Annotated in this window: 56 protein-coding genes and 2 pseudogenes (1 of these 58 running past the window's edge); 52 read left to right on the top strand and 6 right to left on the bottom strand. The window is 60.8% G+C overall.

What is annotated here, in order from left to right:
• Window positions 1-615: the 5' portion of a MurR/RpiR family transcriptional regulator gene (locus DW136_RS07205; RefSeq protein WP_158571448.1), read on the bottom strand. 138 nt of this gene lie to the left of the window's left edge; 615 of the gene's 753 nt are visible here — the first part of the coding sequence; the start codon lies at window positions 613-615; the stop codon falls past the left edge of the window.
• 175 nt (window positions 616-790) lie between these two features.
• Here DW136_RS07205 and DW136_RS07200 point away from each other — a divergent pair, with 175 nt between their 5' ends.
• From DW136_RS07200 to DW136_RS07180, 5 genes are all read left to right on the top strand, one after another.
• Window positions 791-2164: a 6-phospho-beta-glucosidase gene (locus DW136_RS07200; protein WP_118289340.1), complete on the top strand. Its 1374-nt coding sequence runs from the start codon at window positions 791-793 to the stop codon at window positions 2162-2164.
• Window positions 2165-2260: 96 nt separating this feature from the next.
• Entirely contained in the window at window positions 2261-3082 is an 822-nt protein-coding gene (locus tag DW136_RS07195) for a hypothetical protein (protein WP_147330888.1), read from the top strand.
• Between the two features lie 175 nt (window positions 3083-3257).
• Window positions 3258-4454 carry an MFS transporter gene (locus DW136_RS07190; RefSeq protein WP_118289339.1) on the top strand — a complete coding sequence of 399 codons (1197 nt, stop codon included), beginning with the start codon at window positions 3258-3260 and terminating at the stop codon, window positions 4452-4454.
• A gap of 153 nt (window positions 4455-4607) precedes the next feature.
• Entirely contained in the window at window positions 4608-5984 is a 1377-nt protein-coding gene (locus DW136_RS07185) for an alpha-amylase family glycosyl hydrolase (protein ID WP_118289338.1), read from the top strand.
• Window positions 5985-5987: 3 nt separating this feature from the next.
• On the top strand, window positions 5988-6551 hold the full coding sequence (locus DW136_RS07180; RefSeq protein WP_118289337.1) for a uracil-DNA glycosylase family protein: 564 nt from the start codon (window positions 5988-5990) through the stop codon (window positions 6549-6551).
• A gap of 1 nt (window position 6552) precedes the next feature.
• Here the strand turns inward: DW136_RS07180 and DW136_RS07175 are convergent, their stop codons facing one another.
• Window positions 6553-7215 (bottom strand): hypothetical protein, encoded by a 663-nt coding sequence (locus DW136_RS07175; RefSeq protein ID WP_118289336.1) that lies wholly within the window; start codon window positions 7213-7215, stop codon window positions 6553-6555.
• 93 nt (window positions 7216-7308) lie between these two features.
• Here DW136_RS07175 and DW136_RS07170 point away from each other — a divergent pair, with 93 nt between their 5' ends.
• The 12 genes from DW136_RS07170 to rpsJ all read left to right on the top strand — a co-directional run bounded on the left by DW136_RS07170 (window position 7309) and on the right by rpsJ (window position 24975).
• Window positions 7309-8445 carry a pyridoxal phosphate-dependent aminotransferase gene (locus DW136_RS07170; RefSeq protein ID WP_118289335.1) on the top strand — a complete coding sequence of 379 codons (1137 nt, stop codon included), beginning with the start codon at window positions 7309-7311 and terminating at the stop codon, window positions 8443-8445.
• 506 nt (window positions 8446-8951) lie between these two features.
• Entirely contained in the window at window positions 8952-9473 is a 522-nt protein-coding gene (gene rplJ, locus DW136_RS07165) for a 50S ribosomal protein L10 (protein WP_089572500.1), read from the top strand.
• 102 nt (window positions 9474-9575) lie between these two features.
• Window positions 9576-9953 carry a 50S ribosomal protein L7/L12 gene (gene rplL / locus DW136_RS07160; RefSeq protein ID WP_006235005.1) on the top strand — a complete coding sequence of 126 codons (378 nt, stop codon included), beginning with the start codon at window positions 9576-9578 and terminating at the stop codon, window positions 9951-9953.
• 313 nt (window positions 9954-10266) lie between these two features.
• Window positions 10267-11175, top strand: a complete 909-nt coding sequence (locus tag DW136_RS07155; RefSeq protein ID WP_117786148.1) for a UTP--glucose-1-phosphate uridylyltransferase — start codon at window positions 10267-10269, stop codon at window positions 11173-11175.
• Between the two features lie 350 nt (window positions 11176-11525).
• Window positions 11526-14954, top strand: coding sequence for a DNA-directed RNA polymerase subunit beta (locus tag DW136_RS07150; RefSeq protein ID WP_006235007.1), 3429 nt, complete (start codon window positions 11526-11528; stop codon window positions 14952-14954).
• Between the two features lie 6 nt (window positions 14955-14960).
• Entirely contained in the window at window positions 14961-19436 is a 4476-nt protein-coding gene (locus DW136_RS07145; RefSeq protein ID WP_199580204.1) for a DNA-directed RNA polymerase subunit beta', read from the top strand.
• A gap of 310 nt (window positions 19437-19746) precedes the next feature.
• Window positions 19747-20265 (top strand): RNA polymerase sigma factor, encoded by a 519-nt coding sequence (locus DW136_RS07135; RefSeq protein ID WP_118289332.1) that lies wholly within the window; start codon window positions 19747-19749, stop codon window positions 20263-20265.
• Window positions 20216-21292, top strand: coding sequence for a DUF4179 domain-containing protein (locus DW136_RS07130; protein WP_118289331.1), 1077 nt, complete (start codon window positions 20216-20218; stop codon window positions 21290-21292). The genes DW136_RS07135 and DW136_RS07130 overlap by 50 nt, the downstream gene beginning before the upstream one ends.
• Before the next feature lie 269 nt (window positions 21293-21561).
• A complete protein-coding gene (gene rpsL / locus DW136_RS07125) occupies window positions 21562-21939 on the top strand; it encodes a 30S ribosomal protein S12 (protein ID WP_006235012.1) in 378 nt (125 codons plus the stop codon).
• A 74-nt stretch (window positions 21940-22013) separates the two neighbouring features.
• On the top strand, window positions 22014-22487 hold the full coding sequence (gene rpsG / locus DW136_RS07120; protein ID WP_006235013.1) for a 30S ribosomal protein S7: 474 nt from the start codon (window positions 22014-22016) through the stop codon (window positions 22485-22487).
• Window positions 22488-22506: 19 nt separating this feature from the next.
• Window positions 22507-24606, top strand: a complete 2100-nt coding sequence (gene fusA, locus DW136_RS07115) for an elongation factor G (RefSeq protein ID WP_022094183.1) — start codon at window positions 22507-22509, stop codon at window positions 24604-24606.
• 60 nt (window positions 24607-24666) lie between these two features.
• Window positions 24667-24975 (top strand): 30S ribosomal protein S10, encoded by a 309-nt coding sequence (gene rpsJ / locus DW136_RS07110; RefSeq protein ID WP_022094184.1) that lies wholly within the window; start codon window positions 24667-24669, stop codon window positions 24973-24975.
• 116 nt (window positions 24976-25091) lie between these two features.
• Here the strand turns inward: rpsJ and DW136_RS07105 are convergent, their stop codons facing one another.
• Window positions 25092-25868, bottom strand: a complete 777-nt coding sequence (locus tag DW136_RS07105; RefSeq protein ID WP_117635351.1) for a biotin--[acetyl-CoA-carboxylase] ligase — start codon at window positions 25866-25868, stop codon at window positions 25092-25094.
• Between the two features lie 174 nt (window positions 25869-26042).
• Here DW136_RS07105 and DW136_RS07100 point away from each other — a divergent pair, with 174 nt between their 5' ends.
• The 25 genes and pseudogenes from DW136_RS07100 to rplX all read left to right on the top strand — a co-directional run bounded on the left by DW136_RS07100 (window position 26043) and on the right by rplX (window position 44684).
• The gene (locus DW136_RS07100; protein WP_118289330.1) at window positions 26043-27002 is read left to right on the top strand and encodes a 3-oxoacyl-ACP synthase III family protein; all 960 of its coding nucleotides are present in this window, start codon (window positions 26043-26045) and stop codon (window positions 27000-27002) included.
• Between the two features lie 52 nt (window positions 27003-27054).
• On the top strand, window positions 27055-27291 hold the full coding sequence (locus DW136_RS07095; protein WP_117797419.1) for an acyl carrier protein: 237 nt from the start codon (window positions 27055-27057) through the stop codon (window positions 27289-27291).
• A 2-nt stretch (window positions 27292-27293) separates the two neighbouring features.
• On the top strand, window positions 27294-28238 hold the full coding sequence (gene fabK, locus DW136_RS07090) for an enoyl-[acyl-carrier-protein] reductase FabK (RefSeq protein ID WP_118289329.1): 945 nt from the start codon (window positions 27294-27296) through the stop codon (window positions 28236-28238).
• Window positions 28226-29152 carry an ACP S-malonyltransferase gene (locus tag DW136_RS07085; protein ID WP_118289328.1) on the top strand — a complete coding sequence of 309 codons (927 nt, stop codon included), beginning with the start codon at window positions 28226-28228 and terminating at the stop codon, window positions 29150-29152. Before fabK ends, DW136_RS07085 begins: the two co-directional genes overlap by 13 nt.
• Window positions 29153-29182: 30 nt before the next feature.
• Window positions 29183-29956, top strand: a complete 774-nt coding sequence (gene fabG / locus DW136_RS07080; RefSeq protein ID WP_089572490.1) for a 3-oxoacyl-[acyl-carrier-protein] reductase — start codon at window positions 29183-29185, stop codon at window positions 29954-29956.
• A gap of 39 nt (window positions 29957-29995) precedes the next feature.
• Entirely contained in the window at window positions 29996-31243 is a 1248-nt protein-coding gene (gene fabF / locus DW136_RS07075) for a beta-ketoacyl-ACP synthase II (protein WP_117563765.1), read from the top strand.
• A gap of 3 nt (window positions 31244-31246) precedes the next feature.
• Complete coding sequence (gene accB, locus DW136_RS07070) at window positions 31247-31723, top strand: acetyl-CoA carboxylase biotin carboxyl carrier protein (RefSeq protein ID WP_117635348.1); 477 nt, start codon at window positions 31247-31249, stop codon at window positions 31721-31723.
• Between the two features lie 9 nt (window positions 31724-31732).
• Window positions 31733-32155: a 3-hydroxyacyl-ACP dehydratase FabZ gene (fabZ, locus tag DW136_RS07065; RefSeq protein ID WP_022094192.1), complete on the top strand. Its 423-nt coding sequence runs from the start codon at window positions 31733-31735 to the stop codon at window positions 32153-32155.
• A 10-nt stretch (window positions 32156-32165) separates the two neighbouring features.
• The gene (locus DW136_RS07060; protein WP_118270260.1) at window positions 32166-33509 is read left to right on the top strand and encodes an acetyl/propionyl/methylcrotonyl-CoA carboxylase subunit alpha; all 1344 of its coding nucleotides are present in this window, start codon (window positions 32166-32168) and stop codon (window positions 33507-33509) included.
• Window positions 33502-35220, top strand: coding sequence for an acetyl-CoA carboxylase, carboxyltransferase subunit beta (gene accD / locus DW136_RS07055; protein WP_233546548.1), 1719 nt, complete (start codon window positions 33502-33504; stop codon window positions 35218-35220). The genes DW136_RS07060 and accD overlap by 8 nt, the downstream gene beginning before the upstream one ends.
• Window positions 35221-35260: 40 nt before the next feature.
• On the top strand, window positions 35261-36475 hold the full coding sequence (locus DW136_RS07050; protein ID WP_118289326.1) for a PTS transporter subunit EIIC: 1215 nt from the start codon (window positions 35261-35263) through the stop codon (window positions 36473-36475).
• A 149-nt stretch (window positions 36476-36624) separates the two neighbouring features.
• Window positions 36625-37779 (top strand): cation diffusion facilitator family transporter, encoded by a 1155-nt coding sequence (locus tag DW136_RS07045; protein WP_118289325.1) that lies wholly within the window; start codon window positions 36625-36627, stop codon window positions 37777-37779.
• 39 nt (window positions 37780-37818) lie between these two features.
• Window positions 37819-38445, top strand: coding sequence for a histidine phosphatase family protein (locus DW136_RS07040; protein WP_117757098.1), 627 nt, complete (start codon window positions 37819-37821; stop codon window positions 38443-38445).
• Window positions 38446-38895: 450 nt separating this feature from the next.
• The gene (gene rplC, locus DW136_RS07035) at window positions 38896-39516 is read left to right on the top strand and encodes a 50S ribosomal protein L3 (RefSeq protein ID WP_035137484.1); all 621 of its coding nucleotides are present in this window, start codon (window positions 38896-38898) and stop codon (window positions 39514-39516) included.
• Window positions 39517-39562: 46 nt separating this feature from the next.
• Entirely contained in the window at window positions 39563-40189 is a 627-nt protein-coding gene (rplD, locus tag DW136_RS07030; RefSeq protein ID WP_006235032.1) for a 50S ribosomal protein L4, read from the top strand.
• A complete protein-coding gene (rplW, locus tag DW136_RS07025; protein WP_022094197.1) occupies window positions 40190-40477 on the top strand; it encodes a 50S ribosomal protein L23 in 288 nt (95 codons plus the stop codon).
• A 179-nt stretch (window positions 40478-40656) separates the two neighbouring features.
• Window positions 40657-41487 carry a 50S ribosomal protein L2 gene (gene rplB / locus DW136_RS07020; protein WP_055250219.1) on the top strand — a complete coding sequence of 277 codons (831 nt, stop codon included), beginning with the start codon at window positions 40657-40659 and terminating at the stop codon, window positions 41485-41487.
• A 32-nt stretch (window positions 41488-41519) separates the two neighbouring features.
• Window positions 41520-41780: a 30S ribosomal protein S19 gene (gene rpsS, locus DW136_RS07015; protein WP_006235035.1), complete on the top strand. Its 261-nt coding sequence runs from the start codon at window positions 41520-41522 to the stop codon at window positions 41778-41780.
• Between the two features lie 14 nt (window positions 41781-41794).
• Complete coding sequence (gene rplV, locus DW136_RS07010) at window positions 41795-42166, top strand: 50S ribosomal protein L22 (RefSeq protein WP_006235036.1); 372 nt, start codon at window positions 41795-41797, stop codon at window positions 42164-42166.
• A gap of 6 nt (window positions 42167-42172) precedes the next feature.
• Window positions 42173-42883, top strand: coding sequence for a 30S ribosomal protein S3 (gene rpsC / locus DW136_RS07005; RefSeq protein WP_006235037.1), 711 nt, complete (start codon window positions 42173-42175; stop codon window positions 42881-42883).
• Window positions 42883-43278, top strand: a pseudogene (gene rplP, locus DW136_RS07000) (50S ribosomal protein L16); the annotation flags it as partial. The gene rpsC and the pseudogene rplP, both read left to right, overlap by 1 nt.
• A 107-nt stretch (window positions 43279-43385) precedes the next feature.
• Window positions 43386-43601, top strand: coding sequence for a 50S ribosomal protein L29 (gene rpmC / locus DW136_RS06995; protein ID WP_006235039.1), 216 nt, complete (start codon window positions 43386-43388; stop codon window positions 43599-43601).
• 16 nt (window positions 43602-43617) lie between these two features.
• Window positions 43618-43878, top strand: a complete 261-nt coding sequence (rpsQ, locus tag DW136_RS06990; RefSeq protein ID WP_006235040.1) for a 30S ribosomal protein S17 — start codon at window positions 43618-43620, stop codon at window positions 43876-43878.
• A 118-nt stretch (window positions 43879-43996) separates the two neighbouring features.
• On the top strand, window positions 43997-44365 hold the full coding sequence (gene rplN / locus DW136_RS06985) for a 50S ribosomal protein L14 (protein WP_006235041.1): 369 nt from the start codon (window positions 43997-43999) through the stop codon (window positions 44363-44365).
• A gap of 13 nt (window positions 44366-44378) precedes the next feature.
• A complete protein-coding gene (gene rplX, locus DW136_RS06980) occupies window positions 44379-44684 on the top strand; it encodes a 50S ribosomal protein L24 (RefSeq protein ID WP_099432059.1) in 306 nt (101 codons plus the stop codon).
• Between the two features lie 767 nt (window positions 44685-45451).
• Here rplX and DW136_RS10155 read toward each other — a convergent pair.
• Window positions 45452-45553 (bottom strand): IS3 family transposase, encoded by a 102-nt coding sequence (locus DW136_RS10155; protein ID WP_233506709.1) that lies wholly within the window; start codon window positions 45551-45553, stop codon window positions 45452-45454.
• A 292-nt stretch (window positions 45554-45845) separates the two neighbouring features.
• Window positions 45846-45953 (bottom strand): annotated as a pseudogene (locus tag DW136_RS10150) (hypothetical protein); the annotation flags it as partial.
• Here DW136_RS10150 and DW136_RS06970 point away from each other — a divergent pair.
• The 8 genes from DW136_RS06970 to DW136_RS06935 all read left to right on the top strand — a co-directional run bounded on the left by DW136_RS06970 (window position 45910) and on the right by DW136_RS06935 (window position 53948).
• A complete protein-coding gene (locus DW136_RS06970; RefSeq protein WP_233546549.1) occupies window positions 45910-46311 on the top strand; it encodes a hypothetical protein in 402 nt (133 codons plus the stop codon). The pseudogene DW136_RS10150 and the gene DW136_RS06970 overlap by 44 nt on opposite strands.
• Window positions 46312-46452: 141 nt before the next feature.
• Entirely contained in the window at window positions 46453-49194 is a 2742-nt protein-coding gene (locus tag DW136_RS06965; RefSeq protein ID WP_117736585.1) for a PRD domain-containing protein, read from the top strand.
• Window positions 49195-49317: 123 nt separating this feature from the next.
• The gene (locus DW136_RS06960) at window positions 49318-49791 is read left to right on the top strand and encodes a PTS sugar transporter subunit IIB (RefSeq protein WP_089572478.1); all 474 of its coding nucleotides are present in this window, start codon (window positions 49318-49320) and stop codon (window positions 49789-49791) included.
• Window positions 49792-49800: 9 nt separating this feature from the next.
• Entirely contained in the window at window positions 49801-50586 is a 786-nt protein-coding gene (locus DW136_RS06955) for a PTS sugar transporter subunit IIC (RefSeq protein ID WP_089572477.1), read from the top strand.
• Between the two features lie 2 nt (window positions 50587-50588).
• The gene (locus DW136_RS06950; protein ID WP_089572476.1) at window positions 50589-51422 is read left to right on the top strand and encodes a PTS system mannose/fructose/sorbose family transporter subunit IID; all 834 of its coding nucleotides are present in this window, start codon (window positions 50589-50591) and stop codon (window positions 51420-51422) included.
• 26 nt (window positions 51423-51448) lie between these two features.
• Window positions 51449-51847, top strand: coding sequence for a PTS sugar transporter subunit IIA (locus tag DW136_RS06945; protein ID WP_089572475.1), 399 nt, complete (start codon window positions 51449-51451; stop codon window positions 51845-51847).
• 12 nt (window positions 51848-51859) lie between these two features.
• The gene (locus tag DW136_RS06940) at window positions 51860-52984 is read left to right on the top strand and encodes a glycoside hydrolase family 172 protein (RefSeq protein WP_172676343.1); all 1125 of its coding nucleotides are present in this window, start codon (window positions 51860-51862) and stop codon (window positions 52982-52984) included.
• Between the two features lie 79 nt (window positions 52985-53063).
• Entirely contained in the window at window positions 53064-53948 is an 885-nt protein-coding gene (locus DW136_RS06935; protein ID WP_197032763.1) for an ROK family protein, read from the top strand.
• Between the two features lie 116 nt (window positions 53949-54064).
• Here the strand turns inward: DW136_RS06935 and DW136_RS06930 are convergent, their stop codons facing one another.
• On the bottom strand, window positions 54065-54301 hold the full coding sequence (locus tag DW136_RS06930; protein WP_117817123.1) for a DegV family protein: 237 nt from the start codon (window positions 54299-54301) through the stop codon (window positions 54065-54067).
• A gap of 633 nt (window positions 54302-54934) precedes the next feature.
• On the opposite strand from DW136_RS06930, the gene DW136_RS06925 reads away from it, so the two are divergent.
• Together DW136_RS06925 and DW136_RS06920 are read left to right on the top strand one after the other, a co-directional pair.
• A complete protein-coding gene (locus DW136_RS06925; RefSeq protein ID WP_118289323.1) occupies window positions 54935-56014 on the top strand; it encodes a Gfo/Idh/MocA family protein in 1080 nt (359 codons plus the stop codon).
• A gap of 3 nt (window positions 56015-56017) precedes the next feature.
• A complete protein-coding gene (locus DW136_RS06920) occupies window positions 56018-56764 on the top strand; it encodes a DeoR/GlpR family DNA-binding transcription regulator (protein WP_117639605.1) in 747 nt (248 codons plus the stop codon).
• Window positions 56765-57212 lie beyond the last annotated feature (448 nt).

Raw genomic sequence — 57212 nt, 5'->3', positions numbered from 1 at the left:
GATCGCGTCTGCCGTCTTGGCGAGCTCGCTGTCTTCGTTGCCGGTAAACGCGAGGGTCGTAATGCCCGCGTCGTGGCATGCCCTTGCGGTTTCCAGGATGGCTTCTGTCTGGCCCGATTTGGATATGAGCATCATGCAGCTGAGCGTATTTCGGTTGGATTCGACAAACTGATCGGTTTCTAGGAAGTCCTGTATAACGGCCAAAAAGCCAAGTCCAACGAGCTTGGTCGCCATGTACTGCGCGACGATGCGTGAGAAGCCCTCTCCGTTTACTCCGATCATTCTGTTGCGATGCAGGGCGGCGATGAATACGTCTACATCTCCGGTGTGGCATACGAAGTGGACGCTACTGTCTTTGAGTGATTGATTCATTTCGCGGGAGACATGCTGAAGGTGCTTGAGATCGTACATCATTTCGCGGTAGCCACGGTAGCCGAGCTTTTTCGAAAGCCTGATGACTGTCGTCATGCTGGTAAAGCATGCCATGGCGACGGGTTTTATGCCAATATCATCGAGGGTGTCGATATTGTTGAGTAGGTATTCGAGTACGCTTTGCTCGGTTTCGGATAGCTTTGCGGCTGAGTAGAGCTTGGAAATCTGCTTTTTATCAACCATCGGTGCTCCCTTCCCGCCGGACGTGTGCGGCCGCTTCCGTTGCGTAAATAATAACTCCTTGGGGAATTCCTTTCCTGCCTTGCAGCCGGGGCGGGAAGCGGCCCTCCATGCTGGATACAATATCCATACACAGGCGAACCATGCAATATTGAATGTGCTAATTGGGGGTTTCGATATGAAACTTACGGTCATAGGGGGCGGTGGCGTCCGCTCCATGTTTTTGGCAAAGAGCATAGCCCAGCAGGCGTCATCGCTTGGAATCGATGAACTTGTGTTTATGGACAATGATCCCGAGAAGCTGCGCATCTACGGTGGCCTTGCCGCCCATGTCTCGGGCATGCTTTGCCCCACGCTTAATTTTTCACTGACGGGCGATGCAGTCGAGGCCGTTAAGGACGCCGATTACGTGATCACGACGATTCGCGTCGGTGGGGACCATATGCGCGTTCGCGATGAGCGCATTGCTCTTTCACATGGGGTTCTTGGCCAGGAGACGACTGGCGCAGCCGGCGTGTCTTTTGCCATGCGCTCCGTCCCTGCGCTTGCTTCGTATTGCGAGTTAATCAAGAAGTACGCAAAGCCGGGCGTCAAGGTGTTTAACTTTACTAATCCCGCTGGCGTCGTATCTCAGGCCCTACGCGATATGGGCTATGATTTTACTTATGGCATTTGCGATGCCCCCTCGGGCATGTTGCATCAGTTTGCCGAGTATAAAGGCGTTGATCCCGCATCGGTTCAGGGCGAGTGCTATGGACTCAACCACCTCTCGTTCTTCCGCAATGTGACGGTTGACGGCGAGGACATCATGCCCGACTTGATCCACGACGACGGGGCATATGCTCATACAGATCTTAGGTTCTTCGAGAAGGACCTCGTCCTAAATCGCGGATGCGTGCCAAATGAGTACCTATACTATTTCTACTATCGCGAGCGCGCCGTTGCCAACGTTCTCTCTTCGCCCCAGACGCGCGGCGAACTAATTGAAGAAATTAATCGAGAAATGACGAGCGAGCTTGCATCTATCGATATTGAGAACGACTTCGAAAAAGGCCTCGCGTGCTTTGAGAAGTGGTACGGAATGCGCGAAAACAATTACATGGCGGCCGAGACGGGTATTCATCGCGACAAGCCGTGGACGTTTGACGTGTGCGGCAAAGATGCTGGCGGATACGCAGGTGTCGCGCTCCGTTTCATGGATATTGCTCGCTCTGGCAAGACGCAGCAGATGATCCTGTGCACCCCCAACAATGGCGCCATCCCCGGCCTTCTCGATACAGATGTCATTGAGTCAACGTGCGATATCTCCACCGATGGCTGTGTACCGCATCGCGTCGAAGCCGATTCTGTGCCCGCGGGAAACCTCGAATTGATTCGTCGCGTCAAGTACTACGAGCGCACCGTGGCGCGTGGCATCGTTAACCGATCGAAGCGCGACATTGTCGAGAGCCTCGCGATGCACCCGCTCGTTAATTCGTACTCCTTGGCGAAAGATATCGCCGCGCAGTACTTTGAGCTTAACCGCGACTACATCGACGGCTGGACAGACTAGTCTGGACGTTAAAACTAGAAATCATGGATGGGCGGACCGGCGTTTATATTGGCGCTCGTTCGCCCTGCCTAGTAAGAAAACGGGTATAGAGTGAACTTGCGAGAGAACTTCAATGTCTTTCTGGAATCGGGCGATCGGGCGAAGGGATGCCGGAGTGGCTGCACGATGGCGTTATATATCCCCTTGTTTGTTATGAGCGCGCTTCAAATTGGTGTATCAAACGTTGCAACTGAGCTCGCCTATATCAATCCGTCCATTACGCTTATTTGCACTGTGGTCGCGGCCTTTTTAAACCTGCTTCTATCGAATGTGGCTTTTTCATTATTTGCCGTCGACCGGTCCAAAGAGACGGTGCAACCTGCTCGAACCCCTCCGGTTTATCTCTTGGCCTCGACGGTTCCCCTCCAGATTTCTGGGGCGCTGCTAATTTATTTGGTTCACTTGATTTTATCGGCAATTGTAGTCTTTGCCTCGCTTGCGAGCAGCCAGCTCGGGGTGTTGTGCTCGCTTGTGGTGGCAGTAATCGTGACGCTTCTTTCCGCGTCGTTCGTATTCGTGTTAATTGAAGATGCGGACGTGGAGCAGAGGGGACTACGAGGCATTCGGTTTGCACCACGCTACATCATGCGTTCGGTCACGGTGCTTCGTTCCTCCTGCAGGGAAATCGCGCGTCCCGCAACGCTGCTGGTGGCATGGAACCTGGTTGCAAGTTGCGCTATCCAGGTTCTTGTTGGATGGGTAGTTTCGAGTGCGGCGCTGCCGTCGGCACTTTCAGTGACGGCGCTTGTACATGAGGGACTTTATTATGGGGCGTTTGCTTATATGCTGCTTTTGCTAGTTCATTGTGCGGTTGCGAGTTGGCTCGAAATTGACGTGCTCATGGGGGTGTCCTTGTGCGTATCCGAGCAGGCGCGATAGCCCGAAGATGAAGCCGCGTTTTCGACATTGAGTTTCTGCGTACCTTGCTTTCTAAGCAGAATTGGCGCGCCATCTGTTAACGATCGTTTTCCAAGAATTCTTTTGTTGCTCATTTTATAGACTTCTCATTGCTATAATCGCCCACCGCTCTAGATGATCGGAGAGGTTTTCCTATATGGCTCAAACAAAGCAAGGTGGTATCGCACTCAGGCAGTGGCTCCCGCTTATCGGGCTCGCCTGTTGCGCGTTCGTATTCAACACGTCGGAATTCATGCCCATTGGCCTTCTGACTGATATTGCCGCGTCGTTTTCGCTCACCGAGGCCCAGGCCGGCATCATGATCTCGGTCTACGCCTGGGGCGTCATGCTGCTGTCGTTGCCGCTTATGGTGTTCGCCTCGCGCTTTGAGTTCAAGCGTATGCTGCTCGGCGTGCTTGCCGTGTTCTCTCTCGGGCAGTTCCTGTCCGCCGTGGCGCCCACCTATCCCATTTTGGTCTGCGCGCGCCTGGTGGTCGCTTGCGCACATGCCGTGTTCTGGTCGGTCGCCTCGATTATGGCCTCGCGCCTGGTCGACACTCGTCACGGCGCGCTCGCCATCAGCATGATCGCCACGGGCTCGTCCATCGCGCAGATCTTTGGTCTGCCCCTCGGTCGCGCCATTGGCCTGGCCGTGGGCTGGCGCATGACATTCGCCGTGGTCGGGGCCCTCTCAGCTATCGCGGTCGTCTACCAGGCCGCGGTGTTCCCGGCCATGCCGGTGGGCGAGCGCTTTACGCTCAAACAGCTGCCCGAGCTGCTCAAGAACCCGTTCCTCATCGCGCTTTATGCGGTCACGGTCTTTATGGCGACCGGCTATTATGCGGGTTACAGCTATATCGAGCCGTTCCTGGCACAGGTCGCGCACGTCGACGCAAGCGCTATTACCATGACGCTGACGGCGTTCGGCTGCTCTGGTCTGCTCGGAAGCTGGATGTTCGGCCGTCTGTTCGATGGGCATCGCTTCCCGTTCTTGGCTATCACGCTCTCCGGCGTGCCGGTGGCTCTGCTGCTCATGGGTCCGGTTGCACCGTCGCTCGTCGCCGTTCTCGCTGTTTGCGCGCTATGGGGCTGCTGCTCCACGGCCTTTAACGTGGCGTTTCAGGCCGAGCTCATCAAGTACACACCGGCGGATTCGTCGGCCGTCGCCATGTCGATCTTCTCGGGCCTGTTCAATCTGGGTATCGGCACCGGTACGGCGATCGGCGGCGCCGTGGTGTCGGGCCCCGGCATCGCCTGGATCGGCTACGCAGGCGGCACGATCGCTGTCGTGGGCGTCATCCTCGCCATCACGGTGCTGTTCCCGGCCATACGCCGCGCCAAGCCCGTCGCCTAATCACGTCCCCTCATCAGTTGCGGTGGAATAGTTCCTGTTTAAGGCCTCTGAAGGCTCAAACAGGAACTATTCCACCGCAACTTATTTTGGGGAAGAGGATACAAGCCGGGCATACAATGGATGTCGTTGTGTTGAGCTTACCGGGAGGTTGCTATGTGGGCATACGAGACGACGTTCTATCAGATCTATCCGCTAGGCTTCTGTGGAGCTCCGCGCGAAAACGCCGCACCCGTTGCCGAGAATGAGCTTGCCCAAGCTGCCGGCACCGCGCCCAACCCCGATGCTCCTATCATGAAGATTGCCCAATGGGCCGACTACCTGCAAGGGCTCGGCATCGGCGCCGTGCTCATCAATCCGCCGCTCGAATCCGACAGCCACGGCTACGATACGCGCAGCCTGCGCCATATCGATCGCCGCCTGGGTGGGGATGCCGATTTTGCCGCCGTATGCGAGACGCTGCATGCCCACGGCATCCGCGTGGTACTCGACGCCGTCTTCAACCACGTCGGCCGCGGCTTTTGGGCCTTCCGCGATGTTCAGGAGCGAAAGTGGGACTCGCCTTACAAAGACTGGTTTCATATCAGCTTTGACGGTGACTCGTGCTACGGCGATGGCTTTTGGTATGAGGGCTGGGAAGGCCATTTTGAGCTCGTGAAGCTCAACCTGCAAAACCCCGCCGTGGTCGATTACCTGCTCGAGTCCGTGCGTCGTTGGGCCGAGGTCTTTGGCGTCGACGGCCTGCGCCTGGACGTTGCCTATATGCTCGACCGCGACTTTATGCGCCGCCTGCACGCCTTTACCCGTGAGCTTAAGCCCGACTTTGTGCTGATCGGCGAGACGCTTCACGGCGACTACAACCAGATCGTCAACGACGAGATGCTCGACTCCTGCACCAACTACGAGTGCTACAAGGGCCTGTACTCCAGCTTTAACTCGGTCAACATGTTCGAGATTGCCCACTCGCTGCATCGCCAGTTTGGTGGTGACCCGTGGTGCATTTATCGCGGCAAGCATCTGCTGTCGTTTGTCGACAACCATGACGTGCCGCGCCTGGCGAGTATCCTGACGGACAAGTCCTGCCTGCGCCCCGCCTACGGCATGCTCTTTGGCATGCCGGGCATCCCATGCGTCTACTATGGCAGCGAGTGGGGGATTGCCGGCGAAAAGGGCGGCCCCGATGGTGACTGGGCGCTGCGACCTGCGCTCGATGAGCCTGCGCCCAACGAGCTGACGGCGTTCGTCACGCAGCTCACGCACCTTCGCTCGGCCGACGACGCGGCGGCCCGTGCTCTCAACTACGGTGCCTATCGCAACGTGGTGATCCAGAACAAGCAGCTGCTGTTCGAGCGCGCCTGCGACGGCGCGACGGTACTCGTGGCGGTGAATGCCGTGGACGAGCCTTACACCTTTGGCGCCGGCGAGCTCAATGGGTCTTTTGTCGACCTGCTTACCGACGGTGCACCTGCGGTCGAGCTGACGGGCACCCTTGAGCTTGCGCCCTACGAGGTACGCTATCTGTTGAGGGCCTAAGCCATGGCTGTGTCCGACGAGGGCTATCAACATATTGAGCATGGGTTTGAACCCGTGTTCGACCAGCACTCGCGCGTTTTGGTGCTGGGGTCGTTTCCCTCGGTGCTTTCGCGCGCCAATGCCTTTTATTACGGCAACCCTCAGAATCGCTTTTGGCGCGTGATGGCCGCGTGCCTCGGAGTGCCTGTGCCGCCCAACGAGGGCGACCCTTTGGCGGACAGCGAGCCTGCGACGCTCGACGCCTCGATTGCCGCCAAGCGATCCATGCTGCTGAACGGCGGCGTGGCCCTGTGGGATGTGATCGAGAGCTGTGACATTAAGGGCTCGAGTGACGCGAGCATTCGCAACGTTGTGCCGGCACATATCGAGCGCATTACCGATGTCACGCCGATTGAGGTCGTTATCTGCAACGGCGGCGCGGCCGGGCGGCTCTACAAACGCTATCTACAAGAGCGGACGGGGCTACCTGCCATCGTGCTGCCGTCGACGAGTCCTGCCAACGCGGCGTGGCGTTTGGAGCGGCTTGTCGAGCGTTGGAGTGAAGCCGTTGACTGGGCAGCTTATTAATTTAGATTATTGATTGAGTGCGGGCGCCGAGGTGTTTCAGAACGCCTCGCCAGATCGGCGCGGGCACGGCTGGCTCGGCGCAAACCATGCCATTGGTGTCGATGTCCTCGGCACTGCCGCCGCCGAGTCGCTGCGCATGCTCAACCGAGCAACCCATACGCACCGCACCCACGAGCTTGTCCATGGCTTCGGAAAACGGTCGGCGCAAGAGGCCCATGCGCGGGGAGTGGCGAAGCGCTGCGATGCCGCTGCCGGCGCAGATGGCAACGCCGCCACACCACGTTAGTTTACGGAGCTCGCAAGCTTCCCGCAGGCGCTTGACGGGCATGTGCGCCCCCTCGGTGCTTCTGTGGGCAACCTGCACGACGACATAGACGCGTGTCTCTGCATTCCCAAGGCGATCGAGCATCTGCTCGACAGTGATCATCGCCCCGTCATCAAATGCATCATCAACGGCGAGCACGAGGCCATCGGCGGCAGCATCGTCATCATCCGCCTTCAAGTCGACCGGGCGGGGGAGTACAGTGCCGGAAAGCTGTGCATAGGCGGCGATGGCATCCTGCAGGTCCCAGAGCAAAAACTCAAGATCGGCGCTCTCGGGAATGTTGATATACGCAATGGTTTGCAACGTCTTGGGCTTATCGCCGCGCGCGATCGTCTCCATGCCGCCTCCTTTCCGGTTGGTTTCCGTTTAGGTTACACCGTCTGGTGGCGCCTCGCCGCGCTATCCTAGTGCAACCCTTACGAAAGGAACGCCATGCGCCTGCCCATGAATACCTCGCTTGCCACGCTCAAGCCCTCCGGTATCCGCCGAATCAACGCGCTCGCCGCTCAGCATCCGGGATGCATCGCGCTTGCGCTCGGCGAGCCTGATTTTCCCACGCCCGATGTGATTAGCGCCGAGGTGACCGCCGCACTGGGCCGCGGCGACACACACTATCCGCCCAACAACGGTCGCCCTGTCCTGCGCGAGGCACTGTCTGCCTACATGGGGGACGCGGGCCTGGCGTTTTCCGCCGACGAGGTCATCCTGACCGACGGCGCGACCGAGGCCCTGTCGGCAACATTCATGGCCATGCTCAACCCCGGCGACGAGGTCATTATCCCCACGCCGGCCTTTGGCCTGTACGAGAGCATCGTCGTAGCCAATCACGCCAAAGCGGTCTTTTTGGATACGGAGCCTGCGCAATTTCAGATTGACGAGGATGCGCTTCGCGCCTGTGTGACCCCGGCGACCAAGGCCATCGTCATCTGCACGCCCAACAATCCCACGGGTTGCATTCTCAACGCGGCATCGCTCGACGCCGTGGCGCGCGTAGCGGAGCAGGCGGGCATCTACGTGGTCTGCGACGACGTATACAACCGCCTCGTCTATGTGGACGGCTACGAGCGCTTTGCCCAACGCCACCCGGAGCTACGCGAGCAGACGGTGGTCATCGAGAGCTTCTCCAAGCCATGGGCCATGACCGGCTGGCGCTTGGGTTGGCTCGCAGCGGCAGCCCCCGTCATCGCCGAGATCGCAAAGGCTCACCAATACCTGGTGTCGAGCGCCGTATCCTTCGAGATGGACGCCGCGGCGCGAGCCCTGACCGTCGACCCAGCCCCCATGCTCAAAGTCTATCGAGCTCGCCGCGAACGCGTGCTCGCAGCCTTAGACGCCATGGGCCTCGACGCAGTAGAGCCCGCAGGAGCCTTTTATATCTTCCCGAGCATCAAACAATTCGGCCTAACAAGCGAAGCCTTCTGCATCAAAGCCATCAAAGAAGCCAACATAGCCCTAGTCCCGGGCGACTGCTTCGGCACCGAAGGCCACATCCGCCTAAGCTACTGCGTCTCCGACAAAGATCTAGACGAAGGCCTCCACCGCCTGTCCACCTTCATTTCAACCTTATAGCCCAACGGGACGCAACACATCAGCCCACCGACATAAGGGTTATGCGTGGGGCGCGCCGGCCAACGGCAACCCGGGCTGCCCCAAAGTCAACACAGGTCGCGCCGCCAAAGGCCAGGCGCAAGCTTTTCGTAGATTCCGCACGAGCCGAAGAGCACTTAATGTGCTCTTCGTGCGAGCCCAGGACCTGACCGAGCGAAAACCTTGCGCCTGGCCTTTGGCGGCGCGGCCGGATGGTGGAATTGTGTACAGCCCAGTTTTCCGTTGACCGACGCCGGGGTCCCCGCCATAATACTTTCGGTTCACGCACGAATCCGCTGCCAGAGACAGCCGGTGCAAACGGGCATCGCCCGCGAGCTTAATGGGATATCCCGCCAGCCGAGGTGGTCGAGTAGATATGTCTTCTCGCCCCCGTCGCTCATGCAGCGCGGGGGCTTTCTTTTTGGACATGCCCCCGTCACGTCCTTGTGGCGGACCGTGCCCGGAAAGAATTCGAGGAGGTGTAATTCATGCCCCAGCAGTACAAAATCGACAAGGTTGCAGAGATCGAGTCCCGTATCGCCGAGAACGCCGGTCTGTTCGTCGTCAACTACAACGGTCTGACGGTTAAGCAGGCTCAGGAGCTGCGTCATCAGCTTCGCGAGTGCGGCGCCGAGATGAAGGTCTACAAGAACAACCTGGTCAAGATCGCTCTCAAGAACCAGGAGCAGCCCGAGCTCGACGAGATCCTCGCCGGCCCCGTCGCTTATGTGTTCTACGAGACCGAGCCGGTCGAGGCCGCTAAGGCCCTCAAGGACTTCTCTGCTAAGTCCAAGGGCGTCCTTGAGATCAAGGGCGGTATCTCCGACGGCAAGGCCGTTTCCGCCGATGATGTTAAGGCTATCGCCGAGCTGCCCACCAAGGATCAGCTTCTCGGCCAGATCGCCGGTCTCATCTCCGGTTTCGCTCGCGACATCGCTGTCTGCGTCAACGGCGTTTCCTCTGGTCTCGCTCGTTCGATCCAGCAGGTCTCCGAGCAGAAGGCAGCCTAGTCGCTGTTTTCACCCGCGGCGGCAACGCCGCACCCCTGGCGCATTCGCGCCGTGTTTTAACTGATCTCCGTGCATCCGCACGGAAACCGAAAGGACTTAGAAATGGCTAAGCTTACCACCGATGAGATCATCGATGCTCTTAAGGAAATGACCCTTCTCGAGGCTTCCGAGCTCGTCAAGGCTATCGAGGACACCTTCGGCGTTTCCGCCGCTGCTCCTGCCGCTGTTGTCGCCGCTCCTGCTGCTGGCGCTGCTGAGGCCGAGGAGAAGACCGAGTTTGACGTCGTGCTCGAGGGCTTCGGCGACAACAAGATCCAGGTCATCAAGGCCGTCCGTGAGCTCACCAACCTTGGCCTGAAGGAGGCCAAGGAGGTCGTCGAGGGCGCTCCCAAGGCTGTTCTCGAGGGTGCCAAGAAGGAGGACGCCGAGGCTGCCAAGGAGAAGCTCGAGGCTGCTGGCGCTGCTGTCACCCTCAAGTAATCAGGCTTTCTCGCCAGATTTCTTTGCAGGCGGGACTCGCTATGCGAGCCCCGTCTTTTTTGTTTTGGCCCCTCATTCCCATTGCTCGGCATGCAGAACATCGCTGTCTTCGCCGTGCCAATCCCGTTACCGCTGGGGCGTAAAATTGCACCATTCGAGCAATAATTTGCGTTGACCTGCTGAAGAATTGCGTTTGCCTTACGGCGACGTATGTCTTCGGCGGTAAGATACTTCGGTATCGCAATTTGGTCTGCGGCCGCCGTGCCGCACGCATGGGGCGCATTCTGCGCCTGCGAAAGGATCCTTGAATAACATGAAGGCAATCATCCCCGCCGCCGGTCTTGGCACGCGTTTTCTGCCTGGCACCAAGTGCACGCCCAAAGAGATGCTGCCGGTGCTCGACAAGCCCGTCATTCAGTACGTCGTCGAGGAGGCGCTCGAGCCCGAGGAGGTCGACGATGCCATCATCGTTACTTCTCCCGGTAAGCCCGAGCTACTGAACTACTTCCAGCCTGATCGCTCGCTCGAGAACCTGCTGCGCGAGCGCGGCAAGAACGCCTATGCCGATGCCGTCGCCCACGCTGGCGGTATGCCGGTCGACTTCCGTTATCAGTACGAGCCCAAGGGCCTCGGCCATGCTATTCGCTCTGCTGCCGACGCCGTGGCAGGGGAGAACTTCCTGGTTCTTCTGGGCGACTACGTTGTGCCTAACCGCGATATCTGCGACAAGATGCTCGCCGTTTCCAAGGAGCACGGTGGCGCTTCGGTTATCGCCGTCGCTGCTTGCTCGCCCGAGGAAGTCAGCCGCTACGGCGTTATCGCCGGCGAGCGCGTCGGTTCGCTCGAGGGCGCCGAGGGCGTTGCCGATGCCGAGCCGGGCGCTGTCTGGCGCATCGGCGGTCTGGTCGAGAAGCCCGCTCCCGAGGCGGCTCCGTCCAACCTGTACATCGTCGGTCGCTACCTGCTGAGCCCGCTGGTCATGGACTTGCTGGCAGATCAGCAGGCCGGCAAGGGCGGCGAGATCCAGCTCACCGACGCCATGGCCCGTTCGCTCGACCGCGAGGCCATGTACGCCGTCGTCATCGACCCGCTGTCGGGCTACGACACTGGCACTCCCTCTGGTTGGATGGCCACTAACGCCCTCATGGCTGCAAACGACCCCCGCTTTGCCGATGCCTTCTGGGACGCCATCGACGAGCGCGGCGGATTGATGCGCAAGTAAGCCTTCGGGCACCGACATTTACGGGCGTGGACCTCGGTTCGCGCCCGTTTTTTATAAGAGCTGCGATTGCTGGCTCTCTGTTCACAGAAAATATATGAACAGATGTTCGATATACATACATCTACCTGCGTGTTTTCTGTCGAAAAACTTTGCTACTCCAAAAACTCAATCGCGTCAAGGCTTTTCTTGCCCAACGGTCGGTACCTGATAAACTATTAGGTTGCGATAACTGGCGAAGCTATGCCTCGCCAACCCACCGAGCATTTCCGTGAAGGAGGAAAAACCTGGTGACCTACGCATACACTGCCACTGAGCGCAAGCGCGTCAGCTTCGGGAAAATCCCGGAGGCCATGGAGCTCCCCAACCTTATCTCTGTTCAAAGGGAATCCTTTGAGCGTTTTAAGGACGAGGGTCTTCGTGAGGCGTTCAAGGAATCCAGCCCCATCCAGAGCCAGAACCATGTTCTCGAGGTTACCTTCGGCGAGCATCAGTTCGGCGACCCCGCGCACACCGTCGAGGAGTGCCGCGAGAAGGATATGACCTATCAGGCTCCGCTTCTGACCGACGTCCGTCTCACCAACAAGGAGACCGGCGAGATCAAGGAGCAGCTCGTCTTCATGGGCGACTTCCCCATGATGACCGATCAGGGCACCTTCATCATCAACGGTACCGAGCGTATCGTCGTCTCGCAGCTCGTCCGCTCCCCGGGCGTGTACTACAGCTCCGAGATGGATTCGGGCAAGCAGATCTACAAGGCCCAGATCATCCCGTCCCGCGGTGCCTGGCTTGAGTTTGAGGTCGACAAGCGCGACCAGCTCATGGTCTCCATCGACCGTAAGCGCAAGCAGAGCGCCACGATGTTCCTGCGCGCCCTTGGCATCGCCGTCACCAACGACGACATCATCGAGCTGCTCGGTAACTCCGATGTGATCAAGCGTACCCTGGAGCGCGACACCGCTCTCACTCGCGAGGACGCCCTCATCGAGATCTACCGTCGTCTGCGCCCGGGCGAGCCTCCCACCGTGGACGCTTCCCGCAGCCTGCTCGAGGGCCTGCTCTTTAACCCGCAGCGCTACGACCTGGCCCGCGTCGGTCGTTACAAGGTCAACAAGAAACTCAACCTCACCACCGAAGAAGAGGTCACGGTGCTCACCGACGAGGATATCGTCGCGACGCTGCGCTACCTCCTGTCCCTCGCTGCCGGCGAGCAGGGCTTCAAGGTCGACGACATCGACCATTTCGGCAACCGCCGCATCCGCACCGTCGGCGAGCTCGTCGCCAACCAGTTCCGTATCGGCATGAGCCGTATGGAGCGCGTCGTCCGTGAGCGCATGAGCTCCCAGGACATCGACGAGATCACCCCGCAGTCGCTCATCAACATCCGCCCGATCGTGGCCTCCATCAAGGAGTTCTTCGGTTCCTCGCAGCTCTCGCAGTTCATGGACCAGGCGAACCCCCTGACCGGTCTGACCCACAAGCGCCGTCTGTCCGCACTCGGCCCTGGTGGTCTTGCCGGCCACAAGTCCGGCTCCAGCCGCCGCACCAACGTGCCGACGGCCGTCCGCGACGTTCACAACTCGCACTACAGCCGCATGTGCCCGATCGAGACCCCCGAAGGCCCCAACATCGGCCTGATCGGCTCGCTCGCCCTCTACGCCCGCGTCAACGAGTATGGCTTCATCGAGGCCCCGTTCCGTCGCGTCGAGAACGGCGTTGCCACCGACCAGATCGACTGGATGACCGCTGACGAGGAAGAGAAGCACGTCATCGCGCCGGCCAACACGCCGCTCGATCCCAAGACCAACGAGTTCATCACGACCGATGCCGAGGGCAAGATCGTCCGTCCGCACACCGTGATCGCCCGTACCCGCGACTTCGACGGCTCCTTCGGCGCTCCCGCCGACGTGCCTGTCGAGGACGTCGACTACATGGATGTCTCGCCGCGTCAGATGCTGTCCGTCGCAGCCACGCTGATTCCGTTCCTTGAGCACGACGACGCCAAGCGTACGCTGATGGGCGCTAACATGCAGCGTCAGGCCGTGCCGCTGGTTCACCCCGCCGCTCCCTATGTCGGTACCGGCATGGAGCGTCGCGCCGCTCTGGACTCCGGCGAGGTCACCCTGGCCAAGAACGCCGGCGAGGTCATCTTTGCCGACGCCGCCAAGATCATCGTCAAGCATGCCGGCGGCATGGACGAGTATCACCTGGCCAAGTACCAGCGCTCCAACCAGTCCACCTGCATCAACCACCGTCCACTCGTGCGCGTCGGTGACACCGTTGAGCAGGGCGAGCCCCTGGCCGACGGTCCTTCGACCGATCACGGCGAGCTCGCACTGGGCCAGAACCTCACCGTGGCATACATGCCGTGGGAAGGCTTTAACTACGAGGACGGTATCGTCGTGTCCGAGCGCCTGGTGGCCGAGGACCTGCTGACGACCATCAATATCACCCGTCACGAGATCGACGCCCGCGACACCAAGCTTGGCCCCGAGGAGATCACCCGCGAGATCCCGAACCTCTCCGAGGACATGCTTGCCAACCTCGACGAGGACGGCATCATCCGCATCGGCGCCGAGGTCGGCCCTGGCGACATCCTGGTCGGCAAGGTTACCCCCAAGGGCGAGAGCGCTCTGACCGCCGAGGAGCGCCTGCTGCGCGCCATCTTCGGTGCCAAGGCTCACGACGTTCGCGACACCTCCCTTAAGATGCCTCACGGCGCTTACGGCCGCGTCATCGACGTCGTCCGCTTTAGCCGCGAGAACGGCGACGACCTGGCCCCCGGCGTCAACGAGCAGGTGCGCGTCTACGTCGCCCAGCGTCGTAAGATCCAGCAGGGCGATAAGATCGCCGGTCGCCACGGCAACAAGGGTGTTATCTGTAACGTTCTGCCGGTCGAGGACATGCCCTACATGGCTGACGGTACCCCGATCGACGTCATCCTCAACCCGCTGGGCGTTCCTTCGCGTATGAACGTCGGCCAGCTGCTCGAGTGTCACCTTGGCTGGGCTGCTGCCTGCGGTTGGGATACCGAGCAGGCCGACTCCGACAAGTACGTCCCCGGTCCGTTCTTCACCGCGACGCCCGTCTTTGACGGCGCCAAGGAGGACGAGATCGCCGAGGTCATTCGTCGCGCCAACAAGAACATGCTCAACAAGGCCACCGCTGCCTTTGGCGATCACATGCGCCCCGAGTTTGTCACCCAGCTTGACGAGCGCGGCAAGACCCGCCTGTTCGACGGCCGCACCGGCGAGGAGTTCCGCGAGCCCATTACCGTGGGTACGTCCTACATCCTCAAGCTCGGCCACATGGTCGACGACAAGATCCACGCCCGTTCGACCGGCCCTTACAGCCTGGTTACCCAGCAGCCTCTGGGCGGCAAGGCCCAGTTCGGCGGCCAGCGCTTCGGCGAGATGGAAGTTTGGGCACTGTACGCATACGGTGCTTCCAACGTCCTGCAGGAGATCCTGACCGTCAAGTCCGACGATACCGTGGGCCGCGTCAAGACCTACGAGTCCATCGTCAAGGGCGAGAATGTTCCGGTCCCGGGAATCCCCGAGTCCTTCAAGGTTCTCGTCAAGGAGATCCGCTCCCTCGCACTGGACATCGAGCCCATGCACGATGCCGACGAGGACGCCTCCGCCCCTGTGACCGCCGAGGAGACCTCTGCTCTCGACGACCTGGCTGCGCTCGCCGGCGTTGACGCCGACGTCGAGGCCGAGGATGCCGAGACCGCCGAGGCGCCCGAGGCTGTCGCCGCCACGACCACTGATAAGGAGTAGTTGACTGTGGCAGATTTCGAAGCTACTGATTTTGACTCGGTAAAGATCTCCCTTGCCTCCGCCGACCAGATCCGTTCCTGGTCGCACGGCGAGGTCAAGAAGCCGGAGACCATCAATTACCGTACCCTCAAGCCCGAGAAGGACGGCCTGTTCTGCGAGAAGATCTTCGGTCCCGCCAAGGACTGGGAGTGCTCCTGCGGCAAGTACAAGGGCATCCGCTTTAAGGGCATCGTCTGCGAGCGCTGCGGCGTCGAGGTCACCTCGGCCAAGGTGCGTCGCGACCGCATGGGCCACATCGAGCTCGCCGCTCCCGTGTCCCACATCTGGTACTTCAAGAGCCCCACGAGCTTCCCGATGAGCCGTATGCTCGACATCAAGTCCAAGGACCTCGAGAAGGTTCTGTACTTTGCCAGCTACATTATCACCGAGGTTGACTACGAGGCTCGCGAGGCCGACGCCGACGACCTGCGCGAGGAGCTCGCCGCCGATCTGGAAGAGATCGATGCCGAGTGCGCCCGCCAGATCGAGTCCCTCAAGGAGCAGGGCGACCCCGAGAACTTTGACGAGTTCTCCGACGAGGAGCCGCTGACCCCCGAGGAGATCGCCTCTGGCATCGTCGACATCGAGGAAGAGTGCAAGGACGAGAAGCAGCTCCGTACGGACGCCTTCAACGCCTTCATGAAGCTCACCGAGCGCGACCTCATCTCCGATGAGCCGCTGTTCCGCGAGATGACCCGCTACTACTCCATGTACTTCAAGGGTGGCATGGGTGCCGAGGCCGTCCGCGACCTGCTCGCTGCCATCGACCTCCCCTCCGAGGCCGAGAAGCTCAAGGCCATCATCGCCGACGAGGACTCCCAGAAGCAGAAGCGCGAGAAGGCCGTCAAGCGCCTCGAGGTCGTTGACGCCTTCCTGAAGGGCGGCAACAGCCCCGCGAACATGATCCTGGACGTCATCCCGGTCATTCCGCCCGATCTGCGCCCGATGGTCCAGCTCGACGGCGGCCGCTTCGCCGCGTCCGACCTCAACGACCTGTACCGTCGCGTGATCAACCGTAACAACCGACTCAAGCGCCTGCTCGACCTGGACGCCCCTGCGATCATCGTGAACAACGAGAAGCGCATGCTCCAGGAGTCCGTGGACGCCCTGTTCGACAACGGCCGCCGTGGTCGCCCGGTCTCTGGCCGTGGCGGTCGCCCGCTCAAGTCGCTCGCCGAGGCCCTCAAGGGCAAGCAGGGTCGCTTCCGTCAGAACCTGCTGGGTAAGCGTGTCGACTACTCCGGCCGTTCGGTTATCGTTACCGACCCCAAGCTGCTGCTGCACCAGTGCGGTCTGCCCAAGACCATGGCGCTGGAGCTCTTCAAGCCCTTCGTCATGAAGCGCCTGGTCGAGCTTGGCAAGGTCGAGAACATCAAGGGCGCCAAGCGCGCCATCGACCGCGGTGCCACCTTTGTGTGGGATATCCTCGAAGAGGTCATCGACGGCCGCGTCGTGCTGCTCAACCGCGCACCGACCCTGCACCGTCTGTCCATCCAGGCCTTTGAGCCGGTGCTGGTCGAGGGCAAGGCTATCCACCTGCACCCGCTGGTCTGCTCGCCCTTCAACGCCGACTTCGACGGCGACCAGATGTCTGTCCACGTGCCGCTGTCCAGCCAGGCTCAGGCCGAGGCTCGCGTGCTCATGCTCTCTGCGAACAACCTGCGCTCGCCGGCATCCGGCAAGCCGGTCAACATCCCCTCGCAGGACATGATCATCGGTGTGTACTACCTGACCCAGGTCCGCGACGGTCTGCCGGGCGAGAACCACGTGTTCGCCAGCTTCGACGACGCGCTGCACGCCTATGACTGCCGCTCCGAGGTCGACATGCAGGCCAAGATTCAGGTCCGCGTGTCCGCTGCCGACGCCAATGTCATCAACGAGGACGGCACCCGTATCTTCCGCGTCAAGAACGGCAAGAACGAGTTTGTCGACTACGATGTCACCGGCAACAAGACCGCGCGCTTCGAGACCTCTATCGGCCGCATTATCTTCAACCGCCAGTGCCTGCCCGAAGACTACGAGTTCATGAACTACAAGATGGTCAAGGGCGACGTGGCCAAGCTGGTTGCTGACTGCTGCGATCGTTACCCCGAGGCCAAGGTCGGCCCGATCCTCGACGCCATCAAGTACTCCGGCTTCCACTACGCTACCCGCGCCGGCCTCACCATCTCGGTGTGGGACGCTCTCATCCCTGCCGAGAAGCAGGAACTGCTCGATCGCGCTCAGGCCAACGTCGACCAGATCAACGAGTACTTCGAGGAGGGCTTCATCAACGAGACGGAGCGCCACATCGAAGTCGTTAACGAGTGGACCGCTTGTACCGATAAGGTCGCAGCGCTCATGCTCGACATGTTCGACGAGGAGAACCCGCTGTACATGATGGCCGACTCCGGCGCCCGTGGTTCTAAGACCCAGCTGCGTCAGCTCGGCGGCATGCGTGGCCTTATGGCAGACATGTCCGGTGAGACGATCGACCTTCCCATTAAGGCGAACTTCCGCGAGGGCCTGTTACCGCTCGAGTACTTCATTTCGACCTACGGCGCCCGTAAGGGCCTGGTCGATACCGCATCCCACACCTCGGACTCTGGTTACCTGACCCGTCGTCTGGTCGACGTGGCCCAGGACGTCATCGTCCGCGAGGAGGACTGCGGTACGCACGAGGGCGTCACCTACAACCTCATCATCCCCGGCACCACCGACCTCAACACCGACCTCGTCGGCCGTTGCTTCATTGAGGACGTTGTGGCTCCCGATGGCACCGTGCTCTTTGAGCAGGACGGTTACATCGAGAAGGTCGCCGACATCCAGAAGATGGTCGATGCCGGCCTCAAGAAGGTCAAGCTCCGCGCGCTGCTCACCTGCCGCTCCAAGTACGGCGTGTGCCAGAAGTGCTACGGCTGGGATCTTTCCACCCGTCGTCCGGTCGCCATCGGTACCGCGGTCGGCATTATTGCCGCCCAGTCCATCGGCGAGCCCGGTACGCAGCTTACGATGCGTACCATTCACTCCGGCGGCGTCGCTGGCGTCGACGATATTACGCAGGGTCTGCCTACGGTCAGCCGTATGTTCGATATCGTCGGCAACGTCAACGAGAAGATTCTGGGTCGCGAGGCCGAGCTGGCTCCGTACTCTGGCCACCTCTCGATTAAGCCCGAGAAGTCCGAGTACGTGCTGACGCTCACCGACTCCGAGGATCACACCCGTGTCCTCGACGAGCGTCGCGTCCCCGCTTCGGTGCGCTTTATGCCCGAGATCGAGGACGGCTGCGAGGTTCGCGCCGGCGACCAGATCACCAAGGGCTTCGTCAACTTCCGCAACCTGCGCAAGCTGACCGACATCGAGTCGACGATGCACACCTTCGTCGAGAGTGTCAAGGACGTCTACACCAGCCAGGGCGTCGACCTGAACGACAAGCACATCGAGGTGCTCGCACGTCAGATGCTGCGTCGCGTTCAGATCACCAACCCCGGCGACTCCAAGTACCTGCTTGGTCAGTACGTCGACCGCTACGAGTTCGCCGACGAGGTCGAGCGCGTTGCCCGTCTGGGCGGTCAGGCTCCTGTGGCTGAGCCCGTCATCCTGGGTACGCTCAAGGTCGCGTCCAACATCGACTCCTGGCTGTCGAGCGCTTCGTTCATCCGTACCGCCGGCGTCCTTACCGAGGCTGCCATCGAGGGCAAGGTCGACCACCTGCTCGACCTTAAGTCCAACGTCATCGTCGGTAAGAAGATCCCGGCTGGTACTGGCCTCAAGCCGTACGCCAACGCCAAGCTGACGTATCGCACGGCTGACGGCTACGTGGACATCGACGGTCCGGCTTCGCCCAACGCCAAGTCGCTGCCCGAGTGGGCTCCGGTTGAGCTCAAGGACCTGGACGAGCAGCTCCCGCAGCAGCTCGACTGGGCCGGCTACGACGAGTTCGGTGGTGCTGACGGTTCGTTCACCCGCAACGGCCACACCATCTCCGCCGAGAAGGCTCGCCTGTACCTGTTCGACGACCTGGGCGTGTCGCAGCGCTGGACCAACAAGTTCAGCGAGGTCGGCATCGAGACGGTCGGCGACCTGGTTGGCAAGTCCGAGGAGGATCTGCTGCGCATCGATGGCATCGGTGCCAAGGCGATCGAGGAGCTCCGTGACGGCCTCGAGGCCCACGACCTGCTCTACATCCTCGAGAACAACGACGATGTTGCCGACGAGGAAGACCTCTCGCAGCTGCTGCAGATGGTCTTTAGCCCCGACGGTCCGGACGACATCCTGCTGGGTACCTCCGCTCCGACGCATCACGTCGACGCCGACGAGGAGCTCCTGGGCGCCCCGATCGACGACAAGAAGGCTCCCGCCAACGGTGCCATCAACGAGGACATGGCTTCCCTCGACGAGCTGCTCAACCAGCTCGTGGACACCGACGACGCCGAAGAGGCCAAGGACAACGACGAGGAGTAATTAGTTCCGCCGTTCTAACGAACGGCGGCGACCTCCGTCGCTGCGCGGCCCCCAGAGCTACAATCTGTCATTCAAAAGGCAGGGCATGACCAAAAGGTCAATGCCCTGCCTTTTTCATGCCACCTTGTACGCTCTGGGGGCCGCTCGCTTGCGTATGCTCAACCTGTTGCGTTCCGTTGATCCCTTGCCAAAAAGGGACGGATTAATTTTGGTAGGTTTTTCCTGCTTGAATTTGAAACATTTAGTCCGGCAAGAGCGTATCTATGGTGAGGGCCTCATCGAGAACCATTAACGTCACCGGGAGGTGATTATGGAAGAACAAGCTTTTAGACAGGCGGTCGAGGACCACCGGGATGTCGTGTTCCGAATCGCTTTGACGTACCTGCGCGATCGCGCCGACGCCGACGATGTCGCTCAAGACGTCTTTCTAAAGTTACTCAAAAGCGATACGCATTTTGAAAGCTGGGAACATCTTCGTCGATGGCTTATCCGGGTCACGATCAATGAATGCAAATCGCTCTTTCGAAAGCCATGGAGGCGTGTGGAGGATATTGAGAACCTGGCCGATTCGCTTTCGACGGCGCAGGAGGAGACCAAGGCGGTCCTGTCAGACGTTATGCGACTTCCGGAGCGATTCCGTATTCCTATCGTGCTCTATTACTATCTGGGCTTCTCGACTTCAGAAATTGCCGAGTTACTGCATGTGCCAGCCGCGACCGTTCGAACGCGTTTAGCTCGCGGCAGATCGAAGCTCAAGTTCATCCTAGAGGAGGGCGACCGTGAAATCCAACCAGATCAAGCAGGCCTTCGAGTCCATCCAAGCCGATAGCGATCTTGCCGACCGTGTTATTGATGCTGCTGCGGGTGAGCCGCTTCATCGAAAGGGCCACGCGAAGCCTCTCTATGTTGCCGTAATCGGATGCCTTGCCGGAGTGCTGGCGACCGGAGGGGTCGCCTATGCCGTCGTCAATTCCAGTTATTTTGCCTCTGCCTGGGGAAACCACGGCAACGGAGAGTCCATTACCTGGACTCAAGGTGGCTCGTCGGGGACTAAATATACCTACACCAGAGAGTTTGGTGACGGCATTGCGCCCCAAAGCTTGGAGGGTTCAGTACAGAAGGTCAATCTGTCCGTCGAGGGCAACGGCTATACACTCGACATTCATGATATGGCTATCGACCAAAACGGCTGCGGTGCTGTGACGTTTACGCTGTCCAATCCAAATGGTGTTAACTACTACAAGCCGGCAGCAGAGACAGGCGAACTTGTTCTCTATGGTGAAGAAGAACAAGGCATCGGTACACCCAGCATGAACTTCGGCGAGGAATGGGCTGATACACGCTGCACCATTGATAAAGACACATCAAGCGATACGGTCATTAACGGCACGATGTACTTTGCATCTTGGAATCGCGATCGAGATTTACGACATGCGGTCACCTGGAATATCAGTTGGACGGAGGGCAAAGGTGAGGATGCGAAGGTGATCGAGGTATCGACGCCAGAGTTTAACGTCGGAGCGCACGTCGATACAAAAGAACTCCGCTCCGATGACTCGCCTCTCGAGATTAGCCCGTTTTCCATCCAGACGCACATCGATGATCTGGGCTATGAAGCAGTTGATCATAAACTGACCGTCACCTACAAGGATGGGTCAGAGCAGATTATCGAAGATGACGACGCAGGGGCGTACAATTTCTATGTTTCGATGGCACGCAATAGCGGAGAGAACATTTGGGTGCCAACGAAGTTGATTGATGTCGATCAAGTGGTCTCGGTAACCCTCGAGGGCGCGAGGTACACATCAACGGGGGAGACCGAAACGAAAGTACCCTTTACCATCGTCTATTCGTAAGGCCTAGGCCGCTTCCTGCTAGAGGAAGCGGCCATTTTTGCGTTACATGGACGGCTGGAATGGGCACTTGCGCACAGGCGGGGATTCCTTTTATGGAGGCTTTGCGGAAATATAGCTATTTTGGGATACGCCCGGCGGCGTGGTCTGTTGACGGCACAGCTAACGCCACGTATCCTATCGAACTGCGTGTTTCGTAGGGGGATGCTGACCCCTCGATTCAAGCCGTTGCACTTTACAGAAAGCTGGAATCATTCGAGAAGGAGTACGCTTTGCCTACTATTAACCAGCTGGTTCGCCAGGGCCGTCGTTCCGTGCCCAAGAAGTCCAAGAACGCTGCTCTGCAGCACAACTCCCAGAAGCGCGGCGTGTGCACCCGCGTCTTCACCACGAGCCCCAAGAAGCCGAACTCGGCTCTTCGTAAGGTTGCCCGTGTTCGCCTTGTCAACGGCATCGAAGTTACTGCTTACATCCCGGGTGAGGGCCACAACCTGCAGGAGCACTCCATCGTGCTCGTCCGCGGCGGTCGTGTCCGTGACCTCCCTGGTGTCCGTTATCACGTCATCCGTGGCGCCTACGACGCTGCTCCGGTCCAGAACCGTATGCAGGCCCGTTCCAAGTACGGTGCTAAGCGCCCCAAGGCCAAATAAGCCAGATAACGTTTTGATACTTTCGCCGTGTGCCGTCTTGAGCGCCGCACGGTAGACACTTAAGGAGATTTCACATGCCGCGTCGTGCAGCAGCTAATCGTCGTGAGGTTCAGCCTGACGCCGTTTACAACAACCGCCTGGTGACTCAGCTCATCAACAAGGTCCTTCTTGACGGCAAGAAGGCCACCGCTGAGCGCATCGTTTACACCGCTTTCGAGATCGTTGCCGAGAAGTCTGAGGGTGGCGACGCTCTCGCTACCTTCAAGAAGGCTATGGACAACGTCAAGCCCACGCTCGAGGTTAAGCCCAAGCGTGTCGGCGGCGCTACCTATCAGGTCCCGATGGAGGTCAACTCCCGTCGTTCCACCGCTCTGGGTATCCGCTGGATCGTCAACTTCTCCCGCGCTCGCAAGGAGAAGACCATGGCCGAGCGTCTTGCCAATGAGATCCTCGACGCTTCCAACGGCCTGGGCGCTTCCGTCAAGAAGCGTGAGGACGTCTTCAAGATGGCCGAGGCCAACCGCGCGTTCTCTCACTATCGTTGGTAAGTTAAGGTAAGGAACTAACATGGCTAAGCCTAAGTACAAGCTTTCCGATACCCGTAACATCGGCATCATGGCCCACATCGATGCCGGTAAGACCACCACGACCGAGCGTATTCTTTACTACACCGGTAAGACCCACAAGATCGGTGAGGTTCATGAGGGCGCTGCCACCATGGACTGGATGGTTCAGGAGCAGGAGCGCGGCGTAACCATTACCTCCGCTGCTACCACGTGCTTCTGGAACAAGGACGGTAAGGACTACCGCATCCAGATCATCGACACCCCGGGCCACGTTGACTTCACCGCCGAGGTCGAGCGCTGCCTGCGCGTCCTCGATGGCGCTGTCGCCGTCTTCGACGCCGTTGCCGGCGTTCAGCCCCAGTCTGAGACCGTTTGGCGTCAGGCTTCTACCTTCAACGTCCCCCGCATCGCCTTCATCAACAAGTATGACCGCGTGGGCGCTGACTTCTTCAACGCTATCGAGACCATGAAGGATCGTCTCGACGCCAACGCCGTGGCCGCTCAGGTCCCGATGGGCGCCGAGGACAACTTCTGGGGCGTCATCGACCTGGTCACCATGACTGCATGGGACTTCAAGGCCGACGAGAAGGGTATGACCTACCCCGAGCCGATGGACGAGATCCCGGCTGAGTTTGCCGACATCGCTGCCACCAAGCGCGAGGAGCTCCTCGACGCTGCTGCCAGCTTTGACGACGAGCTCATGGAGAAGATCCTCATGGAGGAGGACTTCACCGTCGAGGAGCTCAAGGCTGCTCTGCGCAAGGGCGTTCTGGCCAACGAGCTCAACCTCGTCTTCGTGGGTTCCGCCTACAAGAACAAGGGCGTTCAGGAGCTGCTCGACGCTGTCGTCGACTACCTGCCCAGCCCGCTCGACGTTGAGGCCGTCACCGGTACCGATCCGGACACCGGCGAGGAGATTCAGCGTCATCCTTCCTTCGACGAGCCCTTCTCCGGCCTGGTCTTCAAGATCATGACCGACCCGTTCGTCGGTAAGCTCACCTACGTCCGCGTTTACTCCGGCCGCGCCGAGTCCGGCTCCTACGTTGTCAACGCTTCCAACGGTCAGCGCGAGCGCCTCGGCCGCATCCTCGAGATGAACGCCGCCGAGCGTATCGACCGTGACGACGCTGCCGCCGGCGACATCGTCGCTTGCGTCGGCTTCAAGAACTCCACCACCGGTGACACCCTGTGCGCCGAGGGCAAGGAGATCGTCCTCGAGAAGATTGAGTTCGCTAAGCCCGTTATTGACGTTGCCATCGAGCCCAAGACCAAGGCCGAGCAGGACAAGATGTCCCTGGCTCTGACCAAGCTCGCCGAGGAGGACCCGACCTTCCAGGTGTCCACCAACCACGAGACCGGCCAGACCATCATCGCCGGCATGGGCGAGCTGCACCTCGAGATCATCGTCGACCGTCTGCTCCGCGAGTTCAAGGTTGACGCTAACGTCGGTAAGCCCCAGGTTGCCTACCGCGAGACCGCCGGTCACGACGTCGAGAAGGCTGAGGGCAAGTTCGTCCGTCAGTCCGGCGGTCGCGGTCAGTACGGCCACGCCGTCATCAAGCTCGAGAAGATGGAGGAGGGCTTCGGCTACGAGTTCGTCAACGCTATCGTCGGCGGCGTCGTGCCCAAGGAGTACATCCCGTCCATCGACAAGGGCATCCAGGAGGCCCTGAACACCGGTGTTATCGCCGGCTTCCCGGTCCTCGACGTTAAGGTCACCCTGTTCGACGGTTCTTACCACGAGGTCGACTCCTCCGAGGCCGCCTTCAAGATCGCCGGTTCCATGGCTATCAAGGACGCTCTCAAGAAGTCCGATCCGCAGCTGCTCGAGCCGATCATGGCTGTCGAGGTCGAGACCCCCGAGCAGTACATGGGCGACGTTATGGGCAACCTCTCCGGTCGCCGCGGCAAGATCGAGGGCATGGAGGATCGCAAGAACAGCAAGCTCATCCGTGCCAAGGTGCCGCTGGGCGAGATGTTCGGTTACGCTACCGACCTTCGCTCCCAGACCCAGGGCCGTGCATCCTACACGATGCAGTTCGACTCTTATGAGCCCGCGCCCAAGTCCATCGTGGACGAGGTCATGAGCAAGAACGCCTAAGTTCGAACTCCCTGTTACGTAATCCGCGAGAGCATCTCTCGCACTCTTTGGAGGTTTAAGTTGGCTACCCAGAAGATCCGCATTCGCCTCAAGGGCTATGATCACGAGGTCGTCGATCAGTCCGCGAAGCTCATCGTCGAGACCGCTCAGAAGACCGGCGCTCGCGTTTCCGGTCCTGTCCCCCTGCCCACCGAGCGCAACCTGTACACGGTTATCCGCTCGCCGCACGTGAACAAGGACTCCCGTGAGCAGTTCGAGATGCGCACCCACAAGCGCCTCATCGACATCCTCGACCCCACCTCGGGCACCGTTGATTCGCTTATGCGTCTCGACCTCCCCGCTGGCGTCGACATCGACATCAAGCTCTAAGCGATATCGCTCATAGCTTAAAGGGCCCCGCTGCCGTTACGGTAGCGGGGCCCTTTTGTTTTGCATGATGGGTTTGGATCGCCGGGTAAGGCTGCCGAGCGGCTGGCTGTGGCGACCTACTCACTCAAGGGGCGCAATGACGCTTCCTCAAAATGGAAGGATCGCAAGCCGTCTTCTGTTTCGATGCACGCACGACCAAAGCCATCGACCGTTTTAAAGATGCCTCGCGCCAGCTCGTCACCGGCAGGGGAGCGGGCGATAACGTGCTTTCCAATCCAATTGAGGTGAGCGACATATTCGCCGTGGACGGGCGCGAGCGGTCCGGTGTTTTCTTCCATGGCGTTGAGGCGTTCTGCCCAGGCATCTATAGCGTCTATAACTGCGTGATAGACCTCATCGAGGAGCATGTCGACAGCTGGAACGTTCTCGTTAAGGTCCGAGAGACCGATTGCCGGCAGGCCGCCATCGGGCACCTCTTGGGGCGCATAGTTCACATTGACACCAATGCCACAGACGGCGAAAGGTTTGCCTTCGTTATCGCGTGCGGCCTCGACCAGAATGCCGCCGAGTTTGCGTCCACGCGCGACCAGGTCGTTGGGCCATTTGAGGCCAATCTCGTTTGCAAGACCCTGTTTTTCGAGCGCCTCGAGCACCGCTAGGCCGCTGACGGCAGCAAGACCAGAGTACTTCGCAGGATTAACGCATGGACGCAGGACAATCGAAAGCAATAGGTTGCCGGCGGTTGAATCCCACTTGTGGCCGCGCCGGCCGCGTCCTGCTGTCTGAGCCCGGGCGGCAAGTCCTGTGCCGTGCGGCGCTCCCTGTTTTCCTGCTTCGAGCAGGTCATCGTTGGTCGATCCGGTTACGTCGACTATCGTTAATTTGGCATCCATAACGGCTGCTACCTCCTTAATGAATAAGTGAATAACGCAATGGTGTCGAGAGAGACACAATGTGAAGCCTTTGTCGCATTTGGACAATTTAATGTTAACACGTTAACAACGACTGAAATGCGCTATCCTCTCTTGGTCGATGTAAACACGTCAACAACTCAAAGGAGGTTAGTGATGGGTTTCACGATTCTTGGAACAGGCTCGGCGCTTCCTAAGCGCAGTGTTTCCAATGACGAGCTGTCCGAGTTCCTCGATACCTCGGATGAGTGGATTTTTACCCGCACAGGTATTAAGAGTCGCCACGTCTGCACCACCGAGTCACTTGACGACCTTACCGTAGCGGCGAGCGAGCGGGCACTCCGGGTGTCCGGAATCGACGCGAGCCAGCTGGATCTGATCGTCTGCTCGACGACGACAGGTGATCACCTTGTTCCCGCTGAGGCGTGTGCCGTTGCTGAGCGACTAGGCGCGACGTGCCCTGCCTTCGATGTCTCGGCGGCCTGCGCCGGCTTCGTATTTGCGCTCGATGTTGCCGAGGGCTATATCGCCCGCGGTCGCGCCGAGCATGTGCTGGTCATTGCCGCCGAGCAGATGACGCGCGCGCTCGATTGGACCGACCGTGCCACGTGCGTGCTCTTTGGCGATGGCGCGGGTGCTGTGGTCATAGAGGCTGGGGGAGAGAATCCCCTCGCTGTTGAGCTTTCGACCGCACCCGATGTCGAGACGTTGCGCGTTCCCGGTCTGGTCGGTACCTCGCCGTTTAAGGCCTCCGCAGATAGCGAGAGCGTGCTGTCCATGAATGGCCGCCGCGTGTTCAAGTTCGGCGTCAACGCCATCTGCGACACGGTCCATAAGCTTGCGAGCGATGCGGGCATTTCGGTCGAAGATATCGATCATTTTGTATTCCATCAGGCTAACGAACGAATCCTGAGCCAGGCGGTCAAGCGCCTCGGCGTGCCAGACGAGCGCGTGATTCGAACGCTGCGCGAGACCGGCAACATTTCGAGCGCCTGCATTCCCTTTGCGCTTGACCGGCTGGCACGTACCGACGCACTGAATGCGGGCGACACCATCGCCCTCGTTGGATTTGGCGCCGGCCTGGATATAGGTGGCTATCTGCTTCGTTGGAAGTAGTCGCACATAGGAAATAAAAACGCCCCTAGGGCACAAACAAAGGAGAACTACCATGGCAGATCAGAAGACCTTCGAGCGCGTTTGCGACGTTATCCGCGAGACCGCCGGCCTTGACGACGTCGAGATGAAGCCCGAGTCCACGCTCGAGGAGATCGGCCTCGACAGTCTGGGTACCGTCGAGATTCTCGTGGCCGTCGAGGACGAGTTCGATATTCAGCTCGATACCGAGGAGAACCCTAAGACGGTCGGCGAGTTCGTCGATACGGTTGAGGCGGCATTGGAGAAGTAGAGATGCTCAAGACTCCTCTCTGCGAGCTGCTCGGCATCGAAAAGCCCGTGTTCCAGGGCGGCATGGCCTGGATTGCCGATGCCTCGCTGGCATCTGCCGTGTCCGAGGCAGGCGGCTTAGGGATTATCGCGGCCATGAATGCCGACGCAAACTGGTTGCGCGATCAGATTCACGAGCTGCGCACCAAGACGGATAAGCCCTTTGGCGTCAACGTCATGCTCATGAGCCCATTTGCCGACGAGGTCGCGCAGGTCGTGATTGACGAGCGAGTGCCGGTCGTCGTGACGGGCGCCGGCAATCCCGCCAAGTACATGAAGGCGTGGAACGAGGCGGGCATCAAGGTCATCCCGGTCGTTGCCTCGGTGGCGCTGGCGCGCCTCGTGGCGCGTCGTGGAGCCACGGCGGTTGTTGCCGAGGGCACCGAATCGGGCGGCCATATTGGCGAGACCTCGACGATGGCACTGGTGCCGCAGGTCGTCGATGCGGTCGACATTCCCGTCGTGGCCGCCGGCGGTATTGCCGACGGCCGCGGCGTGGCGGCCGCCTTTATGCTGGGTGCCGCCGGCGTGCAGGTGGGTACGCGCTTTCTGGTCGCAGACGAGTGCACCGTATCGGAGCAGTACAAGGAGATGGTCCTGAAGGCCAACGACACCTCGACGCGTGCGACCGGCCGCTCGACGGGACATCCGGTGCGTGCCCTCAAGAGCCCCTTCACCAACGCGTATGCCAAGAACGAGGCGGCGGGCGCAAGCTCCGAGGAGCTCGGGGCCATGGGCACCGGCGCCCTTCGCAAGGCCGCCATGGACGGCAATTACGAAGAGGGTTCGTTTTTGTGTGGACAGATTGCCGGCATGGTCAACGAGTGCCAGAGCGCACGTGAAATCGTTGACGACTTGGTCGATGGCGCCGAGCGCGTTCTGAAGGGTGCGCCCGCATGGGTAGCGTAGCGTTTCTGTTTGCCGGCCAGGGCGCCCAGCACCCCGCGATGGGCGTCGACCTGATCGAGGCATCGCCGGCCGCCGCCGAGGTGTTCGCCATTGCCGACGAGGTGCGCCCGGGGACCAGTGAGCAGTGCCGAAGCGCCTCCAAGGAGGAACTCTCGCAGACCGAGAACACGCAGCCGTGCGTGTTCGTTCACGATCTGGCAGCGGCTGTCGCCCTGCGTGAGCGCGGCGTGGTACCTGCCGCCTGTGCGGGTTTTTCGCTTGGCGAGGTCGCCGCGCTCACCTTTGCGGGGGCGTTCGATACGCGAGCGGGCTTTGAGCTCGTGTGCGAGCGCGCGGCGCTGATGGCCGCGGCTGCCGAGCGCCATCCGGGCGGCATGCGCGCCGTCATCAAGCTCGATGCGGCGCAAGTCGAGAACCTGGCAAAACAGGCCGGCGAGGACTGCTGGCCGGTCAACTACAACAGTCCGCAGCAGACGGTTGTTGCCGGAGCGCCCGAGGCACTGCAGGAGCTCGACGTCCTAGTAAAAGAGGCTGGCGGCCGCGCTATGAAAGTCGCGGTGTCGGGCGCATTTCATAGCCCCTATATGGCCGAGGCGACTGAGGGGCTGGCGACGTATATCCAAGCCGGCCACGCGCCGTCACCGCTGCTGATTCCGGTCATGGCAAACATGACGGCGGCGCCCTATCCGGCGGACCCGCGAGCGGCATCGGATGTCTTGGCCAATCAGGTGAGTCATGCCGTTCGTTGGGTCGACACGCTGCATGCTCTGCAGAATCAGGGCATCGACACGTTTATTGAGGTCGGCCCTGGCAAAACGCTGTCGGGCCTGGCCAAGCGTACGCTGAGCGACGTTCGCGTGTATTCGTGCGAAACGGCCGAGCAGGTCGCAGCTATTGCCGACGAGCTCGCATAGTCCACAGGGCTGTAACCCGAAAGGAATGACATGGGCAACTTGAACAACGGCGCGCTCGAGCGCAACGACTCACGTCGTGTGGCACTGGTCACGGGCGGCTCGCGGGGTATCGGCCGCGCCTGCGCTGTCGGTCTGGCGGAGGACGGCTTTGATATCGCCGTCGTCTATGCCGGCAGCGTCGATGCGGCGCGCAAGACGTGCGAAGCCTGTGAGGCGGTTGGCGCCACGGCACGCGCATATCAATGCGACGTGGCCGATCCCGCTGCTGTCAACGCGTGCGTGGAAGCGGTCCTCAACGACTTTGGTTCCATTTGGGCGCTCGTCAACAACGCCGGCATCACCCGCGATGGCCTGCTCATGCGCATGGGCGATGACGCATTCGATCGCGTGCTCGATGTCAATCTCAAGGGAACATTCAATATGACGCGCGCGCTCACCAAGACCTTTATGCGCCAGCGCGGCGGTTGCGTCGTCAACATGAGCTCGGTCGTGGGCCTGATGGGCAATGCCGGACAAGCCAACTACGCTGCTTCCAAGGCGGGCGTGATAGGGCTTACCAAGGCGGTGGCGCGCGAGCTTGCGCCTCGTGGCGTACGAGCGAACGCGGTCGCTCCCGGGTTTGTCGAGACAGATATGACGGCAAAGCTCTCGGAGAAGGTGCGTACGGCAACCGAGGAACAGATTCCCCTTAAGCGCATGGCACGTCCCGAGGAAGTGGCCGGCGTGGTGCGCTTTTTAGCGAGCGATGCGGCTGCTTACATTACGGGCGAGGTCGTGCGCGTCGACGGCGGAATGGCGATGTAGAAACCAGGGCCGAAGAACGGCTTGGATGAGGAGACCATGATGGAACAGAGAGTTGCAATCACCGGCATCGGTGCCGTATCGCCGCTCGGCAACACCGCGCTTGCCACCTGGGCGGCCATGTGCGCCGGGACCTGTGGCATCGGCCCGATCACGCACTTTGATACCGATGCGTTTACCGTCAAGGTGGCGGCCGAAGTCAAGGGCTTTGACGGCAACGAGTACTTTGGCAAGCGCGACGCCAAGCATCTGGACCCCTGCGTTCAGTTTGCGCTGGTGGCTTCGGACGAGGCAATGCACGATGCGGGCTTTGATGCCGAAGGCGCCATCGATCGCGAGCGCCTGGGCGTTTACGTGGGGTCGGGCGTGGGCGGCATGCAGACGCTCGTCGACAACGTCCATACGATTGCCGACCGTGGGCCCCGCCGCGCATCGCCTTACATGATCGCGATGATGATCCCCAACATGGCATCGGGCAATATCGCAATCCGTCACAAGGCAAAGGGACCGACCCTGCCAGTCGTGACTGCGTGCGCGACCTCGGCCCATGCGGTGGGCGAGGCGTTCCGTGCTATCAAGCACGGCTATGCCGACGCGATCCTCGCGGGCGGTGCCGAGGCGGCCATTATCCCCGATGCTGTTGCAGGCTTTACGTCCTGCCGCGCATTGACCACCAACCCCGATCCCGCGACGGCCTGCCGCCCGTTCGACGCAGACCGCGATGGCTTTGTGATGGGTGAGGGCGCCTGCGTGCTGGTACTCGAGAGCATGGAGCATGCGCAGGCGCGCGGTGCGCACATTTATGCCGAGGTCGTGGGCTACGGCAACACCGATGATGCCTATCACATTACGAGCCCCGACCCCGATGCCGCCGGCATTGCCCGTGCGATATCGCTGGCGGTAGCCGAGGGCGACGTCAAGCCTTCCGAGGGTCTCTACATCAACGCCCACGGCACCTCGACCAAGCTCAACGATTCGTCCGAGACGACAGGCATTAAGCGGGCGCTCGGCGAGGACGCGGCACGCGCCGCGCACGTCTCGTCGACCAAGTCGATGACCGGGCACATGATCGGTGCCACGGGTGCCATCGAGGTCATGGCCTGTGCCATGGCGCTCGAGCAGGGCGTGGTGCCCCCGACCATTAACTACCACACGCCCGATCCCGCCTGCGATCTTGATTACACGCCCAATCGCGCGGTTCGCGCCGACCTTACCTGGGCGCTTTCGACCAACCTGGGCTTTGGCGGGCACAACGCCGCCATCGCGCTGCGTAGATATACGAGGAGCTAGAGCATGGATTCCAAAAGACTTGCCGAGATAGCCGATGTTATGGAGGACCGCGGCCTCACGCGCGTGCGCGTTGAGGAGCCCGATGGCACCGCGGTCGAACTCGAGCGTGCGAGCGCCGCGCAGCCGGTTGCCGTGCCCATGCCTATGCCGGGTGCCGTGACTGCTCCGGTGGTGGCTCCTGTCGCCATGCCTGCCGCCGCACCGGAGCCCGCCGCGCAGGCGCCTGCCGCCGCACCGGAGCCCAAGGGCACCGAGGTGACTGCTCCCATGGTCGGCGTTTTCTATGCTGCCCCGGCGCCGGGCGACGAGCCGTTTGTGCACGTGGGCTCCAAGGTCAAGGCCGGCGAGACCCTCTGCATCATCGAGGCCATGAAGGTTCTCAACGAGGTGACGGCAGAGGCGGATGGCGAGGTGCTCGAGATCTGCGTGGCCGACGGCGACCTCGTGGAGTTTGGCAGTTGCCTTATGAGGATCGGATAGGTGATGTCCATGAACAAAGAAGAGCTCAAGAAGCTGTTGCCGCATCGCGAACCGATGCTTTTGCTCGACGAGGCCGAGCTGGTGGGCGACGAGGCCCACGGCAAGATCACGATTACGGGTGACGAGTACTTTTTGCAGGGGCATTTTCCGGGAAACCCGGTGGTCCCCGGCGTGATTCAGTGCGAGATGCTCGCCCAAAACTGTTGCGTGCTGCTGATGGGCGACGAGGAGGCGCGCGGCGCGACGCCGTTCTATACGAGCCTCGATAAGGTGCGCTTTAAGCGTCCGGTGCGCCCGGGCGACACGGTTGATCTGGTGTGCACCATCACGCGTGCGCGCGGGCCGTTCCGCTTTGCGACGGGTACTGCGAGCGTCAACGGTGAGGTTTGCTGCCGCGCCGATATGTCTTTTGCACTCATGCACGAAAGTTAAGGAAGGCTTCATGTTCGACAAAGTGCTCATCGCCAACCGCGGAGAAGTCGCGGTCCGTGTTATCCGCGCGTGCCGCGATATGGGCATCAAGACCGTCGCCGTTTATTCCACGGCCGATGCGGACGCGCTGCACGTGCAGCTTGCCGACGAGGCGTATTGCATCGGCGGCCCGCGTCTTGCCGAGAGCTACCTCAACGACGATGCCGTGCTCACCTGTGCCGTGAAGTCGGGGGCAAAGGCAATTCATCCCGGCTATGGCTTTTTCTCCGAGAAGGCGAGCTTCGTGCGCGACTGCGACAAGTATGGCCTGGCGTTTGTCGGTCCTTCGGCCAAGGTGATCGACAGCATGGGCGACAAGGACGCCGCGCGTCGAACGGCCGCCGCGGCGGGCGTGCCCATCGTGCCGGGCTGCGATTTGCTCAAAAGTCCCGAGGAGGCAACGGCCGAGGCCGAGCGCATTGGCTGCCCCGTGCTTATTAAGGCGCGCGCCGGCGGTGGCGGTCGCGGCATTCGCAAGGTCGAGCGCGTGGAAGATGCGGCAAAGGCGTTCATCGAGGCACGTGCCGAGGGCGAGGCCGTCTTTGGCGACGGCGAGTGCTACATGGAGAAGTTCGTCGCGCCGGCGCACCACGTTGAGGTGCAGATTATGGCCGATAAACAGGGCCATGTGTTTTCGCTCGGCGAGCGCGAGTGCTCGGTTCAGCGTCGCAACCAAAAGCTGATCGAGGAGAGCCCCGCGCCGTGCCTCGACGGACGCGACGACATTCGTGCTCGCATGCACAAGGCAGCGCGTGACCTGGCTCGTGCCGTCGGCTACGAAGGAGCCGGTACCATCGAGTTCCTGTATTCGGATGACGGCAATTTCTACTTTATGGAAATGAACACGCGCTTGCAGGTGGAGCATCCGGTTACGGAGTTTGTGACCGATACCGACTTGGTCAAGTGGCAGCTACGCGTGGCAGCCGGCCAGCCTCTGCCCTTTGAGCAGGAGGACATGCCGGTTCGCAACCACGCCATGGAGTGCCGCATCAATGCCGAAACGCCGGACTTTCTGCCGTCATGCGGAACGGTCACCGCGTTGCGTGTGCCGGGTGGTCCGCGCGTGCGCTGGGATTCCGCCATGTTTACCGGTGCGAACGTTCCGCCGTACTACGACTCCATGCTTGGCAAGCTCATCGTGTGTGCGCCCACGCGTGACGGCGCCATTCGCAAGATGCGTTCGGCCCTGGGCGAGCTCGTGATTGAGGGCGTGAGCGAAAACAGCGAGCTTCAGCTCGACGTGCTGGCAAACGACGAGTTCTTGTCGGGCATGTATCACACCGATCTGATGGGGCATCTCTATGCTGATGAATAGAAAAGCGAAGACGGTCAACGTCCTCGAGGGGCCGATAACCGAGTCGTGCGCCGAGTTTCCCGCGCGCCACGTGTTTATCAAGTGCCCGGAGTGCCGCCGTGTGATCGATGAGGCACGCCTGCACGACAACCTCGAGGTCTGCCCCCGTTGCGGCAAACACTTTCGCGTGAGCGGTCGCGCGCGCATGCGCATGACGGTCGACGAGGGCACGTTTGAGGAATGGGATGCCAATCTGGCGTCGGAGGACTTCCTCTCGTTTCCCGGCTATGCCGACAAGCTCAAGAGCGTGAGCGAGCGTTCGGGCGAGCGCGATGCCGTTGTGTGCGGCAGGGGCAAAATCTGCGGTTGCGATACAGCTCTCTTCTTTATGGACGCCAACTTTATGATGGGCTCGATGGGTTCTGTGGTGGGCGAAAAGATCTGTCGCACATTTGAGCGAGCGACCGAGCTGGGATTGCCAGTTGTCGGCTTTACCGTTTCGGGCGGTGCGCGCATGCAAGAGGGCGTGACCTCGCTTATGCAGATGGCCAAGATTTCTGCGGCGGTTAGGCGCCACAGCGAGGCGGGCGGTCTGTATATCACGGTGCTCACCGACCCCACGACCGGAGGCGTAACCGCGAGCTTTGCCATGGAGGGCGACATTATCCTGGCCGAGCCCGATGCCCTAACGGCATTTGCCGGCCCGCGCGTGATCGAGCAAAACATGCACAAGCGCCTGCCCAAGGGGTTCCAGCGCTCCGAGTTTTTGCTGGAGCACGGTTTTTGCGATGCCGTTGTTCCGCGTGGCGAGATTGCGCTCACGGTAGGCGAGCTGTTGGCGCTGCACGAAGGGCACGCGCCCGGCCTGGGGGCACCGCATGAGATCGTGCATACGGGTCGCCGCGGCAAAAAGTTGGGACACTTGTTTAAGCGCTCGGCGGCACCAAAAACCGCGCTCGAGATTGTCAAGCAGACCCGCTCGGCAGATCGCGCCACGGCAGGCGAGATGATCTCGCTGGGCCTGGATGGATTTGTGGAGCTGCACGGGGACCGCTACTTTGGCGACGACGCTGCTGTGGTGGCTGGCATTGGCTGGAAAGACGGACGCCCCGTAACGGTCATCGCCATCGAGCGCGGCACCACGACTAAAGAGCGCATGCGTCGCAACTTTGGTATGGCACATCCCGAGGGCTACCGCAAGGCGCGTCGCCTTATGCGTCAGGCCGAAAAGTTTGGTCGACCGGTTCTGTGCCTGGTCGATACTTCGGGCGCGTTTTGCGGCATCGGTGCCGAGGAGCGTGGCCAGGGCGAGGCGATTGCCCAGAATCTCATGGAGATGAGCGGCCTTAAGACGCCGATTGTCTCGGTGGTGACAGGCGAGGGCGGCTCTGGTGGCGCGCTGGCGCTATCCGTGGCCGACCGCATCCTGATGCTCTCGAGCTCGGCCTATTCGGTCGTGAGTCCCGAGGCCTGCGCGTCGATCCTGTGGAAGGATACCGACCGCGCGAATGAGGCCGCCGAAGCGCTTAAGCTCACGGCCCCCGATCTGTTGGCGCTCGGCATCATCGACGGCATTGTTGACGATAGGGGCCTGTCGCATGAGGAGATCGCCGGTGCCGTCATGTCCTCGGCATTTGATGCCTTCGATACGCTTGGGCAACTCGACGACGCGACCCTCACAAACCTCCGCTACGAAAAGTACCGCGCAATCGGTCGGTACCGCACGATGTGACAAAGGGGCAGCCCGCATGTCACATGGGGAAAGGCGTTCCATGTCGCAAGTTTCTAACACCTCGTTTACAACGACGGTTTCATCAAACGCCACGGCCGTGGTGGACTATCTGTCCAAAAGCATGATGTCGGCGCTGCCGTTTATTGTCTGCGCGGCGTTGTTTCGCACCGTCGCCGTCATTATGGGCGAAGGCATGCTGGGCCTGTGGTCTGCCGATTCCGAAATCTATCGCCTGTTCTACAGTTGGCTCTATAACGCCGGCTACTACTTTTTGCCCATCTATCTTGGTTGGGCGGCCGCCCGCCAGCTCGGTTGCTCGGAGCGGCTGGGCATGATGCTGGGCGGCGTATTGATTGCGCCTGATCTGCTTAAGCTCGTCGATGCCGCATCGACGACGGGGGCATCGATGACTTCCGTGTATGGCCTGCTTCCCGCGCCGGTCAATGATTACACGACGACTGTTATTCCGGTTCTCATCTCGGTGCCCGTGCTATGGCGAGTGGAGTGTTTCTTTCGGCGCGTTATCCCTCAGGCCGTGGCGTTTTCGTTCGTTCCGTTTGCGACCATGCTTGTCATGGTTCCGGTTTCGCTGTGTATCACGGCGCCGGCGGGCAGCTATCTGGGCATGCTGTTGGGCCAGCTTATGTTTATGCTTGGCAATTCCGGTGGCATCGTGTCGCTGCTCACGCTCATGGGGCTTGCCGCGGGCTGGGAGTTCCTTAAGATCGCGGGCGTCAGCAACGTTGTTCTATCGCTCGCCTATGCGCAGTTTATGAGTGTGGGAACGGATTCGTGCATCCTGATCGCCGCGACGATGGCAACGTTTGCCGTTTGGGGCATGCCTTTTGGCGCGTCGCTTCGCGTTGCGGATAAGGACGAGAAGGCGCTCATGCTGGGCTATTCAATCTCGGGTGTTCTTGGCGGCGTAAGCGAGCCGGCGCTGTACGGTTGCGGCTTTAAATATGGCAGGTGCCTGACGTGCATGGCCATTGGCGGCGCCGTCGGAGGCCTTGTTGCAGCCGTGGGCAACGTTACGGCCTATACCATTGGCATGACGAATGTCCTCATGGTCATTGGCTTTGCCACGGGCGGCATCTCGAACCTGCTGTGGTGCTGTGCTGCCGGCGGTGTGGCATTTGCGGTGTCTGCGGCGCTGAGCTACTGCTTTGGCGTGGTGCCGGCGAAGGGGCAGACGACGGGGGACGGAGCTGATTCACCCGAAACCTCGAAGAGCGTGGCCGAAGCAAGCGCATAAACCCGTGCGACAAAGGGCGATTTCTTTGTCATGTTCCAAGGTCGTGGCCCGTGTGGGTTGCGGCCTTTTTGTATCTGTGGGGCAAAGTGGCTACACTACAATCCGTTTGAGCAATAGATATATAGGTAGTACCGTGGGGGCGGATATAGATGGTTGAGTGGATTGTTCGTCGTGCGCAGGGCGACCGCGCGCGCGTGGGCACGTTGACGGGCGTGGTGTGTATTCTCGCCAATGTTGCGCTTTGTGCTGCGAAGGGCGTAATTGGCGTGCTGTCGGGATCGGTTTCGATCGTGGCGGATGCCATGAACAACCTGTCCGATGCCAGCTCGAATATCGTGAGCGTGCTTGGCTTTAAACTGGCGAGTAAGCCCGCCGACCCCGAGCATCCTTACGGCCACGGTCGCTACGAGTATCTCTCGGGTCTGGTCGTGGCGGCGCTCGTACTGCTCATTGGCCTCGAACTGGTAAAGTCCTCGGTGGAGCGCATCATCAACCCCGAACCTGTCGAGTTCTCGCTTGCCCTGGTGGCGGTCCTGGCGCTTTCGATGGTCGTTAAGCTGTGGATGGCGGCCCTCAACCAAAAGCTCGGTGACCGCATTGAGTCCGAGACGCTGCATGCGACCGCTCAGGATTCCAAGAACGATGTCCTTGCCACAGGCGCCGTGTTAGCGTGCGCAATTGTTTCGCAGGTGACGCACATCAATCTTGACGCATGGGTCGGCCTTGCCGTTGGCGCCTATATTGGTTGGAGCGGCTTTGAACTTATTCAAGATACGGTGAGCCCGCTTTTGGGTCAGTCGCCCGACCCTAAGCTGGTCAAGCACATTCGAGACAAGATCATGAGCTATCCCGGCGTTTTGGGCGTTCACGATTTGATGGTTCACGACTACGGCCCGGGCAGGAAGTTCGCGAGTGCTCACGCCGAGATGGCAGCCGAGGTTAGCCCCCTGGAAAGCCACGACACACTCGACAACATCGAGCAGTCGTTTCGGAACGAAGACGGCATGATCGTCACGCTCCATTACGACCCCATCGTGACCGACGACCCCAAGCTGGCGAGCATGCGTCTGCGCATCAACGCTATGGCTCAAGAGATTGATAGCCGCCTCTCGATCCACGACCTACGCTGTGTTCCGGGCCCCACGCACACCAACGTGATCTTTGACTGCGTGCGTCCCTCGGATCTGCAGATGAGTGCCGAAGACTTAAAGCACGCGCTGACACAACGGGTCGAATCGGAATATCCCAAGTCGATTGCCAAGATCACGATCGACGAAGACTACGTAGGGCATACCCACGAGTAAGGCTGTGCCGGCAAAGCAGGTTATGCAGAAGGGGAGAGCATGAAGAAGCTGTATCTACTCCGCCACGGTCAGACGGAGTTCAACGTCAAAAAGCTGGTCCAGGGCCGCTGCGATTCACCGCTGACCGACCTGGGTCGTCAGCAAGCCGGGATGGCAGCCGCGTGGCTCAAAGCCCACAACGTCGTTCCCGACAAAGTGGTCTCTTCGCCCTTAGGCCGAGCCATGGACACGGCAAGTCTCGTCGCAACCGAACTCCTCGGCCGGGATGCAGCAGTCGAGCCCTGCGAAGGCATCATCGAGCGCAGCTACGGCACCTTCGAAGAAGGCCCCCACGACGCCCTACCCACCGACGTCTGGGACCCCGGCGAGGACCTGATCCCATTTGGCGGAGAAGGAAGCCATGCCCTGCAGGAGCGCATGGTGGGCACCCTCACCAATCTCATGGACGCCGAGGGCATCGAAACCCTCCTAGCAGTAAGCCACGGCAGCGCCAGCCGCCAATTCATCAAAGCTGCAGCCCCAGAGGGCTTCGAGCTCCCAACAAAACTCCCCAACTGCGCCATTATGATTTTCGATTTTGATGAGGCGGAGCCACAAGTAGAGGGCGAGCCAATGCAATGCAAGTTCACCCTCCAGCAAATAGTGGACCCCCAACAAAGTCATTAGCCTGAGCGAGCAGAGTTAAGCAGACATCAACGTGTCGTCTCCCGAGCACGGCGGAGGGCCGGAGAAATATATTAAGGTCATCGCGAGTTCCGCACGCAAAGGAGAGCACTTAATGTGCTCTCCGTCTTGCGCAGGACTGTAGAGCAGGGACCTTAATATATTTCTCCGGCCCTCCGCCGTGCTCGGGAGCCATCCACGCACTTTACCTGCGTAAACAATGTGAGTGAAATATGAATCTCGATGGATACGCCCGCAGCCGTGTATACTAAACAGATGTGTGAAACCAGGGGAGTATTCTGGCTGGACAAAATGCCTGCTTAATAGGGTTGTCAGGTAGTCCGGGCGAAATACAAGGCTGGGGAGCACGTCGTGTAAGTAGTGGTCCTCTAGGGGCGTACGCTCGGTGGTGTACGCATTGTCCCAAGACCACGCGAGAGTTGGGATCATATCTTGATCAGCATGATTCTCGGCCGCAAGATTGGCATGACCCAGGTTTGGGACGAGGACGATAACGTCGTTCCCGTCACGGTCATCCAGGCTGGCCCCTGCGCTGTCTCGCAGGTTAAAACTCAGGCAACCGACGGCTATGACGCCGTCCAGATCGGTTTCGGCGACATCAAGGCCAAGAACGTGAACAAGCCCATGGCTGGTCACTTCGCCAAGGCTGGCGTCGAGCCTGTCCGCTTCCTTCGTGAGGTCCGCGTCGAGAACGGCGAGGAGCACAAGGTCGGCGAGGTCGTCACCGTCGCTGATTTCGCTGATGTCGAGAAGGTCGACGTCATCGGTACCTCCAAGGGTAAGGGCTTCCAGGGTCGCATCAAGCGCTGGGGTCAGCGCCGCGGTCCTATGACGCATGGTTCTCACTTCCAGCGTCACCCCGGTTCTATCGGTCAGTGCGCCTATCCTGCGCGCGTCCTCAAGGGCGTCAAGATGGCCGGTCACATGGGTAACGAGCGCGTTACCGTCAAGAACCTTTCCGTTGTCCGCATCGATGCCGAGCAGAACCTCATCTTGGTCAAGGGCGCTGTCCCGGGTGCCAAGAATGGTCTCGTCGCCATCCGTATGGCCTAAGGGCCCAGCCCATTTAGCCCAGCGTCATACCAAGGAGAACACTTAAATGGCAAAGTTTGAAGTAAAGAACAGCGAGGGCAAGAAGGTCGCCGAGGCCGAGCTCGCCGCTGAGGTGTACGGCATCGAGCCGAACATCCACGTTATGCACCACATCGTCAAGTGCCAGATGGCCTCTTGGCGTCAGGGCACCCAGTCTGCTAAGGGTCGCTCTGAGGTTTCCGGTGGCGGCAAGAAGCCTTGGCGTCAGAAGGGCACCGGCCGTGCCCGCCAGGGTTCCATCCGTGCTGCCCAGTGGCGTCACGGTGGCGTTGTCTTCGCCCCCAAGCCCCGTTCCTACGCTAAGCGTATGAACAACAAGGAGGTCAAGCTGGCTATGCGCTCCGCGCTGTCCGCCAAGCTGGCCGATGGCGAGCTCGTGCTCGTCGACGACTACGGCTTCGAGAAGCCTTCCACCAAGGCTGCTGTCGCCATGCTCAAGGCTCTCGGCCTTGAGGGCAAGCGTCTGACCATCATCGTTCGCGATGAGGACGTCAACGCCTACCTGTCGTTCCGCAACATTCCCAAGACGTTCATCATCACCGCTGACGAGGCCAACACCTACGATCTCGTCAACAACAACGCTGTGCTGATGCCCGCCGACATCGCCGCTCACTTCGGGGAGGTGCTTGCATAAATGACCGCCCACGAGATCATCATCCGTCCGATCGTGTCCGAGCGTTCCTTCTCCGGCATGGAGCTGAACAAGTACACGTTCGAGGTCGCCAAGGATGCTAACAAGTATCAGATCAAGGACGCTGTCGAGGAGATCTTCGGCGTCAAGGTCGTTCGCGTGAACACCCTGACGGTCAAGCCCAAGACCAAGCGCGTGCGCTATGTCGCCGGCAAGACCCGTTCTTGGAAGAAGGCCATCGTCACGCTGGCCGAGGGCGACACCATCGAGGTCTTTGGCAACCAGGCCTAAGACTCGCTGCTGTTGAGTGAGCTCATGCCTCCCAAATAGGGGAGGCGGGAGCTCAAGGTTTTGGGCGTATAAAATGGACACGCCCGGAACCGTGTATACGTCCGGTGTCATCGCACCCGAGGCAGAACCTCGAATCCCTGTCTGCGATGGCTAACGGATTCCTATTGAAAGGGATTGTAATGGCTGTAAAGCACCTTAAGCCGACCTCCGCTGGTAGGCGTTGGCAGACGATCTCCGACTTCTCCGAGATCACCTGCACCAAGCCCGAGAAGTCTCTTCTCGAGCCCCTGCCCAAGAAGGCCGGTCGTAACAACAACGGCCGCATCACCACCCGCCACCAGGGCGGCGGCGTGAAGCGTCGTTACCGCGTGATCGACTTCAAGCGCAACAAGGACGGCGTGCCCGCCAAGGTTGCCACGATCGAGTACGATCCGAACCGTTCCGCTCGCATCGCTCTGCTGCACTACGCTGACGGTGAGAAGCGCTACATCCTGGCCCCCAAGGGCCTCGAGGTCGGTCAGACCATCATGTCCGGTTCTGACGCCGACATCAAGCCGGGCAACGCTCTGCCCCTCGCCGACATCCCCGTCGGTACGCTCATCCACGCCGTCGAGTTCCAGCCGGGCAAGGGCGCTGCTATCGCCCGTTCCGCCGGTAACTCCTGCCAGCTGATGGGTAAGGAGGGCAAGTACGCTATCGTCCGTATGCCTTCCTCCGAGATGCGCCGCATCCTCGTTACCTGCCGCGCCACCGTCGGTGAGGTCGGCAACGCCGATCACGCCAACATCGTCATCGGCAAGGCCGGCCGTAAGCGTCACATGAACGTGCGCCCGACCGTCCGCGGTACCGTCATGAACCCTGTCGACCACCCGCACGGCGGTGGCGAGGGCAAGAACCACACCTCTGGTCGTCCCTCCGTTACCCCCTGGGGTAAGCCGACGAAGGGCCTTCGTACGCGCAAGAAGAAGAAGGTCTCGAACCAGCACATCATTCGTCGCCGTAAGAAGTAATTTCGGATACCGAGTTTTAGGAGAAAGCACTTATGAGCAGAAGTCTCAAAAAGGGCCCGTTCGTGGAGACTCGCCTTCTCTCGCGTATCACCGCGATGAACGAGGCTGGCAAGAAGGACGTCGTGAAGACCTGGTCCCGCGCGTCCACCATCTTCCCCGAGATGGTTGGTCACACCATCGCCGTCCACGACGGCCGCAAGCATGTGCCCGTGTATGTTACCGAGTCCATGGTTGGTCACAAGCTCGGCGAGTTCGCGCCGACTCGTACGTTCCGTGGCCACAAGGCCAAATAGGGGGTTAACCGTAAATGGCAACTAAGTCTATTGAAACTGAGGCCACCGAGGTTCGCGCCGTCGCTAAGTACGTGCGTGTTTCCCCCAGCAAGGCCCGCCTGGTGGTCGATCTGATCCGCCGCAAGCCTGTCGCTCAGGCCTTCGACATCCTCCACTTCTGCGACCGCGCCGTCGCCGTGGATGTCGAGAAGGTTCTCCGTTCCGCCGTTGCGAACGCCGAGAACAACAACGGTCTGCGTGCCGACAACCTGGTTGTCGCCGCTGCCTATGTTGACGAGGGTCCGACGCTTAAGCGCATCCGTCCCCGCGCCAAGGGTTCCGCTTCTCGCATTCTGAAGCGTACTTCCCACATCACCGTCGTCGTTGCTCCTCGAAAGGAGGCGTAAAGCTGTATGGGTCAGAAAGTCTACCCCACCGGCTTCCGTCTTGGCATCACCGAGAACTGGCGCTCCCGCTGGTTCGCAGAGAAGGATTACGCTAAGACCCTCGGTAACGATCTCGAGATCCGCAAGTACCTCGAGAAGCGTCTTTCCCGCGCAGCTGTCTCCCGCGTCGAGATCGAGCGCGCTGGCGACAAGGTGAAGGTCATCATCCTCACCGCTCGCCCCGGCGTTGTCATCGGTAAGAAGGGTGCCGAGATCGATACCCTCCGCACCGAGCTCGAGAAGGTCGCTGGCGTCTCCAAGGGCCAGCTCTCCGTCGACGTTGTCGAGATCAAGCGCCCCGAGCTCGACGCCAACCTCGTTGCTCAGTCTATCGCCGAGCAGCTCGAGGGCCGCGTTGCCTTCCGTCGCGCTATGCGCAAGGCTGTCCAGTCTGCCCGCAAGGCCGGCGCTAAGGGCATCCGTATCCAGTGCTCCGGTCGTCTCGGCGGTGCCGAGATGGGCCGTCGTGAGTGGTACCGCGAGGGTCGCGTGCCTCTGCACACCCTCCGTGCCAAGATCGACTACGGCACGGCTGTCGCCAGCACCACCATGGGTGCTTGCGGCGTGAAGGTCTGGATCTACCTGGGCGAGAAGCTCCCGGGCCAGCCTGTTCCCAACCCTGCACTCGAGGGCTCTTCCCGTCCTCGTCGTCGTAACTCCGAGAGGAGGGGTCAGTAGTGCTTGCCCCTAAGCGTATTCTTCACCGCAAGGTGCAGCGTGGCTCCATGAAGGGCCAGGCCAAGGGTAATACCGAGCTGCATTTCGGCGAGTTTGGTATCCAGGCTCTCGAGGCCCATTGGATCACCAACCGTCAGATCGAGGCCGCTCGTATTGCCATGACCCGCTACATGAAGCGTGGCGGTCGTGTCTACATCACGATCTTCCCCGATAAGCCCATCACCAAGAAGCCTGCCGAGACTCGCATGGGTTCTGGTAAGGGTAACCCCGAGGAGTGGGTGGCCGTCGTCAAGCCCGGCCGCATCATGTTCGAGGTCAAGGGTGTGCCCGAGGAGGTCGCTCGCGAGGCTCTGCGTCTTGCACAGCACAAGCTTCCCATCAAGACCAAGATTGTTGCTGCCAAGAACGCTGAGCAGCGCATCGAGAAGGAGATGGCTGAGGAGGCCGCTCTCGAGGCCAAGTGGGCTGCTGAGGACGCCGCCGCCGCCAAGGAGGAGAACTAATGAAGCCCGCAGAGATTCGTGAGCTCTCGGACGCTCAGCTCGTTGAGAAGCTGAAGGAAATGCGCGCCGAGCTCTTTAACCTTCGTTTCCAGATGGCCACCAGCCAGCTGGACAACACCGCTCGCGTCAACACCGTGAAGAAGGACATCGCTCGCGTCCTCACGGAGCAGCGCGCCCGCGAGATCGCAGCGGAGAAGTCCGCTGTCGCCGAGTAGGACCTAAGGAGAGAACATGACTGATTCGCGTAACTCGCGTAAGGTCCGTACGGGTGTCGTTACCTCCGTCTCCGGTGCCAAGACCATTGTTGTCACCATCACCGAGCGCAAGCGTCACCCCAAGTACGGCAAGATGATGACCAGCTCCAAGAAGCTGCACGCTCACGACGAGGAGTGCACGGCTGGCGTGGGCGACACCGTCCGCGTTATGGAGACCCGTCCTATGTCCAAGATGAAGCGTTGGCGCCTCATCGAGGTCGTCGAGCGCGCTAAATAAGCAGTCGCTCTTACGACTTGTACGTTTCCGAAGATGTGCGTATGCCTGGCTTGCATACCGCGGGCCGTATAAAGGCTGCGCACCTCTCTTCGGTTCTTAGTTCGGAGGAACATCTACCATGATTCAGATGCAAACCATGCTGAACGTCGCCGACAACTCCGGCGCTCGCAAGATTCGCTGCATCAAGGTGCTTGGCGGTTCCAAGCGTCGTTATGCAGGCATCGGCGATGTGTTCATCGGTGCTGTCCAGGAGGCTACCCCTGGCGCCAACGTCAAGAAGAAGGACGTTGTCCGTTGCGTCGTCGTTCGCACCGTTAAGGAGATCCGCCGCAAGGATGGCTCCTACATTCGCTTTGATGAGAACGCCTGCGTTGTCATCAACAACGATGGTTCGCCCGTCGGCACCCGTATCTTCGGGCCCGTCGCTCGCGAGCTTCGTGACAAGAAGTACATGAAGATCGTCTCGCTCGCTCCCGAGACCCTGTAGTTAGGGGAGATATATGTATATCAAGAAGGGCGATAAGGTCCAGGTTCTCTCTGGTAAGGATCGCGGCAAGCAGGGCGTTATCCTGCGTGCTCTCCCCGCCGAGAACAAGGTCGTTGTCGAGGGCGTTTCGGTCGTCAAGAAGGCCGTCAAGCCCAACGCTGCCAACCAGCAGGGCGGCATCGTCTCGCAGGAGGCTCCCATCGACGCCTCCAACGTCAATCTCGTCTGCCCCGAGTGCGGTAAGGTTACCCGCGTCGGTCACGAGAAGGACGGCAAGAACAAGCTGCGCGTCTGCAAGAAGTGCGGCCACAAGTTCTAAGCTGCCCGCAACATCAAGTTGCTAGCAAAGGCCCGGATGCCACGGCACCCGGGCCTTTTTCTATCCCCACTCGATGACTTCGGTTCTGCCGTCCCGTCATTCCGGTTGCATCCAGTTTTCGGTGCCGTCTCGAATCGAGTGCCGCCAGGTGACACCCTGTCGCGTTTCGTCGGCTTCGGGGACAAAAGTCGGGACAACTCCAAAAACTATTTTCGAACTCAGGGCTTTGAGTTTTTGTTTTTGTCCCAAAGGGCGCGGCGGGATGCCTTTGGAGGCTCGATAGCGCCGAAAACGCCCGTTTTGAAACTTAAATGCCTTTTCGCGTGCAAGCCGCCAGCTGCAATAGGAAGTGAATCAACGCAGGTGGCTTTCAAGCAGTTTGCAAAACTGCAGGTCGCAGGTCTTCATTGCCAGTAGGAGAAATGAGTAGTCTCAGGTGGCTTGCCCATGAGTTGACGAACGGGATTTGAGATTACGCTGACGTCCGGAAACGCTTCGAGCACGGCGTTACGTTTTTGGGGTTTGGGCGTAGCCCCTGCACCCGCGAGCGCGGGCCTTAAGCCCGCCGAGAGGGTGACGCGTCGAAAACGAAGGGGAAAGAGAGAAGGGGCCGTCCCTATCATTCAGGTTGCGACCGAAGAAGACAAGGAGACCCCCTGAGCCTGAATGATGCCCCACAGACCGCGTCCGACCGAGCTCAAGCCGAGCTTTTCCTGACGTCCTCCTTCGCGGAGATGATGGCTGGATTGGCTATGGATTGGCAACACTTATTTGGACGATTCCGGGAGGGACGGCCCCGCCTCCCTGAACTCGACCGGCGACATGAAGCCCAGCGTCGAGTGGATCCTGAAGTTGTTGTACCAGTGCACGTAATCCAAGAGCTTGGCTCGGAGCTCGCGCGTCCCTCCTCGATCCTTCGGAGTGGCCGACGATTTCCCCGTTGCAGAGGTCGACGAGCAGGCAGACGTAGTTCCACGACGCCCCGACGCGCACGCAGACCAAGTCGCTGCATATATGGGTGCACGGCGCCCTGCCGCCGAAGCTGCGCGCGACGACGTTCGACACGTCGGCCTCGTTGACCGCCCCGGGGTGCACCTTGAACCTCTTCCTGCCGTATGCGCCGGCCAGGCCGTTCTCCCTCATGATGCGGCAGACGCGGCGCCGGCTGACGGTAACGCCCGACCTCCCGGGCGACGCCTTGATCTTGCGCGATCCGTTCCGGCCCTTGCTGGCGGCGTGCGCCGCCGCGGCCGCCGTCGCCCCCGACATTAAGGTCCTCAAGGGCCGCGTCGTCTCCGGCGACCAGTTCGTCTCGCCCGCGGAACAGAAGGAGCGAATCCTCGCGACCTTCGGCGACCTGTGCTGCGAGATGGAGGGCTGCACCATCGCGCAGGCCGCTTATCTCAACGGCGTGCCCCTCGTCGTCGTGCGCGCCATCAGCGACAAGCCCTGCGCCGAGGGCCGGGTCGTGACTACAACACTTTCGAGAAGAAGGCCGCCTGCGACTGCGCCCGCATCGCCGCGCGCATGGTTAAGCTTTAGGCCCGGCGCGCCGGGGCCCTTCTTTATGTTGGGACCCCGGCGCGCCGGGCCCTTTCCAAAGCGAAGTGTCGAGCCGAAGTGTTGAGCGTCGGCCCTGAATGTTCAATGGCCGTTGTTTTCTGCCCCTCAAGTGGTGGACTTTTCCTCGGAGCTGTTGATTCCCCCACGCGCCCCCTTCCGTTCTCTGTTCTCCCCTTATACTCCTTGTACGAGGAGGTAAGAAGTCATGGACAAGACCACACAGGACAGCTTGGCAAAGAAACCCGTCGACATGAGGGACAGGATTCTCGAGCATCTCGAGGCCCTCACCTCTGCCGTCTCGCTCGACGACCTTGCCCGTCTGTCCACCTCCGACATCGCCGAGACGCTCATCATCTCCAGGAGCCTGGCGAGCCAGTACCTCAACGACCTTGTTCGCGCCGGTCTTGTGGTTAAGGTGGCGGGCAGGCCTGTCCGTTATTTTCATCGCCGCGCGTTCCAGAAGCGTTTTCAGGTAAAGCTCTCTGCAAGCGAGTACGCCTCGCTCGCCGACCTCATCCAGGCGACGGGAATCGCCGATCACCGCGACTTCGCGCGTGCCGTGGGCTTCGACATGAGCCTCAGCTCCGTTGTCGAGCAGTGCAAGGCTGCGGTTCAGTACCCTCCGTTTGGCCTGCCCATCCTCTTGAGCGGCGGCGTGGGTGTCGGTAAGTCTTTCCTTTCTCGCCTTGTGTACGAGTACGGCAAGAACCAGGGCTTGCTGTCCCGCGACTCCTCCTATGTGCGCATCGACTGCGCCGGGGTCCCGGACGCCGCCTCGTTCAACGGGCTTCTTGACGAGTCGATCGCGAAAGCGCGCGGGGGTGTGGTCTTTGTCAACGGCATCGAGGCACTCTCTCCCTCTGCGATGGAGCACTGCCTTGCGACGGCCCTCGGGCTCGATGCCTCCCAGGATGCGCCGCGCGCTCGCCTCGTTCTTTCGACGACGCTTTCCGCCGATGACCTGAAGGTTTCCTCGGCCTACAGCAAAATGCCCATCTGTGCCCGCGTCCCCTCACTCAAGGAGCGGACCCCCGAGGAGCGCGAGGATCTCATCTTGAGCTTCCTGCGCAGCGAGGGGTGCCGAATCGGTTCTGATGTGAAGATCAGCCGCGGCGCATACCGTTGCCTCGTGAACGCGGACTTTTCCGATAACATCGCCGGCTTGCGCGCCTGCGTGACGAACTGCTGCGCCAAAGCGTTCCTCAATCGCGAGGGCGACTACGTCGTCGTTCGCCCGTATCTTCTTCCCAGCGGGCTCCTCTCCTCCGCGCAGATCGATCAACAGCCCGACGATGGCGTTCTGATCGACGCGTCTCTGGATGCCGCCGAGAGCACAGGGCCGGTCGAGCAGGCGCTCGATGCCCTGTGCTCCCTCGATGAGCGATTCTGCGCCGGGGAGCTCTCTGTCTCCGAGCTTGTCTCGCAAGCTGTCTCCGCTGTGCGCGGCGTTGAGGATCACTTGATCTTCGACCACGGCGTCGCCTCCTCGAGGTCGCGCGCCTTCGAGCGCGTCGTGGGCGCGGTCCTTGCCGACGCAGGCTCTTCTTATGGCATCGAGCTTTCGAGGAAGGTCGCTTTTCTACTGGCCCAGGAGATTTGCCTGCAGTTGTGGCCGGGTATCGGCCTGGCTAAGCGAAAGTCTGCCTGTGCGGAGCAAATCTCCCATCTCCTCGGTGCCGTGACCTCCGAATTGCCGTTTGCCTCGAGTGTCTCCGATCAGGTCGCCGCAGACGTGGAAGGGGCGCTGGGAATCTCGCTCGATCACTTCACGAAGACGCTTCTGACGCTGTGCGTCGCATCGGAGTCTCGCGATGCGAAGGCCCTTCGGACGCTCTGCGTCATCTTGTCCCACGGCTACTCAACGGCGACGAGCATCGCCGACGCGGCGAACCGTATGCTCGGCATGCATGTGTACGAGGCTGTCGACATGCCCTACGACCAGCAGCTGAAGGACATCGTCGGTCCGCTCCAGCGCCTCGTCGACCGCCATTCCTACTGCACCGGGGTCGTGTTCCTCGTCGACATGGGCTCCTTGGAGGAGGCCTATAAGGCCCTCGAGAACGTTACCGACTCCACTATCGGCGTGGTGAACAACGTCTCTACCGGTCTTGCGCTCGAGATCGGGGTCGGGCTGCTCGGCGGCAAGTCCATCGCCGAGGTTCTTGGCGATGCGACCGCCGCGTGCGTGACGCACTGCAAGGTGATCGAGCGCGTCAACCGTGAGGACGCCATCGTCTTCTGCTCCGAGTCCGGGGTCGACGCCGCGGAGAGGATACGCCAGCTCGTCTCGCAGAGCCTCCCGCGCACCATAGGCGCGCGCCTGCTCACGAGGCCCTTCAAGCAGCTCGTCGCGAACGGGTCGAACGACGCCGTTTTCTCCGAGCACCGCGTCTGCGCCGTCATCGGCACGGGAGACCCCGGGGTCGCCTCCGTCCCCTTCGTCGCCCTCGAGGACATCATGTCGACGGCGTCCGCCTCTAAGGTTGATGCCGTGTTCGGCAGGTGGCTTGACGCTTCCGAGCTCTCTTCTTTCCACGAGAAGCTGCTCTCGAACATGACGCTGCAGAACGTCATCCGCTCCATCACCATCCTCGACCCGGAGCGGCTATTCCATGAGATCGAGAGCGCCGTGCACGAGCTTCAGCGCAGGACAGGCGAGAAGATCGGCAGCAACGCCATCATTGGGCTCTACGTTCACCTCTGCTGTCTCGTCGAGCGCCTTGTTACCAGAAACCCCATTGAGACCTACGTTGGCCAGGACCGCTTCGAGGAGGAACGCGCCGATTTCATCGAGTCCTTCAGGCAGAGCTTCTCGAGCATCTCGACGCGCTATCGCGTAGAGGTTCCCGTAAGCGAGATCGCATATGTCTTCGACTACATAAGCGTGAGCGCCGCCCCGGCGCGAGAAGAGCGCCTCGGCTCCTCGGACCTCCTGCTCGACGAGTGACCTTCCCCGCGCCGCCGCAAGCTGACCGCGCGTCCTCAATAATCCGATAACCCCTTGCCCGGCGCGAATCCGGATAGCGCCGAGGCAGTACCGAACGTAAAACTTCATTTGATAGGAGCAAACATGAGTGTTGTTATGGCACGAATCGACAATCGCCTGCTTCACGGCATCATCGTGACGCAGTGGGCCCCGGTGTCGGGCGCGACCCGAGTCATGGTCATCGACGACAAGGTCGCCGGCGACGAGGTCCTGAAGTCCACCATGAGGATGGCGCGCCCCGCGGGCATGGCCGTTTCGATCATCTCCGAGCAGACCGCGCTCAAGAACTTCGCCGCGGGCAAGTACGACCGCGAGAAGGTCTTCGTCATCGCCAAGGAGCCCGAGACGATGCTTCGCCTGGTCGAGTCGGGCGTCGAGCTCCCGTCGCTGGTCGTCGGCGGCTCGCTCGTCAAGGAGGACGGCATCCAGCTCACCCAGCGCGCCTACGCCTCCGCCGAGAACGTCCAGAGCTACAAGGCGCTCATCGCCCGTGGCGTCAAGGTGACGGCCCAGTTCGTGCCCGCCGACAAGCCCGTCTCCGTCGCAGACCTCATCTAAGGGGGAAATATGGTCAACTTCACTATCCTGCAGGTCGTCCTTTTGACCCTGCTGGCCTTCATCAAGCACGTGGACTACTACGGCATCCCGATGATCTTCGTCAATTACGCCGTTTTCTGGGGCCTCATCACCGGAGTCGTCATGGGCGACTGGAAGACCGGCCTTGTCATCGGCGGCACCATTCAGCTCATGCAGCTCGGCGTCGCGGGCTTCGGCGGCTCCTCCATTCCCGACTACGGCACGATGGCCATCATCGCCACCGCCTACGGCGTGACCCTGGGCTCCGACACGGGCCTCGCCATCGGCCTGCCGGTCGGCATGCTCGGCATCCAGCTCGACGTCGTCGCCAAGATCCTCAACGGCTTTGTCGTCGAGAAGTCCCAGAAGTTCTGCAACGAGGGTAAGTTCAATCAGATGAACGCCATCCTGTGGGTCTGCCCCGCGCTCTTCGGCCTGTGCGCCGCCCTGCCCGTCTTTGTCTCCGTGACGCTCGGCCAGCCCGCCGTCAACTGGCTCCTCGAGGTCATGCCCCAGTGGTTCCTCTCCGGCCTCACCCTCGCCGGCAAGATGCTCCCGGCCGTCGGTATCGCCATGCTGCTCCGCTACATGCCAACCGCCAAGTACTTCCAGTACCTGCTCGCCGGCTTCTTCCTCTCGGCCTTCCTGAACGTGCCCATCATCGGCGCCGCCATCGTCGGCGTTGCCCTCGCGATTGCGTTCTACCAGCGTGCCGAGAGGGACACCGAGCTCGCCGCCCACGCTTCCGCAGACGCCTTCATCGGAGAGGATGAGTAACCATGGAAAACGAGAACATCACCGCCGTCGCCGAGGGCAAGCCCTCCGGCTACAAGGTCACCAAGAAGGACCTGCGCAACGCGAACTGGCGCTGGCTCATGAGCGTGTGCACCTTCAACTACCAGACCCAGCAGGGCGCCTCAGTCGCCTACGCCCTCTCGCCGGTCCTGAGGAAGATCTACACGAACGACGAGGACTATAAGCAAGCGCTCAACAACCACTTCCGCTACTACAACACCCAGCCTTGGCTCGCCGCCATCATCCTTGGCGCCTGCGTGGCCATGGAGGAGCGCGACGGCCTAGCGGCGGCGGACGCCGTCCAAGACCTGAAGATCGGCACCATGGGACCGCTCGCCGGCGTCGGCGACTCCCTGCTCATGACCATGATCCCGACCATCATGGGCTCCATCGCCGCCTACATGGCCATCGAGGGCAACCCCGTGGGAGCCGGCATCTGGTTCGCGCTCATCCTGGCCATCTTCTGGGTCCGCATGCACGCCCTCGAGTTCGGCTACAAGCAGGGCGTGAAGCTCGTCACCGACTTCAGCGAGAAGCTTCCCAACCTCACTGCCGCCGCCTCCGTGCTCGGCCTCACCGTGGTCGGCTGCCTCATCGCCTCGGTCATCGGCGTCACCTGCCCGATTAGCTTCAGCTTCGGCGACGTCGCGATGGAGATTCAGCCGCTGCTCGACAAGATCCTGCCTGCCATGATCCCCGCCGCCATCACGGGAAGCGCGTATTACCTTCTTACCAAGAAGAACGCGAGCATGACGGCCCTCATCCTCGTGGTGATCGTCCTCGCGATGGTCGCCTCCGCCGCCGGCATCCTCGCCTAGCTTCGACCCAAGAGATTGGTGAATCAATGAGAAAGATAGTTGTGGCGAGCCATTCCCTTCTCGCCCAGGGCTTCAAGGACACCCTCGAGTTCCTTACGGGTAAGGGCGACGCCGTCAACGCCGTGTGCGCCTACGTGAACGACAACGGCGAGGGGCTCGACGCGGCGGTCGAGGCGGCTCTTTCGGGCACTGACGAGGTCGTCGTCCTCACCGACGCGTACGGCGGCAGCGTGAACCAGCGCTTTTCCCGCTTCGCCTCCGACCGGATCCACGTGATCGCGGGTGTCAACCTCCCGCTCGCCATGACGGTCGCGCTCGCGCGCCCCGACGAGAAACTCGACTTCGACGCCCTCGTCAACGAGGCGCGCCAGCAGATCATCTACGTGAACGGTGCCAGTTCCGCCGAGTGCGACGACGACGAATAGAGGAGGTCGACGATGAGAGAGTTCCTTAAGGACGTGTGGATGCACGGCGGTGAGGAAAGCCGCGCCATCACCCCCGAGAACATCACGGGCGAGAAGGGCCGCGCCGCCATGTCGGCCAGCCACCTCGGCGTCGGCCGCAAGGGCTCGTGCTGCGTGCCCCTTGAGTCCGGCGAGACCATCACGCTCGCGGACATCGAGGGCCCCGGCATCATCCGCCACATCTGGATGACCGTCCCCGACAAGACCGCCGCCGGCAGCTTCGTCATGCGTGACCTCGTGCTGCGCTTCTACTGGGACGACGAGGAGACCCCCTCGGTCGAGTGCCCTGTCGGCGACTTCTTCTGCAACGGCTTCGGTGAGCGCGCCATCGTCAACTCGATGCCCATCTGCGTGAACCCGACGGGCGGCATGAACTGCTACTTCGAGATGCCCTTCAGGAAGCACGCCAAGGTCACGCTTACGAGCGAGCACCCCGGGTTCATTAAGTACATCTTCTACACGTTCAACTACGCGCTCACCGACGTGCCGGACGACGCCATGTACTTCCACGCCCGCTTTAACCGCGAACGCAGCACCCGCAGGGGCGTCGACTACACCGTGCTCGACGGCGTGCGCGGCAAGGGCTACTACGTCGGCACCTACATGGCCCTGTGCGCCCTGGAGCGCTATTGGTGGGGCGAGGGCGAGATGAAGTTCTTCCTCGACGGCGACGAGGAGTTCCCCACGGTCACCTCGACGGGAGCCGAGGACTACTTCGGCGGTGCCTGGGCCTTCCTCGACAGGCCGCCCCACGCGCTGCCCGAGGCGCAGTGCTTCAACACGCTGTTCGCCGGCTACCCGTACCGCTCGACGCGCGACGCCACGCGCGACCGCTTCAGCGCGGGCAAGCCGAACCCGAATCCGATGCTCGCGACTAACGACGACGCGCTGCCCAGGCACGGCCTCTACAGGTGGCACCTTCCCGACCCGATCTCGTTCAAGGAGGACCTGCGCGTGACGTTCCAGGACCTCGGCAACGACGACATCAAGCTCTACGAGCGCGAGGACGACATCTCCACCGTCGCCTACTGGTACCAAAGCGAGCCGCACGCCGTGCTCGCCCCGTTTGCCGCAAGGCAGGACCGCGTGCCCAGGTAGGGTCGCCTCGAAACAAGCCAACGTTATGGGCGCCCGCGGTTGACCATGACTGCGGGCGTCCCTTTGTAAGGAGGATCACATGAGCGAAAAGCAAATGAGGCTCGGCGCCCTCGAAGCCGGCGGGACCAAGATGGTCTGTGCCGTGGTGTCCGGCGACGGCGAGGTCCTCGACCGTATGGAGACCCCGACGCTTACGCCCGCCAAGACCGTCCCGCAGATGATCGAGTGGTTCACCGCCCGCGATGTGGACGCGTTGGGCATCGGCGCCTTCGGCCCGACCTGCGTCGACCCCAACGACGAGCGCTACGGCTCCATCCTCCAGACGCCCAAGCTCGCGTGGCGAGGCCATGGTCTTCGCGCCGCGTTCGCCGACGCCCTCGGGATTCCGGTGGCCTACGACACGGACGTGAACGTTGCCTGCCTCGGCGAAGTGGTCTTCGGCTGCTGCAAGGGGCTCGAGGACGCCGTCTACGTGACCATCGGCACCGGCGTGGGCGCGGGCGTCATGTGCGCGGGCAGACTCCTTCACGGCATGCTGCACCCCGAGGCCGGTCACATGCTGGTAAGGACCCGTCCCACCGAGGAGGGACGCTGCGTCTGCCCGAGCCACGCGAGCTGTCTCGAGGGGCTCGCCTCCGGCCCCGCCATCGCCGCGCGCTGGGGAAAGCCCGCGGCCGAGCTCGCGGACAACGATGAGGTGTGGGCGCTCGAGGGGGATTATCTGGGGCAGATGTGCGCGAACCTCGTGCTCATGTACTCGCCTCGCCGCATCGTCCTCGGCGGCGGCGTGATGCACCAGGAGCAGCTCTACGGCATCGTCCGCAAGAAGACCCTCGAATATCTGGGTGGCTACATCCAGACCGCCGAGCTTAAGGACATGGAGAGCTACATCTGCGCCCCGGGCTGCGGCGGCGACCAAGGAATCCTCGGCGCGGCCGAGCTGGCAAGAAGGGCGCTCGCGTAACTTGCGCTCTCTCCGCCATACAACGCGTTAAGAAAAGACGAGCGCTTCTTGCCAATTGAGCGGCAAGAAGTGCTCGTCTTTTGCATTTGTTTTTGGGGCAGGACGCCCCGCCTCCACTAGAGTCCCTGGACCGCCACACCCACGAGGTTTGGACCGGTGTGGACAAGAAGCGCGGGGCTGATGTCGGAGCGGACGACATCCACCGCGTTGGCCACGCGCTCGCACAGGGCCTGCTCCATGCGGTCGTAGAGGTCGGCGTGGGCCGAGGTGCGGCTCGCGGCAAAGCGCACCTCGGGGTGCTTCTCGACGATGGCGGCGATGAGCTTGGCCTCGGTGCGATGCGGTACTTGCACAGCCATTTCGTGTGCGCGAGGCTGTTGGCTTTCTGGGCCACAGCAATCACCTTCCCCCTAGTATGATGACCTGAACAATCCTCATGCTAGGGGGGAAGGTTTTTGTCGCGTAGCGGAAATTGGCCTCCACCCGCTGAGCGGGTGGCTTTCTATGCCGCGCGTGCCGCGCGGCACGGACTAAAGTCCATGAATAAAAACGAGGAAGGCCACGTCCGGCCTCCCTCGCAAAGGGTCTCTGATTACTCCCACTCATTGGGGACAGACTTAAATGAGTGCTCTTGAAATGCCGGCGCCTGGGGACGTTCTTTTTCTGTCTGCAGTTTGGAACGTTCCTTTTCTGTCGGCAGTTTGGGACGGTCCTTAGAGCTGCAGCGCGCCATGAGCGACGAGGCGAAGCGGATCATCCTGTCTTTTGAGTTCTAAGCATAAGCCCCTGTCTCTGAGCAATGACCGGTTCGCATTTGTGCGCATTTGCGTGCGTGGGATTGCGTGAATATGCGTATAGATGCGCCGTTTACGGGATAAAAATGACCGTTTAGCGGTGAGATACGCAAAAACGCGCACAGAAGCGCGTGTTTGTGCGAATATAGAGCTGTCAGAAAGCAAGGCGTTCTATGACACAGGAGGCACATAATGGCAGATTCCAAGCAGGCTCCGCTCGACGCCGCGGCAGCCGCCAAAGCAGCGTTCGCTTCGGTCCAGGACAAGCCGTTCCCCGACGATATTTTTACGGCTCCCGAGCTCCATTGGGCCGTCATCGGTTGCGGCGTTATCGCCAACCAGATGGCTCAGTCCCTTGCTCTTGCCGGTCGCAAGCTTGCGGGCGTCGCCAACCGTACGCCGTCCAAGGCTCAGGCTTTTGCCGAGCAGTATGGCATCGAGAAGGTCTACGACACGGTTGAGGACCTCTACGCCGATCCTGGCATCGACGCCGTCTACATCACTACCCCGCACAACACTCATATCACCTATCTGCGCGCTGCCCTGGCAGCCGGCAAGCACGTGCTCTGCGAGAAGGCCATTACCCTCAATTCCGCTGAACTCGATGAGGCCCGTGCCATTGCCGCCGAGCACAACGTTGTCCTTATGGACGCTACCACGGTGCTTCATATGCCCTTGTATCAGGAGCTGCGTCGTCGCATGGATGCCGGCGAGTTCGGCCGCATGAACCTCGCTCAGCTCAACTTTGGTAGCTACAAGGAGTACGGCGACCTGACCAACCGTTTCTACAATCGCAACCTTGCCGGCGGTGCCATGCTCGATATTGGCGTGTATGCCCTTTCGGTCATGCGCCTGTTTATGGCCAGCCAGCCAACCGAAGTTGTTTCGCTCGGCAACACCTGCGAGACTGGTGTCGATGTCGCGGGCGGCATTGTCTGCCGAAACGCCGAGCAGCAGCTGGGCGTCGTGAGTCTTACGCTCCACTCCAAGCAGCCCAAGCGCTCGATTATTAGCTTCGATAAGTGCTATATCGAGGTCAACGAATATCCGCGTGCCGATCATGCGACGATCGTGTGGACTGCGGACGGTCATCGCGAGGAGGTCGCCGCGGGCACCGAGGCTTACGCCCTATGCTACGAGATGGCTGACCTCGAGAAGGCCGTCGCCGGCGATGATTCCAAGCGTGAGCTTCTGGATTATGCTTCTGATGTTATGGAGCTGATGACCAAGCTCCGTGCCGATTGGGGAGTCGTCTACCCCGAGGAGGAGTAAGCGATGCTCGCGGAAGATAGACTCAATGCGATCGTCTCGATGGTGCAACAGGCTGGCTCAGTAACGGTGCCAGAGCTTGCCGATGCCCTGGGTGTGACGGCTTCTACCATTCGACGCGACCTGCAGACACTTGACCGAGCGCACCGCATCGCCAAGGTGCACGGCGGCGCGACAAGCCTTGAGCGCGCGCACGTGACGCGCGACCTAACGCTTAATGAGCGCAGCGATCTCCATAACGACGACAAGGAACGTATCTGCGCCCGTGCGGCGGCGCTGGTAGAGCCCGAGAGCTTTGTGTACATCGATTCGGGTTCGACGACGCTCAGGCTCATCGAGCATCTTCCGCATCTCGAAGGGGTCACCTATGTGACTGATTCCGTGCTCCATGCTCAGCATCTCGCTTTGCGCGGCATGCGTACCGTGGTGCTGGGCGGCGAGCTCAAACCCGAGACCGAGGCGCTCGTTGGCCCCGATGCCTTGGCAACCTTAGATCGCTACAACTTCAACTGTGGCTTTTGGGGCTCTAATGGCATCGCCGCCGAGCAGGGCTTCACGGCGCCCGATATCGAGGAGGCCCAAGTAAAGCGCATCTCGATGCGTCATACGGCCAAACGCTTCGTAATCTCGGACGCCAGCAAATTTGGCATGGTGGCGCCCGTCAAGTTTGCGGACTTCCGCGACGCAACGATTATTACCGCAGGCGAGGTCCCCGCCAAGTACCGGGCAATGGACAACGTCATCACGGTCTAACAGCAGGGGACGGGCTAAGGCCAAAACCACCACAAAGGTGCCTGTCCCCATTGTGGTGGTTAGTAACGAAAACCGAGTAGTTTTCTCAATAGAAAAGCGGCAACGTCCATCACGGGCGTCGCCGCTTTCGTTGCCTGCCGGTTTGTCTAAGTCTGTAACAACTGGACCGTAAAAAGTGGGCTAGGTGTTACAGATCGAGATACTTACGAACCGCGCCGTCCCTTTGTCTCAATCTGTAACATCTGGGACTGATTTTGCCGAGTTACTGTTACAGATTGAGATTATTCCCTTGAGGGGATTCGAATGTCTCGATCTGTAACAGATGGACCGCAAAATGGGCTTTAGCTGTTACAGATCGAGATGTTTGGGAATCCGGCAGAGCCATCGCGGCACAAAACCACCACAAATGAACTGCGTCCCGAATCTTGGCCTTCTTTATTAGAAGCGA

The sequence above is a fragment of the Collinsella sp. AM12-1 genome (assembly GCF_003472325.1).
In the GTDB taxonomy this organism is placed as follows: domain Bacteria; phylum Actinomycetota; class Coriobacteriia; order Coriobacteriales; family Coriobacteriaceae; genus Collinsella.
This window is presented reverse-complemented; position numbering and strand designations above follow the sequence as displayed.

Bases quoted from the DNA above. Each gene is read 5' to 3' on its own strand.
- DW136_RS07060 (WP_118270260.1), top strand. From the start codon at position 32,166: ATGTTCGACAAAGTGCTCATCGCCAACCGCGGAGAAGTCGCGGTCCGT.
- DW136_RS06965 (WP_117736585.1), top strand. From the start codon at position 46,453: ATGGACAAGACCACACAGGACAGCTTGGCAAAGAAACCCGTCGACATG.
- fusA (WP_022094183.1), top strand. From the start codon at position 22,507: ATGGCTAAGCCTAAGTACAAGCTTTCCGATACCCGTAACATCGGCATC.
- rplX (WP_099432059.1), top strand. From the start codon at position 44,379: ATGTATATCAAGAAGGGCGATAAGGTCCAGGTTCTCTCTGGTAAGGAT.
- rpsG (WP_006235013.1), top strand. From the start codon at position 22,014: ATGCCGCGTCGTGCAGCAGCTAATCGTCGTGAGGTTCAGCCTGACGCC.
- rplB (WP_055250219.1), top strand. From the start codon at position 40,657: ATGGCTGTAAAGCACCTTAAGCCGACCTCCGCTGGTAGGCGTTGGCAG.
- DW136_RS06940 (WP_172676343.1), top strand. From the start codon at position 51,860: ATGAGAGAGTTCCTTAAGGACGTGTGGATGCACGGCGGTGAGGAAAGC.
- DW136_RS06955 (WP_089572477.1), top strand. From the start codon at position 49,801: ATGGTCAACTTCACTATCCTGCAGGTCGTCCTTTTGACCCTGCTGGCC.
- rplD (WP_006235032.1), top strand. From the start codon at position 39,563: ATGGCAAAGTTTGAAGTAAAGAACAGCGAGGGCAAGAAGGTCGCCGAG.
- DW136_RS07105 (WP_117635351.1), bottom strand. From the start codon at position 25,868: ATGGATGCCAAATTAACGATAGTCGACGTAACCGGATCGACCAACGAT.
- DW136_RS07150 (WP_006235007.1), top strand. From the start codon at position 11,526: ATGGAGCTCCCCAACCTTATCTCTGTTCAAAGGGAATCCTTTGAGCGT.
- DW136_RS07175 (WP_118289336.1), bottom strand. From the start codon at position 7,215: ATGGAGACGATCGCGCGCGGCGATAAGCCCAAGACGTTGCAAACCATT.
- DW136_RS06950 (WP_089572476.1), top strand. From the start codon at position 50,589: ATGGAAAACGAGAACATCACCGCCGTCGCCGAGGGCAAGCCCTCCGGC.
- fabK (WP_118289329.1), top strand. From the start codon at position 27,294: ATGCTCAAGACTCCTCTCTGCGAGCTGCTCGGCATCGAAAAGCCCGTG.
- DW136_RS07155 (WP_117786148.1), top strand. From the start codon at position 10,267: ATGAAGGCAATCATCCCCGCCGCCGGTCTTGGCACGCGTTTTCTGCCT.
- rplJ (WP_089572500.1), top strand. From the start codon at position 8,952: ATGCCCCAGCAGTACAAAATCGACAAGGTTGCAGAGATCGAGTCCCGT.
- rplV (WP_006235036.1), top strand. From the start codon at position 41,795: ATGGCAACTAAGTCTATTGAAACTGAGGCCACCGAGGTTCGCGCCGTC.
- DW136_RS07040 (WP_117757098.1), top strand. From the start codon at position 37,819: ATGAAGAAGCTGTATCTACTCCGCCACGGTCAGACGGAGTTCAACGTC.
- DW136_RS07200 (WP_118289340.1), top strand. From the start codon at position 791: ATGAAACTTACGGTCATAGGGGGCGGTGGCGTCCGCTCCATGTTTTTG.
- accD (WP_233546548.1), top strand. From the start codon at position 33,502: ATGAATAGAAAAGCGAAGACGGTCAACGTCCTCGAGGGGCCGATAACC.
- DW136_RS07045 (WP_118289325.1), top strand. From the start codon at position 36,625: ATGGTTGAGTGGATTGTTCGTCGTGCGCAGGGCGACCGCGCGCGCGTG.
- DW136_RS06920 (WP_117639605.1), top strand. From the start codon at position 56,018: ATGCTCGCGGAAGATAGACTCAATGCGATCGTCTCGATGGTGCAACAG.
- rplN (WP_006235041.1), top strand. From the start codon at position 43,997: ATGATTCAGATGCAAACCATGCTGAACGTCGCCGACAACTCCGGCGCT.
- DW136_RS07170 (WP_118289335.1), top strand. From the start codon at position 7,309: ATGCGCCTGCCCATGAATACCTCGCTTGCCACGCTCAAGCCCTCCGGT.
- accB (WP_117635348.1), top strand. From the start codon at position 31,247: ATGGATTCCAAAAGACTTGCCGAGATAGCCGATGTTATGGAGGACCGC.
- DW136_RS06925 (WP_118289323.1), top strand. From the start codon at position 54,935: ATGGCAGATTCCAAGCAGGCTCCGCTCGACGCCGCGGCAGCCGCCAAA.
- DW136_RS06960 (WP_089572478.1), top strand. From the start codon at position 49,318: ATGAGTGTTGTTATGGCACGAATCGACAATCGCCTGCTTCACGGCATC.
- DW136_RS07095 (WP_117797419.1), top strand. From the start codon at position 27,055: ATGGCAGATCAGAAGACCTTCGAGCGCGTTTGCGACGTTATCCGCGAG.
- rplL (WP_006235005.1), top strand. From the start codon at position 9,576: ATGGCTAAGCTTACCACCGATGAGATCATCGATGCTCTTAAGGAAATG.
- fabG (WP_089572490.1), top strand. From the start codon at position 29,183: ATGGGCAACTTGAACAACGGCGCGCTCGAGCGCAACGACTCACGTCGT.
- DW136_RS07100 (WP_118289330.1), top strand. From the start codon at position 26,043: ATGGGTTTCACGATTCTTGGAACAGGCTCGGCGCTTCCTAAGCGCAGT.
- DW136_RS07190 (WP_118289339.1), top strand. From the start codon at position 3,258: ATGGCTCAAACAAAGCAAGGTGGTATCGCACTCAGGCAGTGGCTCCCG.
- DW136_RS06935 (WP_197032763.1), top strand. From the start codon at position 53,064: ATGAGCGAAAAGCAAATGAGGCTCGGCGCCCTCGAAGCCGGCGGGACC.
- DW136_RS07180 (WP_118289337.1), top strand. From the start codon at position 5,988: ATGGCTGTGTCCGACGAGGGCTATCAACATATTGAGCATGGGTTTGAA.
- DW136_RS07085 (WP_118289328.1), top strand. From the start codon at position 28,226: ATGGGTAGCGTAGCGTTTCTGTTTGCCGGCCAGGGCGCCCAGCACCCC.
- fabZ (WP_022094192.1), top strand. From the start codon at position 31,733: ATGAACAAAGAAGAGCTCAAGAAGCTGTTGCCGCATCGCGAACCGATG.
- rpsQ (WP_006235040.1), top strand. From the start codon at position 43,618: ATGACTGATTCGCGTAACTCGCGTAAGGTCCGTACGGGTGTCGTTACC.
- DW136_RS06945 (WP_089572475.1), top strand. From the start codon at position 51,449: ATGAGAAAGATAGTTGTGGCGAGCCATTCCCTTCTCGCCCAGGGCTTC.
- rpsS (WP_006235035.1), top strand. From the start codon at position 41,520: ATGAGCAGAAGTCTCAAAAAGGGCCCGTTCGTGGAGACTCGCCTTCTC.
- DW136_RS07050 (WP_118289326.1), top strand. From the start codon at position 35,261: ATGTCGCAAGTTTCTAACACCTCGTTTACAACGACGGTTTCATCAAAC.
- rplW (WP_022094197.1), top strand. From the start codon at position 40,190: ATGACCGCCCACGAGATCATCATCCGTCCGATCGTGTCCGAGCGTTCC.
- DW136_RS07135 (WP_118289332.1), top strand. From the start codon at position 19,747: ATGGAAGAACAAGCTTTTAGACAGGCGGTCGAGGACCACCGGGATGTC.
- fabF (WP_117563765.1), top strand. From the start codon at position 29,996: ATGGAACAGAGAGTTGCAATCACCGGCATCGGTGCCGTATCGCCGCTC.
- rpsC (WP_006235037.1), top strand. From the start codon at position 42,173: ATGGGTCAGAAAGTCTACCCCACCGGCTTCCGTCTTGGCATCACCGAG.
- DW136_RS07185 (WP_118289338.1), top strand. From the start codon at position 4,608: ATGTGGGCATACGAGACGACGTTCTATCAGATCTATCCGCTAGGCTTC.
- rpmC (WP_006235039.1), top strand. From the start codon at position 43,386: ATGAAGCCCGCAGAGATTCGTGAGCTCTCGGACGCTCAGCTCGTTGAG.